The sequence below is a fragment of the Shewanella sp. MF05913 genome (assembly GCF_059758095.1).
On record NZ_JCAYNT010000002.1, the window covers coordinates 461371 to 519041 of the forward strand.

The following is a 57671-nucleotide window of genomic DNA, read 5'->3' on the forward strand; positions in this document are numbered from 1 at the left end:
CAACTGAGCTAATGTCGCAAATCAAAAAGCATTTGTAATTTGGAGCGACATATCAGGTTCGAACTGATGACCTATACCTTAGCAAAAAAGATTGGTATCAACTCTTACAATTAACTCAACTGAGTTAATGTCGCAAATCAAAAAGCATTTGTAATTTGGAGCGACATATCAGGTTCGAACTGATGACCTATACCTTGGCAAGGTATCGCTCTACCAACTGAGCTAATGTCGCATATCAAAATTATCTGAAATTTGGAGCGAACTTTCTTTTAAACAAAGAGAGGTTCGAACCGATGACGCTGTTATCTCTTTTAGCTTGGCAAGGTATCGCTCTACCAACTGAGTCTAGCTCGCATCATCTGAAATTTGGAGCGACATATCAGGTTCGAACTGATGACCTATACCTTGGCAAGGTATCGCTCTACCAACTGAGCTAATGTCGCGTACTGTGTGCTTCATTTGTAACAGTCAACAAGGTATCGTCTTTCAACCTATGCCAACTGAGCTAATGTCGCATTTCAAATTTTCAAATTTCATTTCAACTTTCTATTATTCAGAGTTTGGCGCTCTGTAGAAAGTTGAGGCCGCATTATAGGTAAATTTTACTATGCTGCAACCCCCTTTTTAAAAAAAATTGTTCGATTGGTTAAATTTTAAATACTTCTTTGCGATAAAACTGCAATTCTGCAATCGACTCTTTAATATCTTCGAGTGCTTGGTGGGTATTTTTCTTGCTAAAGCCATTCATGGTTTCAGGCTTCCAACGGCGCACGAGCTCTTTAACTGTGCTCACATCGATATTGCGATAATGGAAATACTCTTCTAGCTCTAACATGTATTTATTTAAAAAACGGCGATCTTGGCCAATGCTGTTACCACACATAGGCGATGCACCTTTAGGTACATAGTGGGCTAAGAACTCAATGGTTTGCTTAATCGCATCTTGTTCTGAACATTGACTGGCGCGTACACGGTCAATTAGACCAGACTCACCATGGTGTTTTTGATTCCAGTCGTCCATACCTGCTAGCACTGCATCAGTTTGATAAATTGCCAATACAGGGCCTTGGGCAATGATATTGAGTTCTTGATCAGTCACTAGGGTAGCAATTTCAATGACTCTATCGACATCAGGTTCTAAACCCGTCATTTCTAAATCAACCCAAATCAGGTTATTCGTATCAGCAGCCATTTATGTCGCCTTATGTTATCTATCGCCTTAATTCAGGCTTTTTTATAAAAGAGTGTGTATCATACTGTTTTTTTGAGACACAAAAAAACACCTATTTGATGAAGATAAGCCTGTGAGTAAAAAGAAACCCCTAAGCCAAGGTCAATTACGCCGTATGCGTGCGAATCAGACTAAGCGACTAAAACGAAGCGATAATAATGACGCGCCTGAATTACAGGACAATTTATTAGGCCCTGAACAATCGGGAGTAGTGATTTCGCGTTTTGGCCAACATGCCGACATTGAAACAACTGACGGTAAGGTATCTCGCTGTAACATTCGTCGTGCTGTAACCAGTTTAGTGACTGGCGACAATGTCATCGTAAGACTCGCTACCGAAGTACAAGCCAGTTCAAGTATCGGTGGTATTGTTGAAGCTGTCCATCCTCGTAAGTCATCACTCACTCGACCCGATCTTTATGATGGCGTTAAAATTATCGCCTCTAATATCGATCAAATTTTAATTGTGTCATCCGTTTTACCTAGTTTCACGACACAAATTATCGATCGCTATCTGGTTGCCAGTGAAGACACGGATATACCGCCTATCATTATTTTAAATAAAATCGATTTATTAAATGATGAAAACCGTGACGAAATAGAGCAAGCACTCGCCCGTTATGAAGCCATTGGTTATCCTGTTTACAGAGTCAGTAGCCATACCGGTGAAGGCGTTGAAGACATAAAAGCGCTGCTTAATGAAAAAGTCAGTGTATTTGCGGGTCAATCCGGTGTTGGTAAATCATCACTGATCAATGCGTTAATGCCTGAGGCAGAGTTATTAATAGGTGATGTATCTGGCAACTCAGGTTTAGGTCAACACACCACCACCACAGCCAAGTTACTGCACTTTAAAAGTGGCGGCGACTTAATTGACTCTCCTGGTGTGCGTGAGTTCGCGCTGTGGCATTTAGACGCGACACGTGTGGGTTGGTGCTTCATCGAATTTAGAGAGTTTTTGGGTACGTGTAAATTCCGAGACTGTAAACACGGTGACGATCCCGGCTGCGCACTGCGTGATGCACTAGAAGCAGGAAAGATTACCCAAGACAGATTTAGCAACTATCATCGTATTATTGCCAGTTTAGATGAACAACGTCATGCACGACATTTTCGTGCCATTGATGAATAATATATAATCGAAGATGACGAATATGAATCAACAAGAAAATAAAAAGGGAAACACATTGGACTCATTTAAAATTGCTTTGCAATACATGCTGCCAAAACATTTTCTGTCACGTTTAGTGGGTAAGTTTGCGGCTGCAAAAGCTGGGGCGATGACGACGGCGGCCATTAAATGGTTTATCAAACAATATAAAATTGATATGTCAGAAGCGAAGCAACCCGAGCCCGAAGCTTACAAAACTTTTAATGACTTTTTTACCCGCGCATTAAAACCAGAATTACGCCCAATTAACCAAGATGACCATATTATGGCTCATCCTGTTGACGGTGCGGTTAGCCAATGCGGCCCGATTGAAGCTGGCAATATATTTCAAGCAAAAGGCCACAGCTATACATCTGAAGCACTGCTTGGTGGCATTAAGGCTGATGCAGCGCGTTTTGATGGCGGCGACTTTGCTACCATTTATTTAGCGCCAAAAGACTACCACCGCATTCATATGCCAATCACTGGCACCTTGTCTAAAATGACCTACGTGCCAGGCGATCTGTTTTCGGTTAATCCATTAACCGCTCAGAATGTACCGGGATTATTTGCGCGTAACGAACGTGTAGTAGCTATTTTTGAAACCGAATCAGGTCCACTGGCGATGGTATTAGTTGGTGCAACAATTGTTGCCAGTATTGAAACCATTTGGGCAGGCACGGTCACCCCACCAGGCGGCAAACAAGTCTTCAGTTGGGATTACCCAACCACAGGTCCAGAGGCATTAACCTTAGAAAAAGGCGCTGAAATGGGTCGTTTTAAACTCGGCAGCACTGTGGTGATGTTGTTTGCACAAGATGCAATTGAAACCTTTGCCGACGGTGTTGAACCCGGTGAGACAACTCGCATGGGTCAACCATTTGCGAAATTGACTCAAGCATTAACAGACGCTGAATCGGATGAAGAATAAGTAGCGCTAAATAAGCCTTACCGAGCGACTGCTCATAAAGCCGTATTTTGTTAAAATACGGCTTTATTTTTTAGCCACTTGTTAAACATGACTTTATTTCATATCAATTCAAACAAAAGCCCTGTGTTATCGCCTACTGCAACACCAAAAAAATAGAATATAATTAAGTAAATTTGTTACCATTGCCAGACTCCAATTTGAGCCTAGTATTATGTTACGTTTAGCGTCTTTTTTACTGTGTTTTATTATTATCAACATCATGTCGGCATCGACTTATGCCAACACGCCTATCACCCTAGACAAACGTCTTGGTTTGAATACTCAAACTGATAATCAGCCACTTGATATTCAAACACAGATTGCTGAGCTCGAAAGCAGTATTAACGAGCTGCAAATTGAACAACAAACTTACAATAACGTTGAGCGTTCAAACAACGAAACTAAACTGTCGCTCAATCAACAATTACGCGACGCGCAAACTACGCTTAAACTCGACGCCGATATTGACCTTAATCAGCAAGCATCGATGGCGTATTTTCACCTGTCAGAATTAAAAGAAACCGAGTCGTACTTAAACCAACAGTTACGATTAATTACTCAGCGTCAAATTCAGTTACCCGACTTAATTGTTCAAGCCGAAAATGCATTAACCCAACACAATAAAACTCAGCAAGCACCAGCAGACACACCTCTTGGTAAACGTAATAAGTTACAAGCTGAGCTGCTGACTCAACATATTGCGACTCTGCAAGCTGAGCGTTTAGCCAACCCAAAGCAACTGGAAATAACCCAGCTTCAGCAACAAGTTAATCGACTGTCCTTAAGCCAACAAGAAAGCTTTATTGAATTAATTAATAAACACAATATTGAATATCGTCAGCAACAAACAGCCGACACCATTGCCAATAACTTAATTGATGAGCAAGAGTTAGCCGACCCGTTATCGCAAGAGTTAAGCAAAACAAATCAGCAATATGCGCAGCAATTGCAAAGTTTAACCAGCAATCACAATTCGGTCGTAGAACGTCAACAACGGATTGAAAAACGCTACCAATCTCAAAATGCTCAGCTGTCGAATGTGCTTGAGCAAATTACCTGGGTTAAAACCAACTCCGCTTTTGGTGATCGCTTTTTACAAATGTTGCAGTCGTTACCCAAACCACCAAGCTTAGATAAACTGCAAACAGAACTGGCCGATGCACGCCTTAAACGTTATCAGTTAGAACAGCAGCAAGCGTTAAATACCCAGCAACTTGATAACAGTACCCTGTTCAATGAAACACAAGTTAAGTTATTACAATCACAGCAAATATTAATAGAGCAGCTTCTTCAAGGTTACGATCAATACCTTGCTGAGTTTGCTAAATTACGTATTGGATATGAGCAATTAAACCAACTGCACAACACCTTAAAAAATACCCTTAACGAACATCTTTTTTGGGTGCCTAATGCGCCTAGTATTGGAGGCTTATGGTTAATTGACTTAAGCCAAAGCAGCGTATGGTTAGTGCAACCGAGTCAATATGAGGCTATTCAACAAGCTTGGTCTAATCAGGGCAATTTATGGGCTTGGTGGGGCATCTTATTATTGTGCTGTTTAATGGCGCAAGACATGCTAACACCTAAGTTTAACCAAGCAATTGGCCGTTACTCGGTATTTGTCGGTAACGTTACCCAAGACAAATTTAAATACACTATCAAAACACTGATCATCAGTATTGTTTATGCCTTAATTAAACCATTACCGATTATTATTGCCGGAGTCATTTTTATGCGCTCTGAGCACAATGTGGCTTATGCAGTAGGTTCTGGTGTGACAGCGATAGGAATAAGCTACCTTATTTATCGTTTTTTCTACTTACTAACTGTCGATAAAGGCATATTAATTAGCCATTTCAGACGCCCGAAAAAAATTGTCCAACAAGCTCAAAAAACGATGGCATCGTTTGTGATGATTTCAGCCCCGTTAATTGGCTTAATGGGCTTTACAGAAGCGCTCGAAACTTCACTTGTGCGTAACAGCCTGGGGCGTGGTGCGTTTATCGTATTTTGTGTGGTGCTGTTTGTGCTCTACAAAGATGTGATGTTATTGATTGGCCAATACCGTAAAAATAAACCCAATGCGAATAACCTTGAAGTGGTGCAAAAAGCTGTGTGGGCAATACTCATTGTCACCCCGGTATTAAGCGCTATATTGGCGTGTGTTGGTTATTATTTTACTGCGTTCCAACTGCTATTACAGTTACAAATATCGGTACTGTTAGGACTAGGATTTTTACTCACTTATCAGCTTATAAAGCGTTGGATGCTCATCGAGCGCCGCTTAATTGCTTTTGACCGCGCTAAAGCCAAACGTGCAGAGCGCCTAGCACAACGTGAACGGGGCGAACTCAACAATGAACCGATTGAAACTTACGAAGAACCTGTAGTTGATTTAGAAACGATCTCGAGTCAATCGCTAGGATTAGTCAGATCCATTTTGATTTTAGCCTTTTTTGCCAGTTTATTAGGTATTTTAGCGCAAACGCATACAGCGGTTTTTTCATTTTTAGACGGCATCACCTTGTGGACCACCAGCAGCACAGTTAATGGTATTGAACAACAAGTGCCCATCACCTTAAAGTCGATTTTATTTGGCATTATTTTAGTGGGGTTCTCTGCGGTTATCGCCAAAAACCTCCCCGGCTTACTCGAGTTAATGCTATTACAACGGCTCGACTTATCACCTGGCACCGGCTTTGCTATCACTACAATAAGCAGCTACTTAGTGGTGTTTTTTGGCATGTTGTTTGGCTTTTCAACCCTAGGGATGGAATGGTCTAAATTACAATGGCTAGTGGCAGCGCTTTCGGTAGGTTTAGGTTTTGGTTTACAAGAGATTTTTGCGAACTTTATCTCTGGTTTGATCATTTTATTCGAAAAACCGATCCGCATTGGCGATACCGTGACCATTCGCGATCTCACCGGCACAGTAAGTAAAATTCAAATTCGTGCCACCACGATTGTCGACTGGGATCGTAAAGAAATCATTGTGCCCAACAAAGCATTCATTACAGAGCAATTAGTTAACTGGTCTTTATCTGATCCTATTACTCGGGTCATTGTGACCGTATCGGTATCGCGTGATGCCGATCCCGCAAAAGTCGAAACCTTACTGCATCAAGCTGTGCGTGAATGTGAGTTATCCCTTTCGACTCCTGAACCCGAAGTCTGGTTTGCAGGTTTTGGCCAGCACACCCAAGATTATGAAGTGCGTTCGTACGCTAAAGACATGTCTGTTCGTTGGCCACTTCGTCATAGCTTGCATAAGCAAATTAGCCAAAAATTAAAAGAGAACAATATTGAACTTGCGTATCCACAAATGGAAGTTCATATCAAACACGGTTCAAAAGACTCATCAGAGCTCGTTAACAGTTAACATCAGCTCGGGATAAGAGATGAGGTTAATATAAGGAATATTATGCTTGTTTTTGCTCACCGTGGCGCCAGTGGCTACGCACCAGAAAATACATTAGCTGCAATGGATAAAGCTATCGAATTAGGCGCGAATGCTATCGAGTTAGACGTTCATTGTGTTGAAGGCGAATTAGTGGTTTTTCATGATCGTCGCTTAGAAGGCAAATCGACTGGGCACGGTCTTATTCATCTCAACACTAAAGCCGATTTAGCCCACATAACGGTTGGCGGACAACCCATTCCTAGCTTGTGGGATGTACTTGCGCGTATCGACACCGTCTCGCAGGGTAATTGTATTGTAAACATTGAAATCAAAGGCGTAGGCTGTGTAGCACCTTTTGTGGCTATGTACCCACGAGCGCTAGACGAGCTAGGTTTTAGTCCCCAACAACTGTTGATATCATCGTTTAATCACTTATATTTAGCCCAAATAAAACAACACCTGCCGCAGGCATTGATAGCACCGTTACTCGGGGGGATCCCATTAAACTTAGCGCAAGTTGTCACCGATTTACAGGCTTACTCGTTGCATCTTGACGTGGCATTTATTAGCCAGGCCATTGTTGATGATGCTCACCGTCGCGGCGCAAAGGTGTATGTTTACACGGTAGACAATAGTGATGATATCCAAGCATTAAAAGCACTGGGCGTTGATGGCATTTTTAGTAATTATCCAGATAAAGCCATTGCAGCAACGACTTTACCTTTAACCAACACTTCGCTAGTTTGGTTTGACTAACGCCAAGGCGACTGATTAACATCTATGACGAATACACTGTTATTACTCACTCAACATAATCAGCAATATCGTGAGTTATTGGCACAAAAACAACTGCCTAATTTAACCATTTTAGATCATAGCGATGACCGACAACAGTGTGTACAGCAAGCTAATATTTGGCTTGCTGAACCTCATTTAGCCGCACCTTATTTAACCCTCCACACGGCAAGTGCAGCAACTAACAAACTAACACTTAAATGGTTACAGTCTACCTTTGCTGGGGTTGACGCATTAATGTCACCACAAATTAGACAAGACTTTACCCTAACTAATATCCGTGGTGTATTTGGCCCACTAATGAGTGAATATGTGTTTGGTTATTTACTCAGTCATTATCGCCATCATTCGCAGTATCAACAGCAACAAACACAGCAACTGTGGCAACCTAACTCATTTTGCAGCTTACAAGGGCTGAATATGCTGATTTTGGGCACGGGCTCAATTGCCCAACATATTGCCAGTACCGCCCGTCATTTTGGAATGACGGTAACCGGCTTAAATAGGCGTGGTAGCGTTGTTGAGCCGTTTAATCAACTTGATAACATCGGCAATATGGCAACGCACTTGCCTGCTGCAGATGTGGTTGTTAGTGTCTTGCCCAATACTGTACAAACAACACATTTACTGAATAGCACAACCCTTGCACAGCTTAAGCCAACAGCAATGTTATTTAATATTGGCCGAGGTAATGCGATTGAGCTTGACGCTTTACAGCACGAATTAACCCAATTTCCACAACGCCATGCAATATTAGATGTGTTTGAGCAAGAACCGCTGCCGCCACAACACCCGCTGTGGCATTGTCCAAATGTGACTATCACGCCTCATATTTCTGCTCCAAGCTTTCCAACTCAAGTCGTCGATATTTTTTGTCAAAACTATGCATTATGGCATCAGTCTGAGCCGTTACAGTATGTGGTAGATCCGGTTCAAGGTTATTGATCTCGAGGTATGATCTAGGAGCCTTAGCCAGTGGCTGAACGAGGGATTTTGCCGCTAAAAATGAGAGTCTGATCAAATCGTCGTAAAAATGATCAATATAAAGATAAAAAAGTAATTGCCAATGATAACTGTTTTCATTTAGAATTAGATTACTTTCTTTAGCATTGAAACTTTTGAGCGAAGAGGCTTTCTTTATGTACGTTTGTCTTTGTCATGCCATTACTGATTCTCAAATCAAAGCCGCTGTTAGCTTAGGTGACAGTTCATTGGCTGATGTAAAAAAACGTCTTGGCGTTGCCGATCAATGTGGCAAATGCGCGCGTATGGCCAATCAAATTATTCAAACACAGCTTGAATACGAACCTAATTTTTATGAAGTCGCATAAGGATTGCTTAACTGTGATTAAGTGTTAAATTGCTTTACGTTTCATAAAAAAATGCTGCTCATTGAGCAGCATTTTTTATGTCAAAACTAAGAGCTAAGCTAAGGTCAAATTAAAGTCCAAACTTAGAACTAAACTAAGAGCTAAACTAAAAGATTAACTCTTAGTGTCGTGATTTAATCTTGAATCTCAATATTATCGTCTTGGATGCCATCATCGGCTAACGCGCCAATTTCCACATCAACGCTATCAACACGCTGTAATCCTCGTGGCAATTTAGCGCCACGTCGGCCACGCTCACCGCGGTAATGCTCTAAATCACTTGGTTTCAAGGTGAGCTTGCGCTTACCTGCCCATAAGGTTACAGCGGTATTGTGCGGCACAACATTAAGGTGCAACAGTAGTTCTTCACGATTTTTGGCTCGCTCTGTCGGAATACCAATAATCTTATTGCCCTTACCTTTTGATAGCTGCGGTAATGCGTCAACGCTAAACATCAGCATTCGCCCTTCCGAGGTAATCGCTAATAAAGACTGCTCACTGCCTTTGCTAATTAACTTAGGCGTTAATGCCAATGCGTTAGTCGGCAAGCTTAATAATGCTTTACCCGCTTTATTACGGCTAACCATGTCTGGGTAAGTACAAATAAAACCATAACCTGCATCTGTGGCTAACAAGAAGAACTGTTCGTCGTTCCCCATCAACACATGTTGCATGGTCGCACCTGGCGCCATATTAAAGCGCGTAGTGATAGGCTCACCTTGGCTTCGTGCAGACGGCAGCGTATGGCTGTCGGTGGCAAATGCACGCCCTGTAGAGTCTATAAATACCGCAGCTTGGTTACTCTTACCCATCGCGCTACACAAGTAACTGTCGCCCGATTTATAAGACAATCCCTCGACATCAATATCATGACCTTTGGCACAACGTACCCAGCCTTTATCAGATAACACCACGGTGACCGATTCTGTTGGGGTAAGCTCTTGCTCTGTTAGTGCTTTAGCATCAAAACGTTCAATGATAGGTGAACGACGATTATCGCCATAGGTTTCACCATCTTGAAGTAACTCTTTTTTCACTAACGTCTTTAAGCGACGATCAGAACTCAACAATAACTCTAATTTGTCGCGCTCAGCGGCTAACTCGTCTTGCTCTGCCTTAATCTTAAATTCTTCAAGCTTGGCTAAGTGTCGTAGCTTTAATTCTAAAATCGATTCAGCTTGCTTATCTGACAAGTTAAAGCGTGCCATTAGCTCCGCTTTAGGTTCGTCATGAAAACGAATAATTTCAATCACTTCATCAATGTTTAAAAACGCGACCATTAACGCTTCTAAAATATGTAACCGTGCTAACACCTTGTCTAAACGATACTGCAAACGACGAGTCACCGTACTGACCCGGTACTCTAACCATTCTGTTAATAAGGTTTTTAATCCTTTAACTTGTGGACGGCCGTCTAAACCTAGTACGTTTAAATTAACTCTAAAGCTTTTTTCTAAATCGGTGGTGGCGAACAAATGCGTCATTAACTGGTCACAGTCAATGCGGTTTGAACGCGGTACAATCACTAAACGAACAGGATTTTCATGGTCCGACTCATCACGTAAATCAGACACCATAGGCAGCTTTTTAGCCTGCATTTGGTTAGCAATTTGCTCTAAAATTTTTCCGCTACTGGCTTGGTGTGGCAACGAAGTGATAACGATTTCGCCCTGCTCTTCTCTGAACACCGCGCGCATTCTAATTGAGCCTTTACCGCTTTCGTAAATCTTTTCGATGTCAGCCTTTGGGGTAATAATCTCAGCTTCTGTTGGGTAATCAGGGCCTGGCACCAACTCCATCAAGCGGCCTAATTCGGTTTTCGGATTGTCTAACAGCTCAATACACGCCGACACTAATTCGCGCACGTTGTGCGGCGGAATATCGGTGGCCATGCCCACTGCAATACCGGTGATACCGTTGAGTAAAATGTGCGGTAATCTTGCAGGTAAGGTTTTAGGCTCTTTCATAGTGCCGTCAAAGTTGGCGCCCCACTCAACGGTGCCTTGGCCTAATTCAGACAGTAAAACTTCCGAAAATTTAGACAATCTTGCTTCGGTGTAACGCATCGCCGCAAACGATTTAGGGTCATCAGGAGCACCCCAGTTACCTTGGCCATCAACGAGCGGATAACGATAAGAGAATGGCTGCGCCATCAGCACCATCGCTTCATAACAGGCGCTGTCGCCGTGCGGGTGATATTTACCTAAAACGTCACCCACTGTACGAGCTGATTTTTTATGCTTAGATTGTGCCGATAAACCCAGCTCGCTCATGGCATAAATAATACGACGTTGAACCGGTTTTAAGCCATCACCAATATGCGGTAAGGCGCGGTCCATAATGACGTACATTGAATAATTTAAATAAGCCTCTTCGGTAAAGCGCCTCAGCGGCATTTGCTCTACGCCATCAAGGCTTAATTCAATCGAATCACTCATTTAGTTAGATTCCTGTGATAGTTCGGGTGCGTTATAAAACAAGCGGTAAACATTACCTTTTAAGTCATCTGATATGTACATTGCACCATCTGGGGCATTGATCACATCAAACGGACGAGCGACGGGAAATTCTCCGTCCAAAAAACTCACCACGGTTTCACGTTGATTAATTTTGTTGTTTTCAATGTCGAGCATCACGATTTGATAACCCACTTTACTCGAGCGATTCCATGAACCATTTTCAGCAACAAAAATCTTATGTTGGTAACGTTCTGGAAATTGCTGCCCTCGATAAAAACTAAGGCCTGTTGGAGCAACATGAGCTGGCAATTCAAACTCAGGCACTATGACATTCAAATTTTTAGGTTTGTCGTATGCGGGCTCAACCACGTCGGTTCCATGCAAATAAGGAAAACCAAAGTGGCTGCCTTTAATGTCAACACGATTAATTTCATCCGCGGGGATATTATCGCCCATCCAATTGCGGCCTAAGTCAGCAAACCATAATTTTTTATCACCTGGTGCCCAGTCAAAACCGGTAACACTGCGTAAACCAATCGCGACTTGCTCACTGGCGCCGGTGTCGACATTAATCGCGACAATACTGCCAAAAGGCGATGATGCTTCACACACGTTACATGGAGAGCCAATTGACACGTATAAGCGACCATCAGGGCCAAAACGCATTGAACGAGTATACTTTTTATCTAAATTGGGTAAGTTAGAATACACCTCGCGGGCACGGCTAGGACGACGTAAACGAGACTCAATTTCTTCAAAGCGAATAATGCGATCTTCTTCGGTGACATACAGTGCGCCATCATGAAACGCTAATGCTTCAGGGTATTCTAAGCCACGGGCAATTAAATAACGTTTGTCCACTTGACCATTTTGATCGCTATCAACAAGCGCATACACGGTGCCGCTTTTTTGCGAGCCCACAAATAGCGTGCCGTTGTCACCCACCGTCATTTGTTTAATATCACCTAAGTCGGAGGCATACAAACTGAGCCCAAAACCTTTAGTGACAGTAATCATTACCGACTGAGAGGCTAACGCTATCGAGGCTGGAAATAGCCCTAATAACATCATCCACGCAAATGTGAATTTATTGCCTATATGCAAATAAGATCGAAGGTTGAAATACTGCATGTTAATTCTCTTTTGCCTTATCTTAATATTGTTATTGGCATTTAACTGCTTGTCTTATTACTAATGTACTTAAAGTAATGCTAAATCACCTTTGCTTTCTAACCAAATTTTTCTGTCAGACGCACGTTTTTTTGCCAAAAGCATATCCATTAGCGACCATGTTTCGTCGGCATCATCGATTGTCAGTTGCACTAGACGGCGTGTATTAGGATCCATTGTGGTTTCACGTAATTGCAATGGGTTCATTTCGCCCAGACCTTTAAATCGCGTGACTTGTACTTTGCCTTTTTTATTCTCAGCGACAATGCGATCTAAAATAGCGTTTTTCTCTGCTTCATCTAACGCATAAAACACTTCTTTGCCAAGATCGATACGAAACAGTGGCGGCATGGCGATATACACATGACCTTTTTCAACTAACACGCGGTAATGCTTCAAAAATAATGCACATAACAGCGTCGCAATGTGTAATCCATCCGAGTCCGCATCGGCTAAAATACATATTTTGCCATATCGTAGTTCTGAAATATCTTCACTGTCGGGATCGCAACCAATCGCAATTGAAATATTATGCACTTCTTGCGAGCCAAGTACCTGCGAAGCATCAACTTCCCAGGTGTTTAAAATTTTGCCACGTAGCGGCATAATTGCCTGAAACTCACGGTCACGGGCTTGTTTTGCACTGCCACCAGCAGAGTCACCTTCTACGAGGAATAACTCTCCACGCATTGGGTCTTGGCCACTGCAATCGGTTAACTTACCCGGTAATGCTGGGCCGGATACCACTCTTTTACGAGCAATTTTCTTAGCGGCTTTTAAGCGACGTTGAGCATTATTAATGCATAGCTCAGCTAATTGTTCGGCTAGCTCGGTATTGGAGTTCAACCACAGAGAAAAAGCATCACGGACAATGCCTGACACAAAGGCGGAGCTTTGACGGCTAGAGAGCTTTTCTTTGGTTTGCCCGGCAAATTGTGGGTCTTGCATTTTAATCGATAAAATAAATGCGGCACGATCCCAAATGTCATCCGGCGATAATTTGATCCCGCGGGGGATCAAATTGCGGAACTCACAAAACTCACGCATAGACTCAAGTAAACCTTGTCTAAAGCCATTAACATGAGTACCACCAAGCGGTGTAGGGATTAAGTTTACATAACTTTCATTAAGGCTTTCACCGCCTTCTGGTAGCCAGGTAATCGCCCAATCCGCGGCTTCTAAGTCGCTTTTAAAGCTGCCGACAAAAGGGACTTCAGGCAACATTAACGAGTCTTTTATCGCTTCTTGAAGATAATCGGTTAACCCGCTTTCATAAAACCACTCATGAACTTCACTGGTGTGCTTATTGGTAAATTTAATCCGCAAACCGGGACACAACACGGCTTTAGCACGCAGTAAATAAATAAGCTTACTGACTGAAAAATTAGGTGAATCAAAGTAACTCACGTCTGGCCAAAAATGCACTCGCGTACCGGTATTACGGCGCCCGCACGTTCCGGTTACCACAAGTTCTTCAACTTTAAAGCCGTTTTCAAATGCCATATCGTACACTTGAGCATCGCGGCGTACGGTAATTTCAACACGCGTAGACAAGGCGTTTACAACTGAAATACCCACGCCGTGCAAACCACCAGAGAATTGGTAGTTTTTGTTTGAAAACTTACCACCAGCATGCAACTTGGTCAGAATAAGCTCGACCCCAGGAATACCTTCTTCTGGGTGGATATCCACTGGCATGCCGCGGCCGTCATCGGTCACTTCCAATGAGTTATCAGTATGTAGAATAACTTCGATTTTAGTTGCATGGCCTGCCAACGCCTCATCGACGCTGTTATCAATTACTTCTTGCCCAAGGTGATTTGGTCTGGTGGTATCGGTATACATACCAGGACGGCGCTTTACCGGGTCTAGTCCATTAAGGACCTCAATAGCATCTGAAGTATATTGGTTGGTCATAGTCCACACATTTGGAGTTAAATGGAGCCAAAGTTAGCTCAAATTGATCATTATTTATAACGTAAAACGCTACAGCTGAATAAAATTACAAATTTTGTCTAATTGTTGTTCATAGCCGACAAAACTGTGGTCGCCATTGGGTTCTAGATGTAATTCGCAGCTGTGGTACTTATGTAATGCTTGTCGATAATCTAACACTTCGTCACCAGTTTGCAACAGCACCAGAAAACGATCAGGGTGTTGAATCACGTTAGTATCAAACAGCGCTACATCATCTCGATGTTGAGGCAACACCTGATAATGTTCATTGGTATAGGGATTATATTGAGGCCCGATAAACTGTTCAAATAATTCGAAGGGTTTTACGGCAGGATTAACCAAAACAGCCTTACCACCATAGATTTCGGCTAAATAACTGGCAAAATAACCACCCAAAGATGAGCCAATAAAGCGTAATGCTTGCCCTTGTCGCTTAGCTTGCTCGGTTAATTCACATAACAGTGTCATCGCGGCATGCGGTGAAGAAGGCAGTTGCGGTTGATGAAATGCGACGTTTGGGTAATGTTGATTGATATACTGAGCGGTTTGAACGGCTTTGTCCGACTGCGGCGAGCTATTAAAACCATGTATATAAAGCAGCATATTTCCTCGCGAGTCGGTAAATTACATCTTAATTAGTACCCATTCGCTTCGTTATCAGGTGAAAAGCGATTTCCAGGCACGCGGTAAACGTTAGTGCGAATGCTACCATCGCCTGCCAACTCCAGCAAACGATAACCGGGTTGTACTTGGTCTAAAGCAAAATAAGGTGAAAGTGGTTTAAATTGAATACACGTAGACGGTGTTGCCATTAATGGGATATCACCATGTGGCCCAACATGGACTTTGTCGACTTGTTGATGAACATGGCCCCATAATACGCCTTTAACTTGCGGGTAGCGGCTGGTACGCGCTAAAAAGTCGGCACCATTCATCATACAATGCTGATCAAGCCAAGCACATTCCATCATAATGGGATTATGATGCATCACTAACAATACATGCTTGTTTGGGTGAGCTTTGATGGCGGCATCAATCAGTGCAAATTGTTGATCACCCATGTAACCACCGGGTTTGCCGCGTACTGTTGAATCGAGCATTAAAATAATCCATGCACCTATCACAATAAGCTGTTGGCCAAAGACCTTCTCACCTTGCATACGCAAGGCCATTAAGCGAGGGTCGTCATGGTTACCGGGTAAATAATGACAAGGAAGATTAAGCGCCTCAATTCTATCAACGAAGTGTTGATAAGACTCAGGCGAATAATCTTGGCTGATATCACCGGTAGCCAGTAACAGATCAGCGGGGTATTTGGTTGCCATGAACGTATTTAACACTGCTTGAAGACTATTTGTGGTGTTAACACCTAATAGCTGACCTTCAGGATCGGCAAAAAGATGCGGATCAGTCACTTGGACTAATCGCACAGGTTCATTTTCAGCAACAGAATAATGTACTGCGTCTTTAAGCACTAAAGATCCCTAACACAATAAAATAGTAAATAAACTATGACTGGCAAGCCACTCTCCGAGCGCCAATCTTCAATAAATCTTCAAGGAATGCATTCACTTGAAACTTCTCATCGCTATGATGCATATGTATATTAGGATAATCATACACTGGCTTTAAACGATAAATCTGTTGGCTAGTTAACACTTCTGCTAATTGAGCATCGTGATAGACGCGAACAAGTGCTTTTGGAGATTTAAAAAAATGTCCATTTGGTATAGGGCGCGAAATTTCAACTAACTGAGTGTATTTAGTGTTTTCAACAATATTGACTATCAAAGTGCCAAATTCACCCTCAACCGGCCAAGGCTCATTGAGGCTAAACTGTTCAGGTAACCATTTTAAAATATGCGCGTAATTACGACCGCACACTGCTAAAAATGCGCTGACATTCGGTTGATACTTTTGCTTTTTATTGTGGTTTGACACTGTCACTCAATCGTTCCTATCTGCAAATCTTTGTCTCTAATACGCTTAAAGTGTATTGCGGATCATTTGGTAGTTCAGCATTAACCACTGAATACCCAGTACTGTAGAGGCGTTGTCGATGCGGCCATCGTTCACCCAATCGTAGGCTTGCTGGCGACTCACAACGTGCACTCGGATATCTTCATCTTCATGCTCTAACCCATGTACTCCAGATGCTTTAGTGGCATCAACGTGCCCCCAAAACAAATAAAATCGTTCAGTGGTGCCGCCTGGACTCACTAAGTAGCTGTTTATTGGCGTTAAACTTTGTAATGTTAAGCCCGCTTCTTCTGCCAATTCACGCGTTGCTACTTGCTCTGGTGATTCGCCGGGCTCAATCATACCCGCCACTAACTCAAGAAGCCAGATTGATTTAGTAGTTGCTAATGCTGGCAGGCGAATTTGTTCAATTAACACGACTTCGTCACGAATTGGGTCATAGGGAAGCACTACAACCGCGTTACCTCGCTCAAAAACTTCACGCGTAACCTCGCCACTCCAGCCACCTTTAAATAATTTATGCTTAAAGGTGTACTCATCTAACTGAAAAAAACCTTTATAGAGGACTTTTTTAGCAATCAGCTCAAAATCGGAATCGGCATTAAAAGTCGATGTACTCAAATGGTCAGACATAATGTTCCTTGTGGCTTAAAAAATGCTCATATAAGTGTATTTTAGCAGGTTAAAATCACATAATTAATAACTAAACGGCACACTGATTACGAACACAAACGGATTTAAATAAAATAAAATCTGTTACACTTCAAATTTGACTTGAAAAACAAAAAATCAATACTATTTAGAGTGCATGGTAGATATAAAAATAGTGCACAATATAATTGCGTATTGTGAAGTATTTTTACCACATTGAGCACTGAAAAAATTGAGCACAATGCTCCGACAGATTGCCACGTTAAGTTTGCTTTGCTATCTACCTTAAGCTTAACTGTGCGGCATGACCAAATTAATCAGTTATTTAACACCTCAAATTGATGAGGCATTGTCTAAAAGGGCAGCAAATGAAATTCAAAATTGGTTCATTATACGCAGCATTAGCTTTTGCTATTGCCGCACCAGCAGCGCAGGCTGACGATTTATTGCAAATTTATCAGCAAGCGCTGACTAGCGACCCTATCGTTTTACAAGCCAAAGCACAACGTGATGCGTTATATGAAAGCATTGAAGAAAACCGCGCACCATTGCTACCAACAATTAGTGCCAATGTGGGTTATGCAAAAGCATGGAACGATCCAGCTGATGATACCGACGGACTCATTGGTGGTGTTAGCTTATCTCAAGTGATATACGACCATAGTGCATGGGTTGGTTTAGATTTGGCTGAAATGGCAGCATCACAAGCCGATTCTGCTTACGCCTCAACGCTTCAATCACTGATTACTCGTGTTACTAGCGCATACTTTGATGTATTAACCGCTAAAGACAACTATGAGTTCCAGGGTGCTGAAAAAGCGGCGATTGAACGCCAATTAGAGCAAACTAAACAACGCTTTGCCGTAGGGTTAACAGCCATTACTGACGTACATGAAGCTCAAGCGCAATATGACCTAGCTTCAGCGCTTGAAATTCTTGCACAAAATACGCTAGACAACAGCTATGAAGCATTACGTGAAATTACCGGTATCGACCACAAGTCAATCAACGTATTAGACACCAACCGCTTTTCAGCCGGCTCTCCAGCACCAACATCTTCAGCTGAATGGTTGAAAATGGCTGAGACCAACAGCATTGATTTAATGACTCAACGTATCGCTAAAGATATCGCTAATGAGACCATCAGCTTGTACAAAGCGGGTCACATGCCGTCTTTAAACTTTAATGCGGGTTATAACAAAGGTATGGATCAAACTCCTGGCCCTGATTATGACAACACCAATATTGGTGTGACATTAAGCATTCCATTATTTGAAGGCTTTAAGGTCACCTCGCAGGTTAAGCAAGCGCAATTTGCCTATGTTGAAGCGAGCGAGTTATTAGAACAAACGCACCGTAGTGTAACTAAAAATGTCCGTAACAACTTCAATAACGTGACGGCATCGATTAGCTCTATCAAAGCCTATGAGCAATCAGTTATTTCATCTGAAAGTGCATTAAAAGCCACTCAAGCGGGTTTTGAAGTCGGTACACGTACCATTGTTGATGTACTTAACCGTACTCGCGACTTATACGATTCAAAGCGTCAGTTGTCTGAAGCACGTTATGGCTACATTAACTCAATCCTAGCGCTAAAACAGGCTGCGGGGACGTTAAATGAAGATGATGTGATTGCCATTAACAACGGTTTGATTGCACAGTAATCTCCATTTGTTAACCATAAAAAAACCGCCAGTTGGCGGTTTTTTATTGGGCTGTACTTTAGTTAAAGACTTAGAAACGCAGTTCAACGCCCGCAAAAGCGCCTTTAAATTGAGTATTTTGTGACACATCAGAAAAATCACTGACATCAAAGTTAAAATCACGGTAACCCACGCGCACTAAAGTATCGACAGCTAAATTGTCAAATTGCCAACCTAAGCCTACGCCGTAGTCATAGACATTAGATTCATCAACGCCAAATAATACGTCAGCAAAACCAAATAAGCCTAAGCCAACCATACCAACTTGCGCGCTGGCATAACCCATAAAGATACCACTATCGATATCAATTTCCTCAGGATGACCTGCGTCAGCAACGCGTAACGAGCCATTCATTTTTTTATAGGCAGCACCTAAATCAACTGACACTAAATCATTGTCTAAAATTTCGTAATACAGCACAAAATCCGTGTTGTTTAGCTCGTTGGTTACCGACACTTCACCTTCAAATGCATGACCATTGAATGTAAAATCGACATTGTCTAAACCGGCACTTGATTCTAAGCGGTTTTCACGAATTTTGATATTAGGGATAAACGGGAAAGGATGCTCAACCGCAATCCAAACACTGCCCTGCGACGAGTCGTCAGAAAAACTGTGCGCGACACCATCGTCATCATTGAATGAGTTAGTCGTGTCAGCCAACCAATAATCCGCACCGACTTTAAAACCCACAACAGTTGCCGCATGTGCCGATGACATGCTTAATAACCCCACTACAGCGGTGGCAAGAAGAGTCTTTTTCATCATTATCCTTGAGAAATTAAGTTAGTTAAATCAATAACCGCAGCGTTAGCTCGCGAGATATAATTCGCCATCACTAACGAGTGATTAGCCACTAAACCAAAACCGTTTCCGTTGAGCACAATAGGGCTCCACACGGTCTGCTGGGTTGCTTCAAGTTCACGAATAATTTGACGTAAACTAACTTCAGCATTTTTCTTTTCTAATACATCAGCAAAATCAACTTCAATTGCACGCATGAAGTTTAGTAATGCCCAAGCAGAACCACGGCTTTCGTAAAATACGTCATCAATTTTCCACCAGCTGGTTTTAATTTCGCTGCTAGAGTCGCCTGGTGTTGATTGACGGGCAGAGCTATCACCGGCTAAATCAGTATTTAAACGTTCCTGACCAACACTTGCAGATAAACGTTGTGACATGCTGCCTAAACGCTTTTGCACTTCTTTTAGCCATTCATTTAGGTTATCGGCACGAGCATAAAACTGCGCGTTATTGTTATTCGGGTCACTAATCTTAGCGCGGTAAAGTTTCAGTAATTTGATCGCTTCACGGTATTCACCCTCTGCACTAGGAACAAGCCAGCTGGTGTTTTCGATGTTTAATTTAGAATGCGCGGCAAGTAAGTCGTTATCAGCCGTCGATTGAGACTGTGAGCGACTAAACTCTTTACGCATAATTAACGCTAAATCGCGCACCTGTTCTAACGCACCAAATTCAAATGCCGGCATGTTATCCATCATTAATGACGGTGGCATAACATCATTTGATAACCATCCACCTGGCTTATCAAGCAAGGTTTCCATGGTTAAAATCAATGAACTAGTAGTACTATAGCCGATGATCTTTTTCGAATTATCCGTTTGCGCCGAAATCGGTTTGATTGGATCTGGCTCAATACTCCACCAAACACTCACACCATAAAGCACTAAAGAAAGTACTCCAACTACGCCTAATATTTTATTCCTTGTAACTTGCATCAATATCACTCCTTAATGATGGTGATGATGGTCAGCTTGCTCACCTTCTTGAGTTGTAGCCTGTTTTAAGACAGGTAACTCAATCATAAGTTGCTGACCATCTTCAAAAATTAAATTTAGTGGCACTTTATCGTCAACCACTAACGGTGCTGTTAACGACAACAGCATGACATGGTCGCCAGTAGGTTGCAGTGTTAGCGAACCATGAGACGGTATTGAAAAACCGTTAACTTGGCGCATTTTTACCATGCCATTTTCTTCAATTATCGTATGTAACTGTGCTTCTTTAGCCGCGGGTGTATTGACCGCAACTAATGTCACTGCATTTGCTGTATGATTTTCTAGCGTAAAATAAGCTGCAGTATTTGGCACACTCGCAGGCATCGCTCTAACATGTCCATCAACAAGAACAATACTAGCCGACGCTGCGAATGACAATGATGATAACACTAAAAAGTTAAACAGGTGTTTGAATATTGCTTTCAATGTCTTAAACTCCATGTAAACCACACTCGCATTCACTATAGGAAATCACGAATGAGTTATATTCAGGTAAGAGATGATCAAGGCGTACGCATCATTGGGTTTAATCGTCCAGAAAAACGTAATGCCTTCAATCTAGAAATGTATCAACAACTAACAGAATACCTGATCCAAGGCGAAGCCGACAACGACATTCGCGCCTTTATGTTTCATGGCACTGACGACTGCTTTACTTCTGGTAATGATATCGTAGATTTCCTGCAAAGTGGTGCATTAGATGATAATCATCCAACGGTTAAATTCTTGTTTTGTTTACTGGATCTGAAAAAACCTGTCGTTGCTGCAGTGACTGGGGCTGCAGTCGGTATCGGTACCACTTTACTACTGCATTGTGATTTAGTATATGCCGACAATAAAGCCAAATTCCAAATGCCTTTTGTCAATTTAGCCTTAGTACCAGAAGCTGCTTCAAGTATATTGTTGCCATCGATTGTTGGCCAACATAAAGCCGCAGAGTTGATTTTATTAGGTGACGCGTTTGATGCACAAACCGCTGCGCAGTTAAATTTGATTAATCGTGTAGTTGCCGCAGATGAGCTAATGAGCTTCAGCCTTGCGCAAGCAAAAAAATTGGCGGCCCAGCCACCTTTATCTATGCAAGCTTCAAAACAACTGTTACGTCATAACCAGGCTCAAGTTAAAGCCCAAATGAAATTAGAACTGGTGCAGTTTGCCGAGCGTTTACAAAGTGATGAGGCTAAACAACGTTTTAAAGCCTTTTTAAACAAATAACGACCACTTCATTAGCCTTACACATTAGTTGCGGGGCTAATTACCCCGCTCAACCCAGACGACTTAACAAGGGTTGAGCATTAAAAGCGTGATGTTTTTTGACTCATAACAACAGCAACAATAAAGTACGCAGCGAGGCTAATACTCGGATTAGTCACCACTAAGCCAATGGTCACAACACGAGTCCATAATAACGACCAACCGTATTGCTTGGCTAAGTTAGCCGATACACCACACACAATCCGTGCTTCATCTTGTAATCGACTGATTAAACGATTCATATTTTATCTCCTGTAACATTGCCTACTGACACATCGATATTCTGTATTCATTTTTGCTGACCACTTTCATGATTCGCGTATTAGCAATGAACAACATCTCTTACTGCTATCTCTTAAGCTTGGTCATTAATGTCTGGCCATATCAGCCCGCTGACTCACGTAGCGCACTAACGTAGCAAACAATACAAAACTGATTACCGGCATTAATAGCAACAACATTAACGGCAGCACCAAGCCTATATTTAACACCCAATCCATTACTTGTTCTCTGCAGTTTTCGCTGCAATTGCCGTTTTGTTCAATTCAGGTTCAGCAAATGTCAATTCTGCAAAGCTTGATTTGATTTCAAATACTTGCTGTGCAATTTGAGTCTGTAAAGACAACATAAACTCATGCTTAGCGGTTGAAATCATTTCTTGGCTTGCTTGAGTCATATTTTGCTCAAGCGCATTAAGCGTGTGACTCACCGACATTTCATCAGCTTGCGCAGATACACTCGCAGTAGCCAGTACAACAGCAGCAATAGATAATTGAACAGTACGACGAACTAATTTATTTGGAGTTAATGTAAACATGGTGGCATCCTTTCTTGTGTTGGTTAATGGCAACTAAACACCCGTCTAGTTGATTACACTATGGGTATTACAAGCTGCGTGCCAACTTTCGCAATCCATTGCAAGAGACTAATAATAAACAGTTTTACTATTTATAACTGAATATAAAACATAAACTCATCGAGTTCAAAAAACCAACAGGTAGTAAAATTAACCACCAAGTTGGCGAAAATGACTAGTACATTAAATCAACAGAAAATATGGAAGGAATACGACAGGAAAAACCACATCCATTGTGGATAATCAAAAACAAAAAAGCGCCTAAATAAAGGCGCTTTTAAGGGAGAGTCGAGCGAATATCATATTATACCTATCCATATTAATAAGTGACGACTCACTTATTAAAGTTCAATGATATTAGGTATTAGGTATTAGGTAATCGAATTAAGCCTGTGATTCTGCTAATGCCTGGGCATCAACAAACTCTGCCGCTTTTAGTACCACATTAATATCGGCATTAGGTTTGTGGGCGTTTTCACTTAAATGACGACGCCAACCACGTGAGCCAGGTAACCCCTGGAACAAACCTATCATATGGCGAGTAATATGATTCAAGCGACCACCTTGAGCTAAATGGGCCTCAATGTAGGGGAGCATCTGCTCAATCACTTGCTCGCGAGTAATGACAGGGCTATCAAGGCCGCACAATTGCTGGTCTACCAACGCTAAAATATACGGATTTTGGTACGCTTCGCGGCCAACCATCACCCCGTCTAACTGCGCTAAATGTAACTGGGCTTCTTCCAGTGTTTTAATGCCGCCATTAATGCTGATATTCAGCTGCGGGTAATCACGCTTTAATTGATACACGCGCTCATAATCTAATGGCGGAATTTCACGGTTCTCTTTTGGGCTTAGCCCCTGTAACCACGCTTTGCGTGCATGGATAGTAAATGCAGTACACCCTTTAGCGTTGACCGTCTCAATAAAGTCGGTTAAAAATTGATAACTGTCTTGTTCATCAATGCCAATACGGGTTTTGACGGTAATTGGAATATCAGTAACCTGCTTCATTGCATCGACACACTCTGCCACCAAGGCGGGCTCAGCCATTAAACAAGCACCAAAACGACCATTTTGAACCCGATCTGACGGACACCCTACGTTGAGATTAACCTCATCATAACCACGATCTGCAGCCAATTTGGCACATGCGGCTAAATCAATGGGGTTAGAGCCACCAAGTTGCAGCGCTAATGGATGTTCTTCAGTGTTATAGGCTAAATAATCGCCCTTACCTTGCAATATTGCACCGGTTGTCACCATTTCAGTATAAAGCAGCGCCTTAGCCGACAATAGACGCGCAAAGTAACGATAGTGACGATCAGTCCAATCAAGCATAGGCGCGATTGAAAAAGTACGATCGAGGGTATCTGTTGAGGTCATGAACTTAGGCGTTGTATTCACTGAATTATTTTACTCATAATCTGGGTTAATCGTGCACGTGTAAAGTCATGTGAGAGGTTAAAACCGAGTTGAATACCGAAGTAAGGCTTTTATCAATACCACACGTAACTTCAATATCGTTGATATATCATCAACATCATTGAGCGGTTTGCACGCTTGAAATGTCTGCAAGAATCGCTGAGCATTATACAGTGAATCATTCGTTTATGGGAGGGGCTGAAAGTCCCTTCTAAATAAGTGAGTTATCTTATTGCCGTTAATAGCCTTAGGTTGAATAGTTGTTTTTAACATTTATGATTAATACAATTTCATTCAATAAAATATGGCTATTCAAAAAATTGCTTAGTTACTTAAGGACAATATAGGGTACTTTGATCGCTAATCAGGCCTAACACATCATTATCGATATTTATCACTTTGACTGGGCATCAACAAGGCACTTTATGAACCTTAACTCACAGAGTAATGATTTAGATGAAGCAATGACGCTTAACGTCATCCAGCATGGGATTGTCAGGCTAAACAAACAATTTTCCATTATCGCCATCGACTCTGAAATAGAATTACTATTCAAAAAATTTCTTGCTAAAAACGATGTTCAACCACTCCATAGCGCCAATAAGCTTACTGGTCAACAATGGCAACATATTGTCAACGGTATACAAGATTCATTGCACGATTGTCCATGGTTAGTTGCTTGCCAAACCCAAGTAGACCAGGCGGTAAAGCTCACTCTTCACAATAATGGCGCAGTATTATCATTATCGCTGCGCTACTCGCCGGTATTTGATCATAATGACAACTTATTAGAAGTCCTGGTGTTCATTGTTATATCAGACACCATCCAGCGAATAGAAAGAGATCTGCAAATAGAAAAGGCATTTTACCGCGCAATGGTCAAAGATATGCCTGCATTGATTTATCGTTACACGACTGACGGCATAGTGACATTAGCGAATGCTGAACTGTGCAGCTATTTTGGTGCTAGTGCAGACGATATTATCGGCATGAGTATTTATGATGTCATGGACGCTGAAAATGTTGAGGGGGCTAAAATTCATTTAGCGGGTATCACGCCCGAAAATCCAATCTGTTCGCATGAACATAGTGGTAAAGATATTGCTGGAAATGTGCGATGGTACCAATGGACTGACCGCTTAATTCTTTCCAATGATGGACAACCATTAGGTTATCAAGGCATAGGACTCGATCTCACAGAACGTAAAATACATGAAGAAGAGCTGCTACGCCTAGCAACAACAGATACCTTAACGGGGCTGTTAAACCGTCGCCAATGTTTTACGTTAGCCGAGCAAGAATTAGCTCGATGTCTTCAAAACAACCGTCCATTTTCGCTATTAATTGCTGATATCGATTTCTTTAAGCACGTTAATGACAGGTTTGGTCATATTGCTGGTGACAAAGTCCTTCAAAGATTTGCCGCTATATGTACTAAGGCTTTACGCGATATCGATATCATTGGACGCTTTGGAGGCGAAGAGTTCATCATAATTTTACCAGAGACCGATCTTCAAGGCGCCAGAATATCAGGTGAAAGGTTGCGCCAAAAAGTCGAAGAAATGAACATATCATTTAATGAAAATAATATACAAGTCACTGTCAGTATGGGTATTGCGACGAATTGCGGCCATCCCGAAATGTCGTTAGACAGCATGCTTGTTAAAGCTGATGAAGCACTCTACAAAGCTAAAACAACAGGGAGAAATAAGGTTGTGATTTGGCCAATAAAAGCAGCTGACTAAATCGAGTAAAACTGATTCAATACGTTTTGATATATCAATATTTGGCTTACTAAAACGGTATGTACTCGATAACGAAGCAACTTACACAATAAACAGTTACTGCCGGTCAGCTTATCTATCTACAACACCAAATCTCTGTATAAAAATTGTTTTTACGAGCAATGTCTCTTTCAATTTGTTTTTTGTGTTCTAAGCTTTAACTTGTATTTCACTTTACTGATATAGTGTGTATTCATAAGAATTAGCTTAAATATTAATCGGTGTATATTTAAGCTAACGTGCAGATATAATACTGGGGTAAACACCGATAATTTACATGAAACTGATTTAGCATTTTTAATCTAGAGGACATCTTTGCCTATGAACGTTGAATTCATTAACCCATTTCTTGTTTCTTTGATCAATGTAATCTCAACTATGGCGACAATGGATCTTAAGCCCGGTAAACCCCAACTCAAAAACCATGACCTTGCTAAAGGCGATGTTTCTGGCTTGATTGGTATGGTGGGGCCTAAAACTCGTGGCTCGCTGTCTATTACCTTTGAGCAAACCTTAATTCTTGAAATCATGAATAAAATGCTCGGTGAAAAACCTAACACTATTAATGATGAAGTGACTGACTTAGTCGGTGAAATCACCAATATGGTGACTGGCGGTGCAAAGAATTTGCTCAGCGAAAAAGGTTATGACTTTGATATGGCAACACCAGCGGTAGTGTCAGGCAAAAATCATACGATTTCTCACAAAGCACGCGGCAAAAAAATCATGATGCCTTTTACACATGAATACGGGAATGCTTTTATTGAAATTTGTTTCGAAGATGCAAAGTAACATAACACTGGCGAGCCTAAATTAGGGGTAATAATTATTAACGATGATTTTTATGTTAACGATTATTTTTAGCGCATTGACCTAAAGAACACATAAAAATGGCCAACTTACTGTGGTAAGTTGGCCATTTTTAGCACATGTTTATGCTATTTAAACAGCTAATCGAGCAACTCTACCAGCACCCTAGGAGTTAATTTGGTCACGAGTTCATAAGCAATCGTGCCGATATGTTCCGCGACTTCTTCAACCGCCAATGCTTTACCCCAAAGTTGTACGCTGTCGCCCACTTTATCCTGCGCATCGGCGCCAAGATCTACCGTTAACATGTCCATAGACACACGGCCCACAATGGGTACTCTACGGCCATTAATCCAAACGGGTGTGCCTTCTGGGGCATTGCGCGGGTAACCATCACCATATCCAATCGCGACGACACCCAATCGAGTATCTTGCTTGGCGGTCCAGAATGCACCGTAGCCAACACTGTCACCGGCCTTGTGCTCACGCACTGCAATAATGTTAGACACTAACTCCATGGCTGGAATAAGCCGATGATTAGTGCCTTTATCGCCGACAACAGGAGAGACACCATAAAGGGCGATTCCTGGTCTTATCCAATCAGCCTGGCTTGATGGCCAAAATAATGTACCTGCAGAATTTGCCAGAGTACGGTCGCCCTCTAAACCACTGATGAGCTCTTCAAACACATTCATTTGCGTTTGCGTCATCTTGTTATCTGGCTCATCTGCGCAGGCAAAATGAGTCATTAAATGGATAGGCTTAGCCACCTGTGGGCATTGCAATAAACGTTGATAAATACTGTCAAACTGATCTAGCGTAAAACCAATGCGATGCATGCCAGTATCAATTTTTATCCACACCGTTACCGGTTTATCAAGCTTAATGGTCTCAAGCATTTGCAATTGCGATTCATGATGAACCACAGTATCAATATTATGAGTGACCAGTATAGGTAAGTCAGACTGACGAAAAAAACCTTCTAATAATAAAAGCTTACCTTCGACACCGCCAGCGCGCAGCTGTAATGCTTCTTCAAGCCTTGCTAAACCAAACCCATCGGCACCACCATGATATTTGCCAACACTTTCGACAAAATTCAATATACCAACGCTTTCAGCCACATTTAACAAACCATGACCATAACCATTGGCTTTTACAACCGCCATGATTTTACTTTTAGGGGCGATAAGACGCAGCTGCGCCAAGTTACTTTGTAATGCGCAACGGCTGATTTCTGCACGAGGAAACGGTTTCAATAGAGAGCCTTATTTAAACAATAAAAACATGACGCATGTTACGAGTAAAACCAAGATATTCTATCGCTAACTGAAGATCATAAATAACCACGAAGTAAAATTAAATAATTGATAATCAATAATTAATCTTCTTCGAACTGTGGTCCAGCATAGTTATCAAATCGAGAGAATTGCCCTTGGAATACAAGGCGAATACGCCCAATAGGACCGTTACGCTGTTTACCTATAATGATCTCGGCGGTGCCTTTATCTTCAGAGTTGTCGTTATACACCTCATCACGATAAATAAACATAATTAAGTCGGCATCCTGCTCAATCGCACCCGATTCACGTAAGTCTGAGTTAATAGGACGTTTATCTGCTCGTTGCTCTAGTGAGCGGTTAAGCTGCGATAGTGCAATAACCGGAATTTCGAGCTCTTTTGCTAAGGCTTTTAACGAGCGCGAGATTTCTGAAATCTCTAAAGTACGGTTATCTTTTAACGATGGCACCTGCATTAACTGCAAATAATCGATCATAATCATCGACAAACCACCGTGTTCACGGGCAATACGTCTGGCGCGGCTGCGCACTTCCGTTGGGGTTAAGCCTGAACCATCATCAATGTACATTTTGCCTTGTTCAAGCATAATCCCCATCGTAGATGAAACACGTGCCCAATCCTCGTCATCCAATTGGCCGGTACGAATTTTAGTTTGATCGACGCGGCCAAGTGAGGCCAGCATACGCATCATAATCTGTTCTGACGGCATCTCGAGACTGAAAATAAGCACAGGCTTGTCTTCATTCATCGCGGCTTGTTCGCACAAGTTCATCGCAAAGGTGGTTTTACCCATCGATGGACGTGCCGCCACAATGATTAAGTCGCCCGCTTGGAAACCGGCCGTCATTTTGTCTAAATCGCCAAAACCACTCGATACGCCCGTCACACCATTATGTGGGTTGTTATAAAGTTGCTCGATTCTGTCGACGGTTTTTTCAAGAATACTTTTGATGTTCTCAGGGCCTTCATTGGCGTTTGTACGCATTTCGGCAATTTTGAACACCTTGCTTTCGGCTAAATCTAATAACGCACTTGAGTCGCGACCTTCTGGGTTATAACCCGCATCAGCAATTTCATGTGCTACCCCAATCATGTCGCGTACCACGGCACGTTCACGCACGATATCTGCGTAAGATAAAATGTTACCGGCACTGGGGGTATTTTTGGCAATTTCGCCTAAATAAGCAAAACCGCCAGCGTCGTCTAATTGATCTTCGATTTCGAGCTGTTCAGAGACGGTAATTAAGTCGAGCGGCTGCCCAGACTCCATTAACTTTTGCATCGCATTAAAAATCATTCGATGTGAGCGAGAATAAAAATCTTCAGGCACAACCGCTTCAGAAACACGGTCCCACGCTTCAGCATCGAGCATCAAGCCGCCCAAAACGGACTGTTCAGCCTCAATCGAATGTGGAGGCAGTTTTAATGCATTTACTTCTGCATCTTTTTGCCTATTTCTGGCTTTAAAAGCACCTTGTTGTGACATTAACGCTCCCAATTTACAACGACTTTATAAAATATGGTATAACACCGTGACTAAGCTTAAAATGCAGTCATTTAGAATGAAAACGACGCCTCAGTCAACGGTTAATAAATTATTCATTTAAGGAAAATACATGCGTATTGCACTTGTTGCAGCATTAGTGCTGACATCCTGTTTCGCTTATGCTGATGAAGGACAGTGGCAGCCTTACCAAATGCTGTCCATTGCCGACAAATTACAACAACGTGGCATTGATATTCCTGCATCTCAGCTTGCCGACTTAGGCCAATACCCAATGAACGCTGTCGTCAGCTTGGGCTATTGTACCGCCAGTTTTGTATCGCCCCAAGGCCTAGTTGTCACAAACCATCATTGTGCCTATCGCGGGATTCAATATAACAGCAAAAAAGAACATAATTATTTGGCAAATGGCTTTTTAGCACATTCCCAAGCAGAAGAACCGTCGGCGGGGCCTAATGAGCGCCTTTACATTACTGAAGAAGTGACCGACGTCACCAACAAAGTACTCACCAACTTAAGCGACGAGCCTTTAACCCGTTTCGAGCAGATCCAAACCAATAGCAAAGCATTAGTGAAAGAGTGTGAAATCGACAGTAATTACCGCTGCGAAGTCGATGACTTTCACCATGGCCTCGAGTATTACCTCACTAAAAAACTGATTATTCGCGATGTGCGCTTGGTTTATGCTCCCCCCGAAACGGTCGGTGGATTTGGTGGTGACATCGACAATTACGAATACCCACGTCATTCTGGTGATTTTACCTTTTTACGCGCTTATGTCGGTAAAGACGGCAAACCGGCGACGTTTAATCAAGACAATGTGCCCTACCAACCTAAAAGCTATCTAAAAATTAATGCTGACGGCGTTAAAGCCGGAGACGGTATTTTTGTCGCGGGATACCCAGGTTCAACCAGCCGTTATAACCTCACCAGCGAACTGCAATTTGCCAGTGATTGGATTTACCCTACTTACGCTAAACGCTATCAATTACAAATTGATACTGTGAACTTTATGGGCGCGATTGATAAAGAAATTGCCTTGAAATATGCCGGTACGATGGCATCGATGGCCAATCGCATGAAAAAGTTCAATGGCCTTCTCGATGGCTTTAATGCCACCGATATTGTCGGTATTAAACAGCAACGTGAAAATGACTTTTTAGCGTGGTTAAAAAAAGACCCTACTGCCAATCAAGATGTGATCAGTAATCTTGAAGCATTACTGACTGAGCAGCACGAGCAATCACAAACAAACTACTTCTTTAAAAATGCCCAATCGAGCGAAATGCTTAATACGGCCAGTAAACTGTATCGTTTAGCAAAAGAAAGAAAGAAACCCAACGACAAACGTGAACCAGGATATCAGCTTAGAGACATGAAAATGTTTAAAGCTGCACTAAGACGTATTGATAGCAGCTTTGACCCTGCGGTGGATAAAACGTTGTGGTTACAAGATTTACAAGCTTATGTGAGGCAGCCACTTAGAAATAAAGTGTTTGATAAAGCATTGAGTATTACCGGCAACTTTGAAGCCTTAGAAGTTAAAGTTGAAGCCTTATATGCATTAACAGAGCTCACAGACCAAACAAAGCGTCTTGCTTGGATGAAAAAGACAGCCATAGATTTTGAAACCAGTGAAGATCCCTTTATTCGTTTAGCTGTTGCGATACACGACACCAATATGGCGTTAGAGAAACGCGAAAAAATACTCGACGGTAAGTTGTCGTCAGCACGCCCTGAATACATGAAAGCTATTATTAACTATTACAAGTCTAATAACTGGCCCGTTTACCCAGACGCAAATCGCACCTTACGTATCACTTACGGCATGGTCGATGGTTATCTGTCTAAAGACGCCACCTACAAACAGCCTTTTACTCGCTTAGAAGGGTTGTTGGCAAAGCACACAGGTAAAGAACCTTATAATGTTCCGGCTAAATTGTTGGCCGCCATTAAGTCGGGTGACTTAGGTGATCACCGTGTCACCTCAGTATATAAACAGCAGAGCAGCTGCCAGTTTATGTCTTGTTTAGACAAACCTGCCGATTTCAATTCTGTACCGGTTAACTTTTTATCCAGCGCAGACACAACCGGTGGTAACTCAGGTTCGCCAGTATTTAATGGTAGAGGTGAACTTGTCGGACTTAACTTCGACTCAACCTACGAAGCTATCACTAAAGACTGGTTCTTTAACCCAACCATCACCCGCGCTGTCCACGTCGACATTCGCTACATACTATGGATGATGGATAAAGTTGACCACGCTGATAACTTAATTAAAGAATTATCACTGACCAGAAACTCTGACATACCAGAAGTGATCACGCCGACCACCACTATTATCGCAACAGAAATGATAACGGAAATGCCAATTGATGCTTCAGTAGAAACACAAGCAGAAGCGAATGCTGAAGTTGCTGGTGAGCTGACAACTGAAGCCGCAACCGACGCGTTAACGGAAATGCCGATTGATGCCTCAGTAGAAACACAAGCAGAAGCACTCGTTGAAGCGAATGCTGAAGTTGCTGGTGAGCTGACAACTGAAGCCGCAACCGACGCGTTAACGGAAGTATCAGCCGAAGCGACAACTGAAGCAGCAGCCGAAGCGACAACTGAAGCAGCAGCCGAAGCGACAACTGAAGCAGTAGCCGAAGCGACAACTGAAGCGGTAGCCGAAGCGATAACTGAAGCAGTAGCCGAAGCGACAACTGAAGCAGTAGCCGAAGCGACAACTGAAGCAGTAGCCGAAGCGACAACTGAAGTTGCTGTCGAAGCACCAAAGAAGGTCGTTATTCAAAAGGTCGTTAATACTAATGCTAAAACGTTAACGACAGCCGAAGGCAAAATACCAAAGGAAATCGTAGCTGAGGCATCAACGGAAACCGTAGCAGAAGAATCAGCCGAAACATCTACAGAAGCAGTAACCGAAGCGACGTCTGAAGTCATTACTGAAACAACCACTGGTATAAAAACTGAAGTAAAAGCTCAAACACAACTTAAAGCGTTAGCCGAAGTACCAACGGAAGTACTAACTTCAATAGAAACCGAAACGTCCACTGAAGTAACCGTTGAAGCCTTAACTGAGGAGGCTGCTGAAGCAACGGCTCAAACGGTAGAGCAAAAGAAAGCTGATACTGAAATATCTACAGGCAATGCAAAAGCGAAGCCTAAAGTACAGACTGATAATATATCGAGCCAAGCAGTGAGTGACACTGAAGAAAAACAATTATCAGAAGTCGAATAATCATTAAATAATCTGTATGAAATGAACATCGCAAGGTGTTCATTTCAATACGATAGATGTCTAACGCCATTCCAATCAATACAAATATATTGTCACAATTATAACATTTAGTTTCTTGAGACACTCAATATTGGCCATGATTAAAGAACAGCATTGTTAATTATTCTTCGCTCAACGTTCTAAACTAAAACTCAATAACAAAGCATTACCTGCGTTAAAATCTAAATCAAGTATTTCTTATATTGAGTGGTATAAATATCGCCCATAAAAAAACACCGCCCTGAGGCGGTGTTCTTTTATGGAGCTAAAGGTAATTAAGCTTCTGCAACAACAGAAACTTTAACTACTGCTTTAACTTCAGCGTGTACTTGTACTTCAACTTCGAAGTCACCAGTAGTGCGTAAAGCACCTAAAGGTAAACGGACTTCAGATTTAGCAAGTTCAACGCCAGCTGCAGTAACTGCATCAGCGATATCACGGTTGCCAACTGAACCGAACAATTTACCTTCATCACCTGCTTTAGAAGCAATAACAACTGATTCTAATGCAGTTAATTTTTCAGCACGTGCAGTCGCTGTAGCTAATTCAGCAGCTAATTTAGCTTCTAATTCAGCACGACGAGCTTCAAATACTTCAGTGTTTGCTGCGTTTGCTACAACCGCTTTACCATATGGTAAAAGGAAGTTACGAGCATAACCAGCTTTAACAGAAACTTGGTCGCCTAAGCTACCTAAGTTTGCAACTTTATCTAGCAGAATAACGTTCATTATCAAATCCTCTTTATTCGATTAGGAATTAATACTGCAATATTACTGATGTAAATCAGTATATGGCAGTAGAGAAAGATAACGAGCACGCTTGATAGCGCGAGCTAGTTGGCGTTGGTATTTAGCACTAGTACCAGTGATACGGCTAGGAACAATCTTGCCGCTTTCAGTGATGTAGTTCTTTAAAGTAACGATATCTTTGTAATCAATCTCTGCAACACCTTCAGCGGTGAAACGGCAGAACTTGCGACGACGGAAATAACGTGCCATTTTGACAGTCTCCTAAGTTTTCAATTCGACATTTTCAGCATGCAAAACTAAACGGTTTTGACCATTTCGTCCTTGTTGTAGTGAAAGAAACCCTTCTACTTCAACCTGCACACCTGCTTGTAATTTATCTGTTACGCTATTAAAGCGTGGACCACTTAATATCACCTGTATAATGCAGTATACGTTACGTAATAACTCTGCTTCATATCGCTGTGATTTATGCTCTACCGTAATAACCGTATGGTTTATCCCGCTAGGGCTATTTAATCGTTTAGTTCGGGTAACCGTACCAAACAAGGTTAAGTGGTTATTCACAGAATAAATTATTCAGCGTTTTCTTCAGCGCTTTCTTCTTCATTGCTACGGTCATCAGAAGGTGAACGACGTGAATCACGTTCGTCTCTTGCTTTTGCCATAGGAGAAGCTTCAGTAACGGCAACTTTAGTGCGCATTACCATGTTACGCAGAACAGCGTCGTTGAAACGGAAAGCTGTTTCTAACTCTTCCATAGACTCTGCAGATGCTTCTACGTTCATAAGAACATAGTGAGCTTTATGTAGGTCTTGAATTGGGTATGCCAATTGACGACGGCCCCAATCTTCTAAACGGTGAATTGTTCCGTTAGCAGCGGTGATAACACCGGTGTAACGCTCAATCATACCTGGGACTTGTTCACTTTGATCTGGGTGAACCATAAATACGATTTCGTAATGACGCATTTATTGCTCCTTACGGTTAAGTAGCCTCTTTTCTGGCTCAGTCGGACCAATGTGGAGGCAAGGAACGAATTAAAGTGACTGATTTGAGCGCGCGATAATACATAAACATAGAGTGAAACTCAAGTAATAACTCTCTTTTCAGCAAACTTGATTGCAGGTATGATGTCGGCAGTCAAAAACCTTGCGTTTACGCCATCACAGAATAAAGCAATTTAATGATGACCTTAAAAAATCTAGTTACTACATGCTTCCTCTTCTTATTGTCTGCTCCAGCATGGGCTTTAGTTCCACCCGATTATCAAGAACCGACGACGAGTTTTAATGCCGAAGTTGAAGCTGGTTTACAATTGAACAGCGGCAACAACGAAACTAAAAACTTCAACGGCCGTACTTATTTAACTTATGACACGTTAAAAACCAAGCAAGAAGCGACGGTCAAAGCTTATTATGCCGCCGATGGCAGTGAATCGACGGCAGAAAAGTATGAACTGTTTTTACAGTCAAACTATAAGTTAGACCGAGGTTATGTATTCGGCCGTGGTGAATTTACGTGGAACGAATTTGGCTCTTATACCCGCATAACCACTATCTCAAGCGGTTATGGTTTTGATTTAATTAAAAACAGCAGAACTAAACTCAGCCTTGAAGCCGGCCCAGGTTATCGTTACGACCAACCACAAGCCAGTACCGAAGACCCGTATCCAGATGAAAACCGTGATGTCATTCTGCGTTCTGCTGCCAAGTACAATGTAAAATTACAAGAATACACTAGCTTTAATGCCGACGTAACAGCCGAAACCGGTTTAGAGAACAATACGTTAACCCTTGATATGAGTTATAAAAATACCTTTATTCAAGATTGGGCATTTAAAATTGGCATGAACATCAAGTACACTGAAGTGGTCCCTGAAGACAGTAAAAATACCGATACAGTGACCACTTTCAACTTGTTATATACGTTTCAATAATGATTTAACCTGAAATCAGGATAAGGGATGAGTTAACGACATTAACAATTAATAGGTTAACGTAAACTCACTTTCAAGCTTGTCATTTGTGTTACTAACAAGGCGAATTGACGCGTCAATGGCTGCCTATTGTCAGTCTTCTTATGATAAAGAATAACGCAGTAAGCAGGACAGAGCGTTCTTGAAAGACCTTGATTATTCTATGTACAGGTTATTTAGCATAAGTGAAATGAAACGAAACAAGCCATTCATTCAGTAAAGTGTACCCGTTTTACTGAAACTATCGAGGCGCATTATGGACAGCCCGCTACGCAGTTTTGCATCATTATATAGCACCACTTTTTTGATGGTGCTCGCTGCAGGTTTACTCACCACTTATTTAGGCTTAAGCCTAACGAATATGCATGTGCCTCAAATATGGATAGGCGGCATGATGTCGGCCTACTATATTGGCCTTGTTTGTGGGTCTAAAGTGGGCCATAAACTGATAGCACAAGTGGGCCATATTCGTGCTTTCGTCGCCTGTGCAGGGATTGTTACGGCATCTGCATTAGGCCATGCACTGATTGACAACCTAACCGTGTGGTTAATATTACGTCTTGCTGTTGGCATGGGCATGATGTGTCAATATATGGTTTTAGAAAGCTGGCTAAACGAGCAAGCAGAAACCAATCAGCGCGGCACAGTCTTTGCCAGTTACATGATTGTCTCTTACCTCGGGCTTATGGCCGGTCAAGGTGCAATTAGCTTATACCCTGAACTTGGCATTGAACCACTACTATTGATCGCCATTTGTTTTGCACTGTGCATCGTGCCCATTTCCATCACTCGCAGAATCCACCCAGAACCACTTACTCCAGCGCCATTAAAAATGGGTCACTTTTGGCAACGTGCACCACAGGCATTATCAACTATTGCTTTGGGAAGTATGATAGTCGGTTGTTTTTATGGTCTTGCTCCCTCTTACGCCACCGCAAAGGGGATCGATCCTGAACATGTCGCGATGTATATGTCGTGTACCATTTTCGCAGGCCTATTGGCACAATGGCCAATGGGCAAATTGTCGGACATTATTTCGCGCAGCTTACTGATTAGAATTAATTGTGCGTTACTTGGTGTACTCGTATTAATTATCACCATAGTGCCGTTTCATTCCGTTTACTCGCTCATACTCACCAGCTTATTTGGCATACTAGCCTTTACGCTATACCCATTAGCGACAGCCTTAGCCAACTCACGAGTCGAACAACACGAGCGTGTCGGTTTGTCAGCCACCATCTTAGTCACCTTTGGTATTGGTGCCAGTATTGGCCCATTAGTCGCATCAGGGCTCATGCAAGTGCTCGGCGATCAAATGCTCTATGGCTTTATGGCAATATGCTCATTTACCTTATTAGCACGGTTAATGTGGATTAATCTTCGTCAGAAAGCAGAACAGTTCTCTACTGGCGATTATGTGATGGCCGGTGGTGACTTAGTCAGCTCACCATTAGCAGCATCGCTGGATCCAAGGGTGAATGTTGAAATGGTTAACGAACAGATGATTTATCCCGCTGATGATGCCTTTGATAGACTCGACGATATCATTGACGATGAGCAAGATGATGCAGAAGATCAACCGGACTATAACGCCGCTTATGCGAATGCCATTGATGAGGAAGATGAGCTTGATATTGAAAAAGAAGATATTGATGATGAAGACGTCGATAACGAGATGAGTCGGCGCTAACATTCAATAATATAAAGATTCAAATATAAAAAAACGGCGATGATTATCGCCGTTTTTTATTTGCACAAAACGCTTATGCGCCTAGACGTTGTCTTACCGCTTCAAATAAACAAATACCTGTAGCAACAGACACGTTAAGACTTGAAACACTGCCAGACATTGGGATAGACACTAATGAATCGCAACTTTCGCGTGACAAGCGACGTAAACCTTTATCTTCCGCGCCCATAGCAATCGCTAACGGGCCTTTTAAATCCGCTTGATAAACATTGCCATCAGCCTCACCTGCAGTGCCTACAATCCACACACCTTTCTCTTGAAGATGGCGCATAGTGCGGGCCAAATTGGTCACCTGAAATAATGGGATAGTTTCAGCCGCACCGCAAGCCACTTTGCTCACGGTAGAGGTTAAGCCTACTGAGTTGTCTTTCGGTACAATAACAGCATGTACACCTGCAGCATCGGCATTACGCAAACACGCACCTAAATTATGCGGATCAGTTACACCGTCTAATATCAGTAAAAATGGTACGTCTGTTTTATCTAATAACGCATCTAAATCATTTTCGGTTAATGGTTTAGTAGCTTTAACACGAGCCACAATGCCCTGGTGCTGCGAGCTACCGGCTTTTTCATCTAACACTTTACGTGCGGCACGCTGCAGCGTAGTACCAAACTCTGAAGCAGTTTGAATTAATGGCATTAAACGCTCATCGTCACGGCCTTGTAATAGCCACAATTCAATGACTCGCTCAGGGCTATTGGCTAATAAGGCTTGAACGGCATGAATGCCAAAAATGGTATCTTGTTTTTTCATTTAATTACTTTCTCTTGCTGCGCTTGGCAGGGGTTTTCTTAACGCTAGAATCTGGTTTTGCTGCATCTGTTTTTTGTGCAACTGCAGAAGGTTTCTTTACCGCCGCTGGTTTTGCCGCTGGAGATGAAGCTTTTCCGCTTGAACGACGCTTACTGCCTTTAGGCTTGTCAGATTTTGATTTTTCTGACTTAGGTTTGTCAGATTTAGGTATATCGGACTTCGCAGATGATTTACCTCGTGCTGACTTAGCACCTTCAGCATTAACACGTTGGCGAGCGGTTGTCGGCTTACTGCCTTTACGCGCGGTTTTACCTGTACCTTTGCTATTGTCACCCACCATCAATAAATCAATTTGACGGTCGTCTAAATTCACTGCGGCCACTTTAACAGTGACCTCATCACCCACTTGATAGACTTGGCGAGTATTCTCACCAATTAAACGCTGACGCATTTGATCAAATTGATAGTAATCACTGGCTAAGCTTGAAATATGCACCAAGCCATCAATAAATAATTCATTAAGGCGCACAAACAAACCAAAGCTGGTGACCGATGCGATGACCGCTTCAAAGGTATCGCCAACATGGTCTTGCATGTATTCGCACTTCAACCAGTCACTGACATCACGGGTTGCTTCATCGGCGCGGCGCTCAGTTGTTGAACATTCTTCACCCAATAAATCCAACTCTTCAATTTGGTAGAGATAACCACCATCTTGAGTCCATTTGTCACCCACTTGGCCTTGCTCTTTTGCGAGTAAATATTTAATGACTCGGTGCAAAATCAAATCAGGATAGCGACGAATTGGCGAAGTAAAATGCGAATAAGCTTCTAATGCTAAACCAAAGTGACCTTCATTATCAGGACTATAAATAGCTTGGCGCATTGATCGCAGTAACATCACTTGAATAAGCTCAAAATCTGGGCGATCAGCAATTTTCAACATGATGTTTTGGTAATCTGTTGGCGTAGGCTCTAAACCACCATCCATGCTTAACCCGCGTTCAGCCAGAAACTCTTTAAAGTTTGCTAACTTTTGTTCAGATGGCGCTTCATGAACACGATATAACACTTCGCCTTTATGCTTTTTAACAAACTTTGCAGACGCTACGTTGGCTAAAATCATGCACTCTTCGATAATCTTATGCGCCTGATTACGACCTCTTGGTACAATTTTATCAATTTTACGATCTTCATTGAAAATGAACTGCGTTTCCAATGTTTCGAACGCAATTGCACCACGCTCAGCTCTGCGCTCATCCAGGGTTAGATACAGCGACTGCAAACACAATAAATGCGGGAATAATGCTTCGTGTTCTGGTGCAATCGAGCCGCCTTCAAGCATGTCGGCAACTTGCGTATAAGTAAAACGTGCATGTGAATGCATCACAGCGGGATAAAACTTAGTGCCCGATAGCTTGCCCGCTGCAGAAATGGTCATCTCGGCAACCATACATAAACGGTCAACATGCGGTTTTAATGAACATAAACCGTTAGAGATTTTCTCTGGCAGCATAGGAATAACTTGCGACGGGAAATAAACGGAATTACCACGTGCACGCGCTTCTACATCGAGTGCTGAATCGGTTCTAACATAATGACTGACATCAGCAATCGCGACCCATAAACGCCAGCCACCACTTGGTTTAGCTTCTGCATATACCGCATCGTCAAAATCTCGTGCATCTTCACCGTCAATAGTGACAAGCGGTAAATGACGTAAATCAACACGACCGAGTTTATCTTCTTCGGTGACTTCGTCTGGAATACGTTTTAGTTTTTTCTCGATAATCGCCGACCAGGTATGCGGTAAATCGTAATTACGCAATGCAATTTCGATCTCCATACCTGGCGCCATGGTTTTACCCAGCACTTCAGTTACTTTGGCGGCAGCTTTAACAAAACGGCCTGGACGACGGGTTAATTCAACCACGACAACGTCGCCAGCTCTAGCGCCATTACGATCGTTGTTATCGATTAAAATTTCTTGAGTAATACGGCGGTCATCAGCAACCACAAAGCCCATACCACCATCTACGTGGTAGCGGCCAACGAGTGCTGCGGTGCGCTCTTGCACCAAGCGCACAATCCGTGCTTCGCGACGTCCACGGCGATCAGTACCCGCTTTTTGAGCCAATACTTTATCACCATGAAAATACATCAGCATGTCACGGTTATTGATGAATAAGTCATCGCCACCTTCGTCTGGCTTAAAAAAGCCAAAACCATCACGGTGCCCAATGACACTACCTGACAACAAATCCATGCGCTCAGGTAAACCGTAACTTTGGCCACGAGTAAATACCAATTGGCCGTCTCGTTCCATCGCACGTAAACGACGACGAAGTGCTTCTAATGGCTCTTCTTCGGTTATTTTTAGTGCTTCGGCTATTTTGTCGCGGGTAACAGGAGACTTTTGTGCGCGCAAGTACTCTAAAATATACTCGCGGCTAGGAATAGGATTGTCGTACTTGTCTTGCTCTCTATCAAAATGAGGATCGTTGATCATTCAATTTCCAAATAATTTGCTCCATACTGTGGAGCCTTAACGTTTGTACAGCTGAGGCTGCTGAGCCCTGGCCACTACACTGGCGGGCATTTTTGCAGCTAACACCTGCAATAAAGACGAGGCCTTTTTCTGTTCGGCATCGTTATCAAATATACTGTTATACAACCAGTGATAACCCATTTCATAATCGGTCGGGCTACCGTAACCTTCGCCAAATAAGCGAACTAACATCATTTTAGCGGCTAAATTGCCATTAGCAGCTGCAGGCAATATATATTGCACTGCGCGATTAGGATCTTTCACCACTAGTTTACCGCGATAATAGTAATCCGCCAATTTTACCATGGCTTCAGAGCTACCTTGCTCCGCTGATGTTTGTAATAACATCATACCGCGAGACGGATGCGCTTTTACGCAAACGCCATTAATTAACATTTCACCCCATAAAAATTGATATAAGGGTTGTTGTAAAACTTCTGCACGCGCCTCAACATCTTGCACTAATTGGCAATCATCGGCTTTAACGCGCTGTAAATACTGGTTCGATTGGATAAGTGATATCAGTTGTTGATCGCTATAAATATCGACAGCCTCATCTAATGCAAATGCATTGGCCGAGATTAGGCTAAAAAGGACTAAAGATATACGCAACATAAGGATTCTCAATAACACGATGATGACTTATCCATCGGCAGTATAGCGCATTTCTTGAGTGTTACCCTCAGAGAAAAGACGCGGCATGCTCAATACTATTTTAGCGGTACTCATAAAAAAGGCCGCTTATCGCGGCCTCTTAATCTTTACTTGAACGGATTAACCAAAATCATGGTTTCATTTCGGTCCGGACCAGTAGAGATAATATCAATAGGCGTTTCTAAAAGCTCTTCGATACGCTTGATATAATTGATTGCCGCTTCTGGCAATTGCTCAATTGAAGTTGCGCCGTAAGTCACTTCGCTCCAACCAGGCATCGTTTCATAAATCGGTGTCACTAGCTCATAACCTTCAGCAGCTAAAGGGGTAACCTTTGACACTGTTCCATCAGGATATTCATAGCCAACACAAATTTTAACTTCTTTTAGGCCGTCTAAAACGTCTAATTTAGTTAAACAGAAACCGCTGACACTGTTGATTTGAACTGCACGGCGCATTGCCACTGCATCTAACCAACCTGGACGACGCTTACGACCGGTAGTGGCACCAAACTCTTGGCCTTTTTCACCGATATAATCACCGATTTCATTAGCAAGTTCTGTTGGGAACGGACCAGCACCTACACGAGTAGTGTACGCTTTCATAATACCAAGTACGTAATCTAAGTGACGAGGACCAAAACCTGAACCTGTCGCTACACCACCTGCTGTAGTATTTGATGAAGTTACAAATGGATATGTACCGTGGTCGATATCCAATAATGTACCTTGTGCGCCTTCAAATAAGATTGGCTCACCCGCTTTACGCGCAACATCTAACATTTCAGTGACGTCAGTACACATGCTCTTCAGATAATCAGCAATCGCTAATGCATCATCAAGTGTTTGCTGGTAATCAACTGCTTCAGCTTGGTAGTACTCAGTTAACATGAAGTTATGATATTTCATGACTTCTTGTAACTTCGTCGCAAAAAGCTCTGCATTAAACAAATCACCGATGCGTAGACCGCGACGAGAGACTTTGTCTTCATATGCAGGACCAATACCGCGACCTGTTGTACCAATGGCTTTATTACCACGCGCTTTTTCGCGAGCGATATCAAGTGCACAATGGAATGGAAGAATAAGCGGACACGCTTCAGAAATAAGTAAACGCTCTTCTACAGGTACACCGCGGCCTTTCAGCATGTTGATTTCTTTCATCAACGCATCAGGAGCGACAACCACACCATTACCGATAATGCATTTTACGTTATCACGTAAAATCCCTGACGGAATAAGATGAAGAACGGTTTTTTCACCATCAATTACCAAAGTATGACCGGCATTGTGGCCGCCTTGGTAACGAACTACGTATTTTGCCTGTTCTGTTAAAAGGTCGACAATCTTACCTTTGCCTTCGTCACCCCATTGAGTGCCGAGTACGACTACATTTTTGCCCATTATTAGCTGCAACGTCTTGTGGTATAAAATAGAATTTTAACAGATTTTAGGGGGTTATAGGCAAGTGTTTTATTAAAAAATAATCAATAAAACAATTCCAGCGGTAACAAGGCTTCCACCTAAGCGTCTGAGAACATTTTGCTTTTGTGTAGAAAGCTCAAATAAATATTTTTGCCATTTGTGAGGAAAAAGCAACGGCCCTAGGCCTTCAATAATTAAAACTAGGCCAAAAGCGGTCATTAGTAATTGTAAACTCATGCTAAAAGCCTCAAATAAAGTAGTATTGCCATTAAGTAAGTTAATCTATTGATCTCGATTATGCGCTAAACGGTACAATTTATTATGTTTATTTTAGGCAATAAAAAACCCAGCATATGCTGGGTTTTTTGAATCCAAAAAACGAATTAACGCTTAGAGAACTGTGGCTTACGACGTGCTTTACGTAGACCAACTTTCTTACGTTCAACTTTACGAGCATCACGGGTAACAAAACCAGCGCTACGTAGAGTAGGACGTAAAGCTTCATCTAGTTGCATAAGTGCACGAGTAATACCGTGACGAATTGCACCAGCTTGGCCAGTAGTACCACCGCCCTTAACAGTTACATAGATGTCTAACTTATCAGTCATTTCAACTAACTCTAATGGTTGACGAACAACCATACGAGCTGTTTCACGACCAAAATATACATCTAAAGGACGTTGGTTTACGATGATATTGCCACTACCTGCTTTAGCGAAAACGCGAGCTGTAGATGTTTTGCGACGGCCAGTGCCGTAGTACTGAGTTGCAGACATTTGCTTACTCCTCCCGTTTAGATATCAAGAACTTGTGGTTGTTGTGCAGCATGGTTATGTTCTGTGCCAGCGTAAACTTTAAGTTTACGGAACATAGCACGGCCCAAAGGACCTTTTGGTAACATACCCTTAACTGCTTTCTCGATGATCATTTCAGGCTTATGAGCTTGAAGCTTCTCAAAGCTGATTTGCTTAATGCCACCAATGAAGCCTGAATGAGAGTAGTAAATCTTACCAGCAGCTTTATTACCAGTTACAGTCACTTTTTCAGCATTGATAACGATGATGTAATCACCAGTGTCAACGTGTGGAGTGTATTCTGGCTTATGCTTGCCACGTAAGCGAGTTGCGATTTCAGTTGCGATACGACCCAAAGTTTTGCCTTCAGCGTCAACAACAAACCAGTCACGAGTTACAGTTTCTGGTGTAGCAGTAAAAGTCTTCATTATTACAAAAACCCAAAGTTAATTTTCTGTCTCACATGCCGATTGCAGGTTGCAATCAACACAAAATTACCGATTCTTGCCCCTTCGAACATGAATATTGGCTTACAACTTCCGCCCAAATTGGCGGATTAACGCGGGCAGGTCGCAGATTATACGCAAAGAGAAACCAAAGATCACCTGCTTTTTAAGATATTTCAAAATAAATTACTCTATTCAAATTCACGATGAAATCTCCAGCGCTTAAATGCAGAGAACACCTTTAAGGTAAATGCTCTAAGGCCAAATAATCCCTCGATTGCATTTCGATTAAACGTGAACGACAACGCCTAAACTCAAAAGTCAGCTGCCCATCGGTATAAATGTCTTCAAGCTCAATTTGAGCAGATACAATCAGTTTGACATTACGTTCATAGAACTCATCTACCATGGCTAAAAATCGTCTGGCTATATCATCGCCCGTTTGCTGCGCACCCATTTGTTCTATGCCACTGAGCAACACAGTATGATACTGGCAAGCTATTTCCATATAGTCACGCTGTGAACGCGGCCCATCACACATGTCTCTAAAATTAATTAGCAGTACACCTTGTGATTGCTGACGAATCGTAATCGCTCGGCCATCGATATCAATCGCAGCGGTTTGCACTTCAGATTCTGGCGCTAATTGGGCAAAATAATGCAGTAAGTTAATGTCAGCTTGCTCATCTAACGGATAGTGATAAATCTCGGCTTGCTCTAATGTACGTAGGCGGTAATCAATGCCAGAATCAACATTGAGAATTTCACAGTGTTGATTAATTAATGCGATAGCAGGTAAAAATCGTGCACGCTGTAAGCCATTTTTATACAGCTCATCAGGAATAATATTTGAGGTTGCGACTAGCGCGACGCCTTGTTTAAACAATTCTTGAAATAATGTGCCCAGCAACATGGCATCGGTAATGTCAGAGACAAAAAATTCATCAAAACAAATCACCTGATACTGGCCAGCCATTTTTTTTGCAATGCTGATCAGCGGATCTTGCACACCTTTTAAGTCAGTAAGATCGTGATGAATTTGATGCATAAAACGATGAAAGTGAGCTCGCAATTTACGATCGCCAGGCAAGGCATCGTAAAACGTATCCATTAGGTAGGTTTTTCCGCGTCCGACGCCGCCCCACAAATACAGGCCTTTAACCGGAATAGGTTTGCCTTTTACACCCACAGCCGAAAAAAACTTAGATAATCCCGACGCCGGTTTATTTGCGTTAATCAGTTCATCGTAAACTCGTTGTAATGATTTTACTGCCTGTTCTTGTGCGGCATCATGTGAAAAATCATCTCGGGTAAGGTCTTGCTGATAATGCTGCCAAGGAGTTAGCTGCGACACGATTACGACTCTCTTACATCAAATAATTGCTGCGGATAATAACATTAAATATTCAATACGAGTAACCGCTATAAACGATCAAATTAAGCTTTGTTAATCAATATGGAACTAACGTTTAGTGCTTTACTCTGAATAAATAACTCAGCATAACCGAATTTATTTGCCGCTATTTAAGCATCACTATTGATTAAACAGCCAGCACAAACAACCGAATGAACAACAACCAAATTGATTAACGATATTTAACTTTGAAATCATGCTTTCAAACCACATATTTTAAGTATCAAACTGAAGGCATCTAGGAGCTACCAATACATGAAAACCAAATTAAGCTTACTTTCTGCAGCATTATTGACCGCATCGCTAACGATGTTTCCAGCAGTGTCTCAAGCCGCGATTCCACAATCGGTTGATGGCCAGGCAATGCCAAGTCTTGCACCTATGTTAGAACGCACTACTCCTGCTGTGGTATCTGTTGCGGTTTCAGGTACTCAAGTATCAAAACAACGCGTACCTGATGTATTTCGTTACTTTTTTGGGCCTAACGCTCCGCAGGAACAAGTGCAAGAGCGCCCTTTTAGAGGGTTAGGTTCTGGTGTCATCATCGATGCAGCGAAAGGATACATTATCACCAATAATCACGTCATTAATGGCGCGGATGATATTCAAATTGGTTTACATGATGGCCGTGAAGTGAAAGCAAAGCTGATTGGCGCAGATAAAGAGTCTGACATTGCATTGCTGCAAATCGAAGCCAAAAATCTGACCGCCATTAGTCAAACTGACTCAGACAATATCCGCGTGGGTGATTTTGCCGTGGCCATTGGTAATCCCTTTGGTTTAGGGCAAACCGTGACCTCTGGTATTGTCAGTGCATTAGGTCGCAGCGGTTTAGGCATTGAAATGCTCGAAAACTTTATTCAAACAGATGCGGCCATTAACAGTGGCAACTCTGGCGGCGCATTAGTGAACTTAAAAGGTGAACTCATTGGGATTAACACTGCCATTGTTGCACCTAATGGCGGTAATGTCGGCATTGGTTTTGCGATACCTGCAAACATGGTTAACAACCTCGTTGAGCAAATCATCGAACATGGCGAAGTGCGCCGCGGAGTATTAGGCGTCTCAGGGCGAGATCTTGATAATGAACTGGCTAAAGCGTTTGGCTTAGACACTCAACATGGTGGCTTTGTTAATGAAGTCATTCCCAAGAGTGCAGCAGACAAAGCCGGATTAAAAGCAGGTGATATTATTGTTAGCCTTAATGGCCGCAGTATTAAAACCTTCCAAGAACTTCGCGCCAAAGTTGCCACCATGGGCGCTGGAGCACAAGTCGAATTTGGTATTATCCGTGATGGCGATAATAAAACGATTAAAGCGACTCTAGGTGAAGCTGATAAAGTAGAAGCTGAAGCGGGCAATGTGCACCCTATGCTACAAGGTGCAACTTTAGAAGACAGTAAGAAAGGTATTGAGATCACAGATATTGCCCAAGGCTCACCCGCAGCATTGAGTGGATTACAAAAAGGAGATTTAATTGTCGGCTTAAATCGCAGTAAAATTTCTAGCTTAAAAGTATTAAAAGAAGCGCTGAAAGAAAACCAAAGCTCAGTGGCATTAAAGATACTTCGCGACAATAACTTACTCTACCTAGTGTTACGTTAGTCTTAATCAACTGACACAAATGTAACGAGCACGTTTCTGTCTACAGTCATTAACTATCAAGGTGTTAATGACTGTGATGTGACTTGAATAATTAAGCATCAGCCCCAGTTTGGTCAATGCTTAATTTTTTGAGTTATGTTAATATAAAGTTCATTTTCTTCAACAAATCTCAGGCCATGAATTTTAAAGACACATGCATCTATATAGTTAAAGCTGCGGTATTTGGCCTGATCATGGCAGCTGTTTTTTTAGTTATTACCTCAGTGTTACCCAATAACGCCCTCAATAGTGGTTTATCAACGGTACATAGTGGCGGTTCAGAACTGTCATTTGCCAAAGCGGTTCGCCGTGCGGCACCCGCAGTCGCTAATATTTATAGCCTAAGCATTGATCAGCGTAACCCATTAAATTCAAGTTCACTGCAGGGCTTAGGCTCTGGGGTGATTATGAGTAAAGATGGTTATGTGCTAACCAATTATCACGTGATAAAAAAAGCAGATGAGATTGTGATTGCGCTGCAAGACGGCCGTAAATTTACCGCCGAAGTCGTTGGTTCAGATCCCGTAACAGACTTAGCAGTGCTTAAAATCGAAGGTGACAATTTACCTGTCGTACCCTTTAATCTTTATAACCCCGCTCAAGTTGGTGACGTGGTATTGGCCATTGGCAATCCATACAATATTGGCCAAACCATTACTCAAGGCATTATTAGCGCGACAGGTCGTAACGGCTTAAGCTCAGGTTATTTAGACTTTTTACAAACAGATGCCGCGATTAACGCTGGTAACTCTGGCGGTGCATTAATTGATACTAGCGGTGAGTTAATCGGTATCAATACCGCTGCATTTCAGGTTGGCGGTGACAACGGCGGTAATGGGATTAGTTTTGCTATTCCGATAAAGTTAGCTCACAGCATTATGGATAAATTAATTAAACATGGACGCGTTATCCGTGGTGCCCTTGGGATTTCTGGCGAACCATTAAACCCTGTGGTGGCGCAAATTCTTAACTTGCCTGATTTAAAAGGTGTATTAGTGACTGGTATTGACCCCGATGGTCCTGCCGCTCGCGCACGTTTAGCACCACGAGATGTGATCACTCAATATAATGAAGAAGATGTACCCGGTGTAGAAATGCTACTGGACCGTATTGCAGAGACCACTCCAGGTACAAAAGTGAACATGACGATTATTCGTGAAGGAAAAAAGCAGACTTTACCGGTGATAATTGCCGAGAAAGCTGACGAACCGGAATAATTTCAACCATTGCCCTAGCAATAAAAAAGCCATTCAACTTTTCAGTGAATGGCTTTTTTGTGGCAGTTTTTTAGTCGCGTTTTAGTACAGCAATAGAACCTGTTACTTCACACGAACGACTTCAGCACCAAGGCCTTGGAACTTAGCTTCAATATGTTCATAACCGCGGTCGAGATGATAAATACGATCTACCGTTGTCATGCCGTCGGCCATTAACCCTGCAATCACTAAACTGGCTGAAGCACGTAAATCGGTCGCCATTACTTGAGCACCGTTTAAACGTTCAATACCATGAATAATACAAGTATTGCCTTCAAGCTCGATATTGGCACCCATACGGCTCATTTCTGGAACATGCATAAAACGATTTTCAAAAATCGTCTCAGTGACTCTACCCGTCCCTTCTGCCAGAGCATTTAATACACAAAACTGTGCTTGCATGTCTGTCGGAAAAGCAGGATAAGGTGCCGTTTTAATATTCACAGCTTTTGGACGCTTACCGTGCATATCAAGCTCAATCCAATCTTCACCTGTTGTAATCGTCGCGCCGGCATCCTCAAGCTTAGAAAGCACAGCCTCTAATGCACTTGGGTCTGCAGATACACAACGAATTTTACCGCGAGTTACCGCTGCGGCAACAAGGAAAGAACCGGTTTCAATCCGGTCTGGCATTACGCGGTATTCACAACCCGATAAACGCTCAACACCTTCAATTTTTAACGTTGCTGTGCCTATGCCAGTTATTTTAGCGCCCATTGCAATTAAGCAATTGGCTAAATCTGTCACTTCAGGTTCGCGGGCAGCATTTTCAATCACGGTAGTGCCGTCTGCTAATGCAGCAGCCATTAATAAGTTTTCAGTAGCGCCAACGCTCACCATATCCATAAAGATATGAGCACCTTTGAGGCGACCATCAACACGCGCTTTTATGTAGCCTTCTTTGACTTCAATTTTAGCGCCCATAAGCTCTAAACCGTGTAAATGTAGGTTAACCGGGCGAGCACCAATAGCACAACCGCCAGGTAAAGAGACGTCAGCAGTACCATAACGGGCCAATAATGGCCCTAAAATAAGGATTGAAGCACGCATGGTTTTGACTAGATCATACGGTGCGCAATACTCATTTAAGTTAGTCGTTGAAATACGAACACGACTCCCCTCGAGTTGCTCAACCTCTGCACCAAGACAGCGTAAAAGCTCACAACTGGTGTTGACGTCACGTAAATTAGGCACGTTTGAAACAATAAAATCTGTTTCAGCTAATACGCCAGCCATCAAAATAGGCAAGGCAGCATTTTTTGCACCAGAGATCACGACTTCACCAGCAAGCGGTTTGCTGGCTATAATTGTTAATTTATCCACAGTGAATCTCAGTACTTACATGTTAAAAAGTTTTTCACGCTTCCACTGGGTCGGCGTAAACGTTTTGATAGTGAGTGCGTGTAATTCGCCACTGGAAATTTGCTCTGATAATGGAGCATAAATCGCTTGCTGCTGCTTAACTCGGCTCTGGCCATCAAAGCACTCTCCTACTGCTACCACTTTATAATGGCTTCCGTCTGACGTTACATGAGCTTCTGTCAAAGACAGTGCTTCTGTCAAAATTTGTTCAATAACTTTGCAATCCATGAAATCTATTACCTTTACTTATAAAACTCTTGTTTATAAGACTCGTGCTTATAAACCTAATATTTATCAGACTATTACTTATCAAACGAATACAGATAAAACTGGCCAGTTGTATAACTGATTATTCAGCAATGGGAGTGATGCAACAATCAGTGCTGACTCACTAAGCCTTGCCAAAAAAAGCGTCTAAGTCATATAGCTCTATCATTTTGATGAGCTGTTCACTGGGATTAACCAGTTGGCGAGATGCGCTTTGTTCGTTATTACCAGAGTGATGTAATCTAACAAATGCCAGCAGTAATGCTACCCCAGCACTGTCGACGTATTCTAAAGCAGCCAAGTCTATCACTTGGGTTGAAGCAGTAAACAACTCTTGGCGTTTTGGCCATAATTGTTTTACTTCAACCTGCGTTAAGCGGCCGCTAACAAAGCACTGCTGCTCTTGTTGATTAAAGGTAATCACGCTGCAACGGCTTCTTTAGCTGGTTGACGGTCAATTTGTTGTTTAGTTTTGTCATTTAACATTGAAATTACAGCTTCAATACCCTGTTGACGGATCAAATTAGAGATCTCAGATTGCTTAGACGCAAGCAAACTTATGCCTTCGGCCACGAGGTCAAATGCCTTCCAGGTGTTGTCTTTTAAACGACGTGCTTTAAATTGAATTTTGATCGGAGGGCGACCTTTTTCAATAATTTGCACATTAATTTCAACAATTTTTTCTTCGCTGAAATCGCTGGCAGGATCGAACTCAACAGCTTGGTTGGTATATTCAGTCAACGCTTGCGCGTAGGTTGCCACAAGATAGCCTTCAAATGCTTCAACAAAGCGATCACGCTGATCTGGCGTGGTGTCACGTAAATACTGTCCCATCACTTTGTATGCAGCATATTTATAATCAACATATGGCATTAATTCTTCGTTAACAATCACCTTCAGGTGACTTAAATCAGTGTCAATGATTGCTCTGTCTGTTTTAAAACGATCAAAGGTTTTATTGGCAACTTGCTTGATCATCACATATGGATTTGTGGTATCTATCTCGTCATTGGCCGCTATCGCTGCAGAGCTTATTACCGCACTGCCCACCAAACATAACGCAATTACACGACTAAAAAGTGCTTTCATTATAGAGCTCCTATTTATCTTTAGACGACATACTGTACAAAAGCTGACCGATTAAATCTTCTAAAATCAATGCACCACGCGTGTCGTGAACTTTATCGCCATTCGCAAGCATAACAATGTCATCATCCATAAAGCCTGGGGTTAGGCCAATAAATTGCTCGCCCAATAACCCTGATGTTAAAATAGCTAAGCTACTGGTTTCAGGAAACTGATCAAAGCGCTTATCCATAGTCAATGTGACCACAGGGATCAATTTACGGGTATCAAGGGTAATGTCTGTCACTCGACCGACCACCACACCACCGACTTTCACAGGAGAGCGTACTTTTAACCCGCCGATGTTATTAAACTCGGCAACTAATGTGTAAGTTTGGTCATTTGACTTTACTTCGACATTGGCAACGTTAAATACCAACCCACAAAAAGCCAACAGACCAGACAATAAAAACACGCCTACTAGTAACTCAATTTTCCGTGTCAACATACTCTTAAACCACTTCAATTAAACTAAACAATGAAAAAACCTTAATTTCCGAACATGATTGCGGTTAGCAAAAAGTCCAGCGCTAAAACAGCTAAACTGGCCTGTACAACGGTAGATGTTGTTGCACGGCTAATGCCTTCTGGATTCGGTTGTACTTCATAACCTCTGTATAAGGCTATCCAAGTGACAACTACGCCAAAAATCACACTTTTAATCAAGCTATTAACAATATCTTGCTCCCACTCTACCGATGCTTGAAGAATAGACCAAAACGCACCGCTATCGATACCTTTCCATTCGACACCCACCAGGTGACCGCCAAAAATGCCCACTAGACTGAACATTAATGCAAGCAAAGGCATACTGATGACCCCAGCCCAAAATCGCGGTGCGATAATTTGCCTCAGTGGATCGATGGCCATCATTTCTAAACTCGATAGCTGTTCAGTGGATTTCATTAGACCAATTTCTGCTGTGAGTGCAGAACCGGCACGACCAGCAAACAACAGTGCAGCAACCACCGGACCCAATTCACGTAGTAAACTCAGCGCGACCATTGGGCCTAAGCTTTCTTCAGTGCCAAAACCAACAAGAATGTTATATCCCTGCAATGCCAGCACCATACCAATAAATAAACCTGATACCAGTATGATCACCATTGAACGAACACCAAGCACATAAATTTGCTTGATTAATAATGGTAAACCTTTCTTGATATTAGGCACTCGTACAATAGCGCCCCACAGCATTAAGCCCGCACGGCCAAGGCCTGACACCATTTTTAGTGCGTATTTGCCGATGTCGGCAATGTAATCAATTACGCCCACGCAATAACTCCTCTTGATAATCCTCGGCAGGATAATGAAATGGCACCGGACCATCTGGCGCGCCTTGGATAAACTGAATTAATTGCGGGTTATCAGACAAACGAAGTTGCTCTGGTGTTCCGTGTGCAATGACTTTTTTCTCTGCGATGACGTAAACGTAATCAGCAATACCCAACACTTCATCTACATCGTGCGATACCACAACAGAGGTGAGCTTTAACGTATCTGAAAGCTCACGAATTAATTTCACCAGCATCCCCATAGAAATAGGGTCTTGCCCAGCAAAAGGCTCATCATACAAAATCATTTCGGGCTCAAGCGCAATGGCACGCGCCAATGCAGCTCGGCGTTGCATACCACCAGACAATTCATTTGGCATTAAATATGCTGCGCCGCGTAAACCTACCGCTTGCAGTTTCATCAATACAATAGAGCGAATGATGTCTTCAGGTAATCCCGAATGCTCTCGCAATGCAAATGCGACGTTATCGAACACGTTAAGGTCGGTAAACATAGCACCACTTTGAAACAACATACTCATACGCTTGCGCAGCTCAAAGAGTTCTTCGCGCTTTAACTTATGAACATCATGGCCATCAAATAAAATTTGGCCGCTGTCAGGTCTGAGTTGCCCACCAATCAATTTTAATAAGGTAGTTTTACCTATCCCACTTGGGCCCATAATGGCCGTCACTTTACCTTTAGGTATCGTTAGCGAAATATCTTTATAGATCACTCGCGAACCATGGCTAAACGCCAAATGGTTTATTTCGACCAAAGGGGAATTATTTGATTTACTCATATCAGGCATCGGTGTTGAGGAGATAACAACCTTCCTTAGAAAAAGATGAAGCGCAAATTGTACTGTAATTGTCCACTAAGCGACAACTATATCCATATAACCAATGCTCATTGTTAATACAATTAGTGTGCAATGCTTTCAATTTAGTGAAAATCCAGCGAAAATGCCCGCTAATTATTTATCATCATAGGAATCTCATGTTAGTTAATATCCTAATGTTAATTGCAGGCCTTGCTGTTTTAGTGTGGAGCGCGGATAGATTTGTTTACGGAGCAGCAGCATTTGCACGTAATTTAGGCTTGCCACCCATGTTGATTGGACTGACTATCGTCGCGATGGGCAGCTCTGCCCCGGAAATGTTCGTGGCAGCAACAGCCTCAATGGACGGCATGCGCGATACCGCTGTCGGTAACGTTTTGGGCTCAAACATTGCCAACATTACCTTAATTTTAGGATTAACCGCATTACTGGGCGCGATTAGCGTCGGTTCCAAAACGCTTAAACGTGAAATCCCATTAATGTTAGCCGCCACCGTCTTTGCCGGTTACACCTTACATGATGGCTTGTTAACTCGTGCAGAAGGCATCATGCTCACGATATTGTTTTTTGCATTAATGGGCTATTTCATTTGGCAAGCCACTCACAATAAAACCCCAGATGCTTTAGATGACGATATCGAATCTGAGATCCCTAAAAACGTCCCCACCTTTCGTGCTATCATTTGGCTTATAGTTGGTATTATATTACTCCCACTATCAGCAGGTTGGATGGTAGATGGTGCAGTCGGGATTGCCAAATTTTACGGGCTCTCTGATTTGGTCATTGGCTTAACCATTATTGCTGTGGGAACTAGTTTGCCAGAACTTGCCGCCTGTATTGCTGGGGTATTAAAAAAAGAAGATGATTTAGCAATAGGCAATATCGTTGGATCTAACTTATTTAATATATTAGCGGTACTCGCGATACCAGGGCTTATCGCCCCTGGCGTGATAGATGCACAAGCCAGTGGGAGAGATTTCTACATGGTATTAGGCACAAGCGCAGCGTTAGCCGTTTTAGTCTTATCCAGTGGCGCCAAAAAACAACTGACTCGTTGGCATGGCGTCCTATTATTAATCACCTTTATTGCGTACCAAATTGTTGTATTTCAATCCCATTAAGTTGGAGCATAAAGGTTAGGTATTAAGCCAAAAGAGAGACAAGCATGGTAGATCAAACTCAGTTTCGCCAATGGGGCCGCAAAGTCATCGATATTGAAAAAGCGGCATTAGATAATTTATATCAATATGTTGACTCGGTAGAGTTTGGCCAGGCTTGCGAACTCATTATGCAATGCAAGGGCAAAGTTATTGTCATGGGCATGGGTAAATCAGGCCATATTGGTAATAAAATATCGGCGACATTTGCCAGCACAGGCACACCAGCCTTTTTTGTACACCCTGGCGAAGCAAGTCATGGCGATTTAGGCGCATTAGATAAAAATGACATCGTATTGGCCATCTCAAACTCTGGTGAATCAAGCGAAATCCTGACCTTATTGCCTGTAATTCAACGCATGGGCGTTCCGGTCATCGCGATTACTGGTAAACCAGAATCCAATATGGCAAGGCTCTCAAAAATCCATCTTTGTATTCAAGTCCAAGAAGAAGCATGCCCACTTGGATTAGCGCCAACGTCAAGTACCACCGCGACCTTGGCGATGGGTGATGCACTCGCCATTGCATTACTGCAAGCAAAAGGATTTACTCGAGATGATTTTGCCCTATCGCATCCGGGTGGTTCATTAGGCCGTAAATTATTATTAAAAGTTGAAGATGTGATGCATCAGGGTGAAAGCTTACCGAGCGTAAACGATGACATCTGCATTACTGAAGCACTGTACGAAATATCTAAAAAAGGCCTTGGCATGACCGCCATAGTCGATAAAACGAATACCCTAGTCGGTATTTTTACTGATGGTGATTTGCGCCGCATTATCGATGCCGAAGTTAACTTACGCACCACACCTATTTCGCAGGTAATGACCAAAAATTGTGTCACTAGCCCTAGCGGTATTTTAGCGGCACAAGCACTGCAAATCATGGAAGAACGAAATATTAACGGACTGATTGTCGTTAACCCACAACATCAACCGATCGGCGCGCTAAATATGCTCGATATGGTTAAAGCAGGAGTTATTTAACCATGTCAGACACAACCACTCACTCAGGTTTTTACGGACCAATCAGCGATGATATTTGGCAACGAGCTAAAAAAATCAAATTGTTAATATGCGATGTTGATGGCGTGTTTTCTGACGGCCGAATTTACCTTAGTAATGCCGGCGAAGAGTTAAAAGCTTTCCACACTCGCGATGGTTATGGCGTGCGATCTGCCCTCACTAGCGGCATTCATGTCGCCGTGATAACAGGCCGTAAATCCAAAATTGTTGAAACCCGTATGACTGCACTGGGGGTTAAACACATTTATCAAGGCATCGATAATAAGTTTGAACCATTTGAAGCGTTATTGTCTTTATATAATGTCACTCCAGACGAAGTGGCTTACATTGGTGATGACATGGTCGATTTGCCTGTGATGAAAGCCGTGGGTCTTGCGGTTTGTGTGGCCGACGGTCACCCATTTGTTAAACAACATTGCCATATGACAACTAGCCTCAATGGTGGCCATGGTGCATTGCGTGAACTCACAGATTTACTATTATTAAGCCAAGACAAATTCACCAGTGCCCACGGTATGAGTATATGAATAGAGTTACCATCGCGATAGCGGCATTTTTCGGCCTTGCCCTTGTGTTGTACTGGCAAACGCAAGTAAAACGCAGTGAAATGGATGCCGTAAAAGTGATAGGTATTGAGCGTCCGGACTTTGTCGCCAACGACTTACGCACAACCGAATACAATGAACAAGGTTTGATTGCCAGTAAAGTCACCGCGAAGCATATGGAGCATTATGCTTCCAGCGATATCACCCACTTTACTGATCCCGTTTATTTAATTTACCCAGAAAATGGTAAAGCACAGTGGCTACTCAGCGCTGACAAAGGACAATTAAATAAACAGAGCAATAAAGTCAGCTTAGAAAATAATGTTATTATCGATGCAATTGATATTGAAGAACCGTTACAGTCAGTGACCACACAAGCAGTCACCCTAGATTTAACGACCATGATAAGCAGCTCACAAGAGATGGTGTATATCAAAGGTAAAGGGTTTATGATCCAAGGCTTAGGCCTACATGCTGACTTGAATACGCAAAAATTATCGCTACTAAGCAAAGTAGAAGGAACATATGAGTCACAATAATCGACATCCTCGCGCCAATGCCGCATTACTATTAAGTGGCTTACTTTGCATGCTGAGCATTCCAGCTATGGCAAAACAAGGTGATCTCAAACAAGAATTGAAAATTGCTGCAGTGAGCCAATCTGCCGACATTAAAAACAATCAAATTGTCTTTAATGGCCCCGTGACGATTGTGCAAGGCACGATTAATATTAATGCCGACGAATTACGCGCATTTACCCCCAAAAACGGTGTATCAAAACGCTTAATCGCGACGGGTAAACCCGCGACATTTTCTCAAGAACTCGACGACGGTAACATCGGTACCGCCAGTGCCAACGAAATCAGTTACGATCTCGCCACAACAACTCTGACGTTAACCGGTAATGCCAAGCTAGACCAAGCAGGCAGTCAGGTCACGGGCAACCTAATTAAATACAACATTAAAGCCCAAGAGTTAATTGCTGAGAGTACCGGTAAAGGCCAAGATCGCGTCATCACGATTATTCAACCAGAAAATTTCCAAGACGAGTCAGCGCCAAAACAAAAGCTGCCTGAGATCCCTGTCAACAAGCAGATAAAACCATGAGCCAAATTACCTTAACAGCTGAAAACCTAGCCAAAAGTTATAAAGCGCGTCAAGTCGTAAAAGACGTCAGCTTAACAGTAAAAACGGGGCAGATTGTCGGTTTACTTGGCCCTAATGGTGCCGGTAAAACAACCACGTTTTACATGGTTGTAGGGTTAGTTAAAAGTGATAAAGGCCGTATATTAATTGATAATGACGACCTCACCGCTGACCCAATGCACCTTAGAGCCCGTAAAGGGATTGGCTATTTACCACAAGAAGCCAGTATTTTTCGAAAACTCACCGTGCACGACAATATCATGGCGGTGTTACAAACCCGCAAAGAACTCAGTAATGAAGAACGTATTGAACAGCTCCAGCATTTATTGGAAGAGTTTCACATTACTCACATTCGCGACAGCCAAGGCATGTCATTGTCTGGCGGTGAACGCCGTCGAGTCGAAATTGCCCGAGCACTCGCTGCTAACCCTAAATTCATTTTGCTTGATGAACCTTTTGCGGGTGTTGATCCGATTTCGGTTATCGACATTAAAAAAATTATCCAACAGCTAAAAAGTCGTGGATTAGGCGTACTGATTACCGACCATAATGTTCGCGAAACACTCGATGTATGTGAAAGAGCTTACATCGTAAGCCAAGGTAATTTAATTGCCGAAGGTACGCCTGAAGAGATCTTGAGCAATCAACAAGTTCGAGCTGTGTA

At 42.5% G+C, this 57671-nt stretch carries 56 protein-coding genes, 3 tRNA genes and 1 pseudogene (1 of these 60 running past the window's edge); 21 read left to right on the plus strand and 39 right to left on the minus strand.

All coding sequences use genetic code 11. The features are described 5' to 3' along the window. Positions 1-40 precede the first annotated feature (40 nt). The 4 genes from AC19MV_RS05425 to orn form a co-directional block, all read right to left on the minus strand. Positions 41-134: transfer RNA gene (locus AC19MV_RS05425), tRNA-OTHER, on the minus strand. A 22-nt stretch (positions 135-156) separates the two neighbouring features. Continuing rightward, positions 157-232: transfer RNA gene (locus AC19MV_RS05430), tRNA-Gly, on the minus strand. A 135-nt stretch (positions 233-367) separates the two neighbouring features. Beyond that, positions 368-443, minus strand: a tRNA-Gly gene (locus AC19MV_RS05435). Between the two features lie 203 nt (positions 444-646). After that, positions 647-1192 carry an oligoribonuclease gene (gene orn / locus AC19MV_RS05440; protein WP_498306188.1) on the minus strand — a complete coding sequence of 182 codons (546 nt, stop codon included), beginning with the start codon at positions 1190-1192 and terminating at the stop codon, positions 647-649. 112 nt (positions 1193-1304) lie between these two features. Between orn and rsgA the strand changes: the two genes are divergently transcribed. From rsgA to AC19MV_RS05470, 6 genes are all read left to right on the plus strand, one after another. Next, on the plus strand, positions 1305-2363 hold the full coding sequence (gene rsgA / locus AC19MV_RS05445; RefSeq protein ID WP_432399975.1) for a small ribosomal subunit biogenesis GTPase RsgA: 1059 nt from the start codon (positions 1305-1307) through the stop codon (positions 2361-2363). A gap of 55 nt (positions 2364-2418) precedes the next feature. Next, the gene (asd, locus tag AC19MV_RS05450) at positions 2419-3312 is read left to right on the plus strand and encodes an archaetidylserine decarboxylase (RefSeq protein WP_498306190.1); all 894 of its coding nucleotides are present in this window, start codon (positions 2419-2421) and stop codon (positions 3310-3312) included. Between the two features lie 211 nt (positions 3313-3523). After that, positions 3524-6730: a mechanosensitive ion channel domain-containing protein gene (locus AC19MV_RS05455; protein WP_498306192.1), complete on the plus strand. Its 3207-nt coding sequence runs from the start codon at positions 3524-3526 to the stop codon at positions 6728-6730. Between the two features lie 42 nt (positions 6731-6772). Continuing rightward, entirely contained in the window at positions 6773-7507 is a 735-nt protein-coding gene (locus AC19MV_RS05460) for a glycerophosphodiester phosphodiesterase (protein WP_498306194.1), read from the plus strand. 24 nt (positions 7508-7531) lie between these two features. Next, the gene (locus AC19MV_RS05465) at positions 7532-8491 is read left to right on the plus strand and encodes a D-2-hydroxyacid dehydrogenase (protein ID WP_498306196.1); all 960 of its coding nucleotides are present in this window, start codon (positions 7532-7534) and stop codon (positions 8489-8491) included. Between the two features lie 194 nt (positions 8492-8685). Next, complete coding sequence (locus AC19MV_RS05470; RefSeq protein ID WP_160052643.1) at positions 8686-8877, plus strand: bacterioferritin-associated ferredoxin; 192 nt, start codon at positions 8686-8688, stop codon at positions 8875-8877. A 173-nt stretch (positions 8878-9050) separates the two neighbouring features. Here AC19MV_RS05470 and parC read toward each other — a convergent pair whose 3' ends face one another. The 7 genes from parC to nudF form a co-directional block, all read right to left on the minus strand. Then, entirely contained in the window at positions 9051-11354 is a 2304-nt protein-coding gene (gene parC, locus AC19MV_RS05475) for a DNA topoisomerase IV subunit A (RefSeq protein WP_432399980.1), read from the minus strand. Beyond that, complete coding sequence (locus AC19MV_RS05480) at positions 11355-12446, minus strand: PQQ-dependent sugar dehydrogenase (RefSeq protein ID WP_498306275.1); 1092 nt, start codon at positions 12444-12446, stop codon at positions 11355-11357. Between the two features lie 129 nt (positions 12447-12575). After that, positions 12576-14462: a DNA topoisomerase IV subunit B gene (gene parE / locus AC19MV_RS05485; protein ID WP_498306198.1), complete on the minus strand. Its 1887-nt coding sequence runs from the start codon at positions 14460-14462 to the stop codon at positions 12576-12578. A gap of 69 nt (positions 14463-14531) precedes the next feature. Beyond that, the gene (locus AC19MV_RS05490; protein WP_498306200.1) at positions 14532-15104 is read right to left on the minus strand and encodes a YqiA/YcfP family alpha/beta fold hydrolase; all 573 of its coding nucleotides are present in this window, start codon (positions 15102-15104) and stop codon (positions 14532-14534) included. Between the two features lie 32 nt (positions 15105-15136). Next, a complete protein-coding gene (gene cpdA / locus AC19MV_RS05495) occupies positions 15137-15976 on the minus strand; it encodes a 3',5'-cyclic-AMP phosphodiesterase (protein ID WP_498306202.1) in 840 nt (279 codons plus the stop codon). Between the two features lie 34 nt (positions 15977-16010). Beyond that, the gene (locus AC19MV_RS05500; protein ID WP_432399984.1) at positions 16011-16448 is read right to left on the minus strand and encodes a DUF1249 domain-containing protein; all 438 of its coding nucleotides are present in this window, start codon (positions 16446-16448) and stop codon (positions 16011-16013) included. A 39-nt stretch (positions 16449-16487) separates the two neighbouring features. Further along, positions 16488-17114: an ADP-ribose diphosphatase gene (gene nudF, locus AC19MV_RS05505; RefSeq protein WP_498306204.1), complete on the minus strand. Its 627-nt coding sequence runs from the start codon at positions 17112-17114 to the stop codon at positions 16488-16490. A gap of 386 nt (positions 17115-17500) precedes the next feature. Between nudF and tolC the strand changes: the two genes are divergently transcribed. Then, on the plus strand, positions 17501-18796 hold the full coding sequence (tolC, locus tag AC19MV_RS05510) for an outer membrane channel protein TolC (RefSeq protein ID WP_498296717.1): 1296 nt from the start codon (positions 17501-17503) through the stop codon (positions 18794-18796). A gap of 70 nt (positions 18797-18866) precedes the next feature. Here tolC and AC19MV_RS05515 read toward each other — a convergent pair whose 3' ends face one another. From AC19MV_RS05515 to AC19MV_RS05525, 3 genes are read right to left on the minus strand one after another with little or no spacing between them, the layout of a single operon-like run. Beyond that, positions 18867-19601 (minus strand): TIGR04219 family outer membrane beta-barrel protein, encoded by a 735-nt coding sequence (locus AC19MV_RS05515; protein ID WP_498306206.1) that lies wholly within the window; start codon positions 19599-19601, stop codon positions 18867-18869. Positions 19602-19603: 2 nt separating this feature from the next. Continuing rightward, positions 19604-20575 (minus strand): DUF2333 family protein, encoded by a 972-nt coding sequence (locus AC19MV_RS05520; protein WP_498306208.1) that lies wholly within the window; start codon positions 20573-20575, stop codon positions 19604-19606. A gap of 12 nt (positions 20576-20587) precedes the next feature. Then, positions 20588-21076: a copper chaperone PCu(A)C gene (locus tag AC19MV_RS05525; protein ID WP_432399989.1), complete on the minus strand. Its 489-nt coding sequence runs from the start codon at positions 21074-21076 to the stop codon at positions 20588-20590. Positions 21077-21112: 36 nt separating this feature from the next. Here AC19MV_RS05525 and AC19MV_RS05530 point away from each other — a divergent pair, with 36 nt between their 5' ends. Further along, on the plus strand, positions 21113-21850 hold the full coding sequence (locus tag AC19MV_RS05530; protein ID WP_432399990.1) for an enoyl-CoA hydratase-related protein: 738 nt from the start codon (positions 21113-21115) through the stop codon (positions 21848-21850). An 80-nt stretch (positions 21851-21930) separates the two neighbouring features. Here the strand turns inward: AC19MV_RS05530 and AC19MV_RS05535 are convergent, their stop codons facing one another. The 4 genes from AC19MV_RS05535 to dusA all read right to left on the minus strand — a co-directional run bounded on the left by AC19MV_RS05535 (position 21931) and on the right by dusA (position 24131). Beyond that, positions 21931-22131, minus strand: coding sequence for a PspC domain-containing protein (locus AC19MV_RS05535; protein WP_160052655.1), 201 nt, complete (start codon positions 22129-22131; stop codon positions 21931-21933). 126 nt (positions 22132-22257) lie between these two features. Continuing rightward, positions 22258-22389, minus strand: coding sequence for a hypothetical protein (locus AC19MV_RS05540; RefSeq protein WP_498306210.1), 132 nt, complete (start codon positions 22387-22389; stop codon positions 22258-22260). Continuing rightward, entirely contained in the window at positions 22389-22706 is a 318-nt protein-coding gene (locus AC19MV_RS05545; RefSeq protein WP_498306212.1) for a hypothetical protein, read from the minus strand. The genes AC19MV_RS05540 and AC19MV_RS05545 overlap by 1 nt, the downstream gene beginning before the upstream one ends. Positions 22707-23129: 423 nt before the next feature. Continuing rightward, complete coding sequence (gene dusA / locus AC19MV_RS05550; protein ID WP_498306214.1) at positions 23130-24131, minus strand: tRNA dihydrouridine(20/20a) synthase DusA; 1002 nt, start codon at positions 24129-24131, stop codon at positions 23130-23132. 464 nt (positions 24132-24595) lie between these two features. On the opposite strand from dusA, the gene AC19MV_RS05555 reads away from it, so the two are divergent. Together AC19MV_RS05555 and AC19MV_RS05560 are read left to right on the plus strand one after the other, a co-directional pair. Beyond that, the gene (locus AC19MV_RS05555) at positions 24596-25915 is read left to right on the plus strand and encodes a sensor domain-containing diguanylate cyclase (protein ID WP_498306216.1); all 1320 of its coding nucleotides are present in this window, start codon (positions 24596-24598) and stop codon (positions 25913-25915) included. Positions 25916-26275: 360 nt separating this feature from the next. After that, positions 26276-26746 (plus strand): chemotaxis protein CheX, encoded by a 471-nt coding sequence (locus tag AC19MV_RS05560; RefSeq protein WP_432400009.1) that lies wholly within the window; start codon positions 26276-26278, stop codon positions 26744-26746. A gap of 158 nt (positions 26747-26904) precedes the next feature. Here AC19MV_RS05560 and alr read toward each other — a convergent pair whose 3' ends face one another. Together alr and dnaB are read right to left on the minus strand one after the other, a co-directional pair. Further along, complete coding sequence (alr, locus tag AC19MV_RS05565) at positions 26905-28023, minus strand: alanine racemase (protein ID WP_498306218.1); 1119 nt, start codon at positions 28021-28023, stop codon at positions 26905-26907. 122 nt (positions 28024-28145) lie between these two features. Next, positions 28146-29552, minus strand: a complete 1407-nt coding sequence (dnaB, locus tag AC19MV_RS05570; RefSeq protein ID WP_432400011.1) for a replicative DNA helicase — start codon at positions 29550-29552, stop codon at positions 28146-28148. Positions 29553-29682: 130 nt separating this feature from the next. On the opposite strand from dnaB, the pseudogene AC19MV_RS05575 reads away from it, so the two are divergent. After that, positions 29683-31872: pseudogene (locus AC19MV_RS05575) on the plus strand (S46 family peptidase); the annotation flags it as partial. A 1256-nt stretch (positions 31873-33128) separates the two neighbouring features. Here the strand turns inward: AC19MV_RS05575 and rplI are convergent. Genes rplI through rpsF form a run of 4 tightly spaced genes read right to left on the minus strand, consistent with a single transcriptional unit; the run spans position 33129 to position 34570 of the window. Next, complete coding sequence (rplI, locus tag AC19MV_RS05580) at positions 33129-33581, minus strand: 50S ribosomal protein L9 (protein ID WP_432400013.1); 453 nt, start codon at positions 33579-33581, stop codon at positions 33129-33131. 42 nt (positions 33582-33623) lie between these two features. Beyond that, the gene (gene rpsR, locus AC19MV_RS05585) at positions 33624-33851 is read right to left on the minus strand and encodes a 30S ribosomal protein S18 (protein WP_006083042.1); all 228 of its coding nucleotides are present in this window, start codon (positions 33849-33851) and stop codon (positions 33624-33626) included. A gap of 12 nt (positions 33852-33863) precedes the next feature. Continuing rightward, entirely contained in the window at positions 33864-34166 is a 303-nt protein-coding gene (gene priB / locus AC19MV_RS05590) for a primosomal replication protein N (protein WP_160052670.1), read from the minus strand. Positions 34167-34174: 8 nt separating this feature from the next. Further along, positions 34175-34570: a 30S ribosomal protein S6 gene (gene rpsF / locus AC19MV_RS05595; protein ID WP_432400015.1), complete on the minus strand. Its 396-nt coding sequence runs from the start codon at positions 34568-34570 to the stop codon at positions 34175-34177. A gap of 215 nt (positions 34571-34785) precedes the next feature. Here rpsF and AC19MV_RS05600 point away from each other — a divergent pair, with 215 nt between their 5' ends. Next, entirely contained in the window at positions 34786-35538 is a 753-nt protein-coding gene (locus AC19MV_RS05600) for a DUF481 domain-containing protein (RefSeq protein WP_432400016.1), read from the plus strand. Positions 35539-35833: 295 nt separating this feature from the next. Next, positions 35834-37267: an MFS transporter gene (locus tag AC19MV_RS05605; RefSeq protein WP_498306220.1), complete on the plus strand. Its 1434-nt coding sequence runs from the start codon at positions 35834-35836 to the stop codon at positions 37265-37267. Between the two features lie 73 nt (positions 37268-37340). On the opposite strand, the gene rlmB is transcribed toward AC19MV_RS05605, so the two are convergent. The 8 genes from rlmB to zapE all read right to left on the minus strand — a co-directional run bounded on the left by rlmB (position 37341) and on the right by zapE (position 45304). Continuing rightward, on the minus strand, positions 37341-38084 hold the full coding sequence (gene rlmB, locus AC19MV_RS05610) for a 23S rRNA (guanosine(2251)-2'-O)-methyltransferase RlmB (RefSeq protein WP_432400019.1): 744 nt from the start codon (positions 38082-38084) through the stop codon (positions 37341-37343). Between the two features lie 4 nt (positions 38085-38088). Then, a complete protein-coding gene (gene rnr, locus AC19MV_RS05615; protein ID WP_498306222.1) occupies positions 38089-40593 on the minus strand; it encodes a ribonuclease R in 2505 nt (834 codons plus the stop codon). 36 nt (positions 40594-40629) lie between these two features. After that, on the minus strand, positions 40630-41247 hold the full coding sequence (locus AC19MV_RS05620) for a tetratricopeptide repeat protein (RefSeq protein WP_498306224.1): 618 nt from the start codon (positions 41245-41247) through the stop codon (positions 40630-40632). 146 nt (positions 41248-41393) lie between these two features. Next, complete coding sequence (locus tag AC19MV_RS05625) at positions 41394-42689, minus strand: adenylosuccinate synthase (RefSeq protein WP_432400023.1); 1296 nt, start codon at positions 42687-42689, stop codon at positions 41394-41396. A 72-nt stretch (positions 42690-42761) separates the two neighbouring features. Then, positions 42762-42947: a DUF2065 domain-containing protein gene (locus AC19MV_RS05630; protein WP_432400024.1), complete on the minus strand. Its 186-nt coding sequence runs from the start codon at positions 42945-42947 to the stop codon at positions 42762-42764. Between the two features lie 146 nt (positions 42948-43093). Beyond that, positions 43094-43486: a 30S ribosomal protein S9 gene (gene rpsI, locus AC19MV_RS05635; RefSeq protein WP_432400025.1), complete on the minus strand. Its 393-nt coding sequence runs from the start codon at positions 43484-43486 to the stop codon at positions 43094-43096. A 17-nt stretch (positions 43487-43503) separates the two neighbouring features. Continuing rightward, positions 43504-43932, minus strand: coding sequence for a 50S ribosomal protein L13 (rplM, locus tag AC19MV_RS05640; protein ID WP_011638797.1), 429 nt, complete (start codon positions 43930-43932; stop codon positions 43504-43506). Positions 43933-44191: 259 nt separating this feature from the next. Further along, the gene (zapE, locus tag AC19MV_RS05645; protein ID WP_498306226.1) at positions 44192-45304 is read right to left on the minus strand and encodes a cell division protein ZapE; all 1113 of its coding nucleotides are present in this window, start codon (positions 45302-45304) and stop codon (positions 44192-44194) included. Positions 45305-45619: 315 nt separating this feature from the next. Between zapE and degQ the strand changes: the two genes are divergently transcribed. Together degQ and degS are read left to right on the plus strand one after the other, a co-directional pair. Next, a complete protein-coding gene (gene degQ, locus AC19MV_RS05650; RefSeq protein WP_498306227.1) occupies positions 45620-46969 on the plus strand; it encodes a Do family serine endopeptidase DegQ in 1350 nt (449 codons plus the stop codon). A 176-nt stretch (positions 46970-47145) separates the two neighbouring features. After that, entirely contained in the window at positions 47146-48225 is a 1080-nt protein-coding gene (gene degS, locus AC19MV_RS05655; protein WP_432400028.1) for an outer membrane-stress sensor serine endopeptidase DegS, read from the plus strand. Between the two features lie 102 nt (positions 48226-48327). Here the strand turns inward: degS and murA are convergent, their stop codons facing one another. From murA to AC19MV_RS05690, 7 genes are all read right to left on the minus strand, one after another. Then, positions 48328-49587 (minus strand): UDP-N-acetylglucosamine 1-carboxyvinyltransferase, encoded by a 1260-nt coding sequence (murA, locus tag AC19MV_RS05660; protein ID WP_432400029.1) that lies wholly within the window; start codon positions 49585-49587, stop codon positions 48328-48330. A 15-nt stretch (positions 49588-49602) separates the two neighbouring features. After that, a complete protein-coding gene (locus AC19MV_RS05665; RefSeq protein WP_498306228.1) occupies positions 49603-49854 on the minus strand; it encodes a BolA family protein in 252 nt (83 codons plus the stop codon). A 163-nt stretch (positions 49855-50017) separates the two neighbouring features. Then, the gene (locus AC19MV_RS05670) at positions 50018-50317 is read right to left on the minus strand and encodes an STAS domain-containing protein (RefSeq protein WP_432400030.1); all 300 of its coding nucleotides are present in this window, start codon (positions 50315-50317) and stop codon (positions 50018-50020) included. Beyond that, positions 50314-50982, minus strand: a complete 669-nt coding sequence (locus AC19MV_RS05675; RefSeq protein WP_498306230.1) for an MlaC/ttg2D family ABC transporter substrate-binding protein — start codon at positions 50980-50982, stop codon at positions 50314-50316. The genes AC19MV_RS05670 and AC19MV_RS05675 overlap by 4 nt, the downstream gene beginning before the upstream one ends. Before the next feature lie 10 nt (positions 50983-50992). Beyond that, complete coding sequence (gene mlaD / locus AC19MV_RS05680) at positions 50993-51466, minus strand: outer membrane lipid asymmetry maintenance protein MlaD (protein ID WP_432400032.1); 474 nt, start codon at positions 51464-51466, stop codon at positions 50993-50995. A 41-nt stretch (positions 51467-51507) separates the two neighbouring features. Next, positions 51508-52293, minus strand: a complete 786-nt coding sequence (gene mlaE, locus AC19MV_RS05685) for a lipid asymmetry maintenance ABC transporter permease subunit MlaE (protein WP_432400033.1) — start codon at positions 52291-52293, stop codon at positions 51508-51510. After that, positions 52280-53104: an ATP-binding cassette domain-containing protein gene (locus AC19MV_RS05690; protein ID WP_428848133.1), complete on the minus strand. Its 825-nt coding sequence runs from the start codon at positions 53102-53104 to the stop codon at positions 52280-52282. The genes mlaE and AC19MV_RS05690 overlap by 14 nt, the downstream gene beginning before the upstream one ends. A 188-nt stretch (positions 53105-53292) precedes the next feature. Between AC19MV_RS05690 and AC19MV_RS05695 the strand changes: the two genes are divergently transcribed. The 6 genes in view from AC19MV_RS05695 to lptB are tightly spaced (at most 44 nt apart) and all read left to right on the plus strand, a layout consistent with a single transcriptional unit that may run on beyond the window. After that, positions 53293-54255 (plus strand): calcium/sodium antiporter, encoded by a 963-nt coding sequence (locus tag AC19MV_RS05695; RefSeq protein ID WP_432400034.1) that lies wholly within the window; start codon positions 53293-53295, stop codon positions 54253-54255. 44 nt (positions 54256-54299) lie between these two features. After that, on the plus strand, positions 54300-55277 hold the full coding sequence (locus AC19MV_RS05700; RefSeq protein ID WP_498296749.1) for a KpsF/GutQ family sugar-phosphate isomerase: 978 nt from the start codon (positions 54300-54302) through the stop codon (positions 55275-55277). 2 nt (positions 55278-55279) lie between these two features. Beyond that, positions 55280-55843, plus strand: a complete 564-nt coding sequence (gene kdsC, locus AC19MV_RS05705; protein ID WP_498306231.1) for a 3-deoxy-manno-octulosonate-8-phosphatase KdsC — start codon at positions 55280-55282, stop codon at positions 55841-55843. After that, positions 55840-56400: an LPS export ABC transporter periplasmic protein LptC gene (lptC, locus tag AC19MV_RS05710; protein WP_498306233.1), complete on the plus strand. Its 561-nt coding sequence runs from the start codon at positions 55840-55842 to the stop codon at positions 56398-56400. Before kdsC ends, lptC begins: the two co-directional genes overlap by 4 nt. Further along, positions 56387-56968, plus strand: a complete 582-nt coding sequence (gene lptA / locus AC19MV_RS05715; RefSeq protein WP_432400038.1) for a lipopolysaccharide transport periplasmic protein LptA — start codon at positions 56387-56389, stop codon at positions 56966-56968. The genes lptC and lptA overlap by 14 nt, the downstream gene beginning before the upstream one ends. Further along, positions 56965-57671 carry the 5' portion of an LPS export ABC transporter ATP-binding protein gene (lptB, locus tag AC19MV_RS05720; protein WP_498306235.1) on the plus strand. The gene runs 25 nt beyond the window's last position, so the window shows 707 of its 732 coding nt (coding positions 1-707); the start codon lies at positions 56965-56967; the stop codon falls past the right edge of the window. The genes lptA and lptB overlap by 4 nt, the downstream gene beginning before the upstream one ends.

Bases quoted from the DNA above. Each gene is read 5' to 3' on its own strand.
- mlaD (WP_432400032.1), bottom strand. From the start codon at position 51,466: ATGTTGACACGGAAAATTGAGTTACTAGTAGGCGTGTTTTTATTGTCT.
- rnr (WP_498306222.1), bottom strand. From the start codon at position 40,593: ATGATCAACGATCCTCATTTTGATAGAGAGCAAGACAAGTACGACAAT.
- AC19MV_RS05490 (WP_498306200.1), bottom strand. From the start codon at position 15,104: ATGCTGCTTTATATACATGGTTTTAATAGCTCGCCGCAGTCGGACAAA.
- AC19MV_RS05665 (WP_498306228.1), bottom strand. From the start codon at position 49,854: ATGGATTGCAAAGTTATTGAACAAATTTTGACAGAAGCACTGTCTTTG.
- AC19MV_RS05600 (WP_432400016.1), top strand. From the start codon at position 34,786: ATGATGACCTTAAAAAATCTAGTTACTACATGCTTCCTCTTCTTATTG.
- AC19MV_RS05520 (WP_498306208.1), bottom strand. From the start codon at position 20,575: ATGCAAGTTACAAGGAATAAAATATTAGGCGTAGTTGGAGTACTTTCT.
- lptC (WP_498306233.1), top strand. From the start codon at position 55,840: ATGAATAGAGTTACCATCGCGATAGCGGCATTTTTCGGCCTTGCCCTT.
- rlmB (WP_432400019.1), bottom strand. From the start codon at position 38,084: ATGAAAAAACAAGATACCATTTTTGGCATTCATGCCGTTCAAGCCTTA.
- AC19MV_RS05535 (WP_160052655.1), bottom strand. From the start codon at position 22,131: ATGAATCGTTTAATCAGTCGATTACAAGATGAAGCACGGATTGTGTGT.
- AC19MV_RS05465 (WP_498306196.1), top strand. From the start codon at position 7,532: ATGACGAATACACTGTTATTACTCACTCAACATAATCAGCAATATCGT.
- AC19MV_RS05470 (WP_160052643.1), top strand. From the start codon at position 8,686: ATGTACGTTTGTCTTTGTCATGCCATTACTGATTCTCAAATCAAAGCC.
- AC19MV_RS05675 (WP_498306230.1), bottom strand. From the start codon at position 50,982: ATGAAAGCACTTTTTAGTCGTGTAATTGCGTTATGTTTGGTGGGCAGT.
- rplM (WP_011638797.1), bottom strand. From the start codon at position 43,932: ATGAAGACTTTTACTGCTACACCAGAAACTGTAACTCGTGACTGGTTT.
- nudF (WP_498306204.1), bottom strand. From the start codon at position 17,114: ATGTCTGACCATTTGAGTACATCGACTTTTAATGCCGATTCCGATTTT.
- orn (WP_498306188.1), bottom strand. From the start codon at position 1,192: ATGGCTGCTGATACGAATAACCTGATTTGGGTTGATTTAGAAATGACG.
- AC19MV_RS05700 (WP_498296749.1), top strand. From the start codon at position 54,300: ATGGTAGATCAAACTCAGTTTCGCCAATGGGGCCGCAAAGTCATCGAT.
- AC19MV_RS05560 (WP_432400009.1), top strand. From the start codon at position 26,276: ATGAACGTTGAATTCATTAACCCATTTCTTGTTTCTTTGATCAATGTA.
- lptA (WP_432400038.1), top strand. From the start codon at position 56,387: ATGAGTCACAATAATCGACATCCTCGCGCCAATGCCGCATTACTATTA.
- rpsI (WP_432400025.1), bottom strand. From the start codon at position 43,486: ATGTCTGCAACTCAGTACTACGGCACTGGCCGTCGCAAAACATCTACA.
- AC19MV_RS05480 (WP_498306275.1), bottom strand. From the start codon at position 12,446: ATGATGTTATTAGGGCTATTTCCAGCCTCGATAGCGTTAGCCTCTCAG.
- AC19MV_RS05605 (WP_498306220.1), top strand. From the start codon at position 35,834: ATGGACAGCCCGCTACGCAGTTTTGCATCATTATATAGCACCACTTTT.
- degQ (WP_498306227.1), top strand. From the start codon at position 45,620: ATGAAAACCAAATTAAGCTTACTTTCTGCAGCATTATTGACCGCATCG.
- degS (WP_432400028.1), top strand. From the start codon at position 47,146: ATGAATTTTAAAGACACATGCATCTATATAGTTAAAGCTGCGGTATTT.
- rpsR (WP_006083042.1), bottom strand. From the start codon at position 33,851: ATGGCACGTTATTTCCGTCGTCGCAAGTTCTGCCGTTTCACCGCTGAA.
- AC19MV_RS05525 (WP_432399989.1), bottom strand. From the start codon at position 21,076: ATGGAGTTTAAGACATTGAAAGCAATATTCAAACACCTGTTTAACTTT.
- AC19MV_RS05540 (WP_498306210.1), bottom strand. From the start codon at position 22,389: ATGGATTGGGTGTTAAATATAGGCTTGGTGCTGCCGTTAATGTTGTTG.
- kdsC (WP_498306231.1), top strand. From the start codon at position 55,280: ATGTCAGACACAACCACTCACTCAGGTTTTTACGGACCAATCAGCGAT.
- tolC (WP_498296717.1), top strand. From the start codon at position 17,501: ATGAAATTCAAAATTGGTTCATTATACGCAGCATTAGCTTTTGCTATT.
- AC19MV_RS05620 (WP_498306224.1), bottom strand. From the start codon at position 41,247: ATGTTGCGTATATCTTTAGTCCTTTTTAGCCTAATCTCGGCCAATGCA.
- parC (WP_432399980.1), bottom strand. From the start codon at position 11,354: ATGAGTGATTCGATTGAATTAAGCCTTGATGGCGTAGAGCAAATGCCG.
- AC19MV_RS05625 (WP_432400023.1), bottom strand. From the start codon at position 42,689: ATGGGCAAAAATGTAGTCGTACTCGGCACTCAATGGGGTGACGAAGGC.
- dnaB (WP_432400011.1), bottom strand. From the start codon at position 29,552: ATGTCACAACAAGGTGCTTTTAAAGCCAGAAATAGGCAAAAAGATGCA.
- AC19MV_RS05555 (WP_498306216.1), top strand. From the start codon at position 24,596: ATGAACCTTAACTCACAGAGTAATGATTTAGATGAAGCAATGACGCTT.
- AC19MV_RS05630 (WP_432400024.1), bottom strand. From the start codon at position 42,947: ATGAGTTTACAATTACTAATGACCGCTTTTGGCCTAGTTTTAATTATT.
- AC19MV_RS05545 (WP_498306212.1), bottom strand. From the start codon at position 22,706: ATGTTTACATTAACTCCAAATAAATTAGTTCGTCGTACTGTTCAATTA.
- AC19MV_RS05690 (WP_428848133.1), bottom strand. From the start codon at position 53,104: ATGCCTGATATGAGTAAATCAAATAATTCCCCTTTGGTCGAAATAAAC.
- AC19MV_RS05530 (WP_432399990.1), top strand. From the start codon at position 21,113: ATGAGTTATATTCAGGTAAGAGATGATCAAGGCGTACGCATCATTGGG.
- AC19MV_RS05460 (WP_498306194.1), top strand. From the start codon at position 6,773: ATGCTTGTTTTTGCTCACCGTGGCGCCAGTGGCTACGCACCAGAAAAT.
- parE (WP_498306198.1), bottom strand. From the start codon at position 14,462: ATGACCAACCAATATACTTCAGATGCTATTGAGGTCCTTAATGGACTA.
- dusA (WP_498306214.1), bottom strand. From the start codon at position 24,131: ATGACCTCAACAGATACCCTCGATCGTACTTTTTCAATCGCGCCTATG.
- rpsF (WP_432400015.1), bottom strand. From the start codon at position 34,570: ATGCGTCATTACGAAATCGTATTTATGGTTCACCCAGATCAAAGTGAA.
- AC19MV_RS05695 (WP_432400034.1), top strand. From the start codon at position 53,293: ATGTTAGTTAATATCCTAATGTTAATTGCAGGCCTTGCTGTTTTAGTG.
- rplI (WP_432400013.1), bottom strand. From the start codon at position 33,581: ATGAACGTTATTCTGCTAGATAAAGTTGCAAACTTAGGTAGCTTAGGC.
- AC19MV_RS05515 (WP_498306206.1), bottom strand. From the start codon at position 19,601: ATGAAAAAGACTCTTCTTGCCACCGCTGTAGTGGGGTTATTAAGCATG.
- AC19MV_RS05455 (WP_498306192.1), top strand. From the start codon at position 3,524: ATGTTACGTTTAGCGTCTTTTTTACTGTGTTTTATTATTATCAACATC.